A 57,041-nucleotide genomic window follows, 5' to 3' on the forward strand; every position below is an offset into this window, starting at 1 on the left:
ACATAATAAAGCGGACAACTATCGTTCCCCGAAACTTCCTTCCGGGGGACTATGTCGTCCAGCTAAGTTGGCGACCGATGAAAGCGAGCCGTTGAAGCGTCGTCCCCGTCGGTGAGGGCCGTATATGGGCAGGTACCTGAGTCGGTCAACGCCTTTTTGCAATTTTATTTCAATTCGCATGCCGCGACCCTGAAAAGTCCCTGATATCCGCCATTTAGGGGCTGAAAAAAGTTTGAACCGGGCGCGTTTTGCCCACTCTCCCGGCCCACCCGGAAAGCCCTAAGCCACTCGACCGCTGTGATTTAATGGCAATTTACAACGATCAGGCGTAGGATGGCGGCGGGAGAGAGTGCGATGAAAGCCGCCATCCGTTTTATCAGTCTGATTCTAGCTGCGACTCTCACGAGCCCGCTCGCCGCACAGGACGTTGTCGCTCCTGAAATTGCTTATGAGCAGGCGGCTCCCGAAACCCTCGACGCGAAAGAGAGGGATGACCGGATAACGCTGGCCGTCGGTATCGGCGAACATGGTCCCTTCAACTTCCTGATCGACACCGGGTCCGAGTGGACCGTGATCTCTGCGCAGGTGGCGCGCAGGCTTGGGCTGGTCGCTGACAGTCAGAAGAAGGTCATAAGCATTGGCGGTGAGAGCGATGCGCAATCCGTCATCCTCGACGAACTGGTGCTGGGCAAGACGCGTATCCGCGATCTCGATGCAGCCGTCGTCAATGAACGGCATATCGGGGCCGCCGGCATCATCGGGATCGATTCCCTTCGTGACCAGCGCGTCACTCTCGATTTCGAGAAAAAGCAGATCACTGTCGCTCCGTCAGAAGGCTATATGCGGGCCGGAGCGAACGAGATCATCGTGCGCGCGCACCGCAAGGACAAGCGCCTGATCGTGCGTCGGGCCTATCTGGATGGGCGAAGCATCGACATCGTGATCGACACAGGTGCCAGTTTCACCGTGGGCAACCGGGCACTGCGTCAACGATACTATGCCAAGGCCCCGGTGCTCGCGCGTACGCAGATCACCGACGTTCTGGGGCATGAGCGGCAAGTCGACATCATCAATGCCGGTAAGCTAGAGATCGACCGCGTCGTCATCGACGATTCCCTGATCGCCATTGCGGACACCAAGGTGTTCGAGGAACTGGGCCTGACCGAAAGGCCTGCCATATTGCTGGGCATGAACCACCTCAGCCTGTTCAAGCGGATCGCGGTCGACTTCCGGCGCCGCCAGATCGCATTCGAAGTGGATGAAGAGCAGGGCTGATCACTCGCTCTTATATACACCCTTATATGGCAATGCCGCGCGCGTGCCCTAGATAAGGGCCGATGCCACCCGATCACGCCACGACAAAGACGCTCGATACCTCCGCCGACTGGCGGGTGATGAAGCGTTTTCTTCCCTATCTATGGCCCAAGGGTAATACGCCCCTGCGCCGCCGGATCGTCATCGCCATGTTGATGGTGCTGATTGCAAAGGCGACGACGCTGGCCCTGCCCTTTGCCTACAAGATGGCGGTCGATGCAATGACGACGCCCAGCAGCCAGGCCGCGATGGCGGCCATGGCGCTGGTGATCGCCTATGCCGCCGGGCGGTTCGGGGGCGTTCTGTTCAATAATCTGCGCAATATCGCGTTCGAGCGCGTGGCGCAGGACGCGACGCAGAACCTTGCAGCCGATGTCTTTACCCGGCTGCACCGCTTGTCCTTGCGCTTCCACCTGTCGCGCCGCACCGGCGAGGTGACCAAGACGATCGAGCGCGGAACCAAGAGCATCGACACGATGCTCTACTTCCTGCTGTTCAACATCGCGCCGACCATCATCGAGCTGATCGCGGTGGCCGTCGTCTTCTATATCAACTTCGGGTGGACGCTGGTCGCCGCAACTGCGGCGACTGTCGTGGCCTATGTCCTCGTCACGCGCTGGATTACCGAATGGCGCACCAAGCTGCGCGCACAGATGAACGAGCTGGACGGGCAGGCCCTGTCCCGCGCGGTCGACAGCCTGCTGAACTACGAGACCGTAAAGTACTTCGGCGCGGAACACCGCGAGCAGGAGCGGTACGAACGCGCCACGCGCGCTTATGCGACTGCTGCCACGAAAAGCGAGAATTCGCTCGGCCTGCTCAACATCGCGCAGGCCGTCATCATGAACCTGCTGATGGGCGGGGCCATGGCCTATACCGTCTGGGGCTGGAGCCAGGGACGGCTAACCACTGGCGATCTCGTGCTGGTGAACACCTATCTCACGCAGCTTTTCCGCCCGCTCGACCTGTTGGGCATGGTCTATCGCACGATCCGGCAGGGCCTGATCGACATGGCCGAGATGTTCAAGCTGATGGATACGCCACTGGAAGTGTCGGACGCGCCGAACGCGCCTGCGCTCGATATGCGGCGGCCCACTGTGGTCTTCGACAAGGTGCGCTTCGGCTACGAGAAGGACCGCGAGATCCTGCACGGCCTGACTTTCGCGGTCGAGGCGGGTGAGCGCGTGGCCATTGTCGGTCCTTCGGGCGCGGGCAAGTCGACGATCGCGCGGCTCCTGTTTCGCTTCTACGATCCGCAGGCGGGGCGCATCCTGATATCGGGCAAGGATATCAGGGGCGTCACGCAGGAATCGCTGCGGCGGCACATCGGCGTGGTGCCGCAGGACTCGGTGCTCTTCAACGACACCATCGGCTATAACATCGCCTATGGCCGTGAAGGCGCGACGCGCGGCGAGATCGAGGCCGCAGCGCGCGGTGCGGCGATTGCCGATTTCATCGAACGTCTGCCCGATGGCTATGAAACAGAAGTGGGCGAGCGGGGCCTCAAGCTTTCAGGCGGAGAGAAGCAGCGCGTGGCGATTGCGCGCACCCTGCTCAAGAACCCCGAGATCATCCTGTTCGACGAGGCGACGAGCGCGCTCGATTCCCGGACCGAGCAGGACATCCTGAAAACCATGCGGGCCGTGGCGCGCAACCGCACCACGCTGACCATCGCGCACCGCCTGTCGACCGTGGCCGACGCCGACCGCATACTCGTTCTGGACAGTGGCAAGCTGGCAGAAAGCGGCAGCCACACCGACTTGCTGCGCATGGGCGGGCTCTATGCGGAAATGTGGTCGCGCCAGCAGGCCGAGAGCGACGACATGTCCGACGCGGCGGAGTAAGCCTTAGTCCTGCCCCGGAAACCGCTGGTGCCCGGGCAGTTCGTGCAAGGTCGCTTCCCAGCCGACAGCATCGGCAAGCTGGACGTGCTTGGTTGGTGGTAGTTCTTCGGGTTCATCCAGCGTCGCGATCTGGATATCGACTTGCGCCGGAGCTTCGGCACTCGTGTAGAACAGGCCCGTTCCGCAGATGAGGCAGAACCGCCGCTCCACCCCCAGGGTCGAGCAATAGACGGCGGTATCCCCGCTCAGCGACAGGTTCTCGATGGGGAACCCTGCCCACGCAACGCCCGTCGCACCGGCACAGCGGCGGCAATCGGTGCAGTGGCAGACCGACACGTGGTTCGGCTCACCTGTAACTTCGTAGCGCACCGCTCCGCAGTGGCATCCACCTTCAAGCATTGCGACCCCTTGGAATTGAACGACGCCGCAGTCCTTACGCGGCCTGCGGCGCCATGAACATCAGCTTTCGACGCGTGCCACGATCGCGGTGCGTTCGGGATCGGCATTGCTGGTCGCGGTCCAGGTACCGTCCTCGTTCACCGTTTCGGTGTAACAGGCCTCTTCCCCGCCTTCGGGGGTTTCGCACCACGCGCCGGGCGTAGCCTCGGTCCATGTGCCCGTGACATCGGAACCGTCACTACCCACGGCGGTATAAGTCCCGTCATCGCGCACGTCGTAATCGTAAGTCGTACCGTCGCCTGCGGTCACCTTGTACTTGCCCGCGCTCGGGTTGCCGTCGATGGCCATCGCGGCAGCCTCGACCGGTTCCGGAGCCATGGTCTCTTCGGCAACCGGCGGTTCGCTTGCCGTGTCGTTGCACGCGGCCAATGCGAGGACCGCGACGATGGTGGTCATCTTCTTCATGTCATCTACCCCCAAACTTCGCCGACTCGTGGCCGGCGCGCGAGGCTACTCCACCCGTGGCCCCAAGGACACGCAATTCGCCCCGTGTCCCGGGCGGGGCTTGCCAAAAGGCGGCCAAGCGGGCAGTTCGCAGGCGCAACATGAAGGCGGGACGCGCCCGCCTCTCCCGTAGAAGACACAGTGGAAAGCTGAGCCCATGACCCAGCCCGGAGCGTTGAAGCGCGACTGGTTCTCGAACATTCGTGCCGATGTCCTTGCCGGTATCGTCGTCGCCCTCGCCCTCATTCCCGAGGCGATCGGCTTCTCGATCATCGCGGGCGTCGATCCGCGTGTCGGGCTCTATGCCTCGGTCGCGATCGCGATCATCATCTCGTTCACCGGCGGGCGTCCGGGGATGATCTCGGCGGCAACGGCGGCAGTCGCGGTGCTGGTCGTGCCGCTGGTGCGCGAACACGGGGTCGAATACCTGTTCGCCGCGACGATCCTCATGGGCCTGTTCCAGATCATCGCCTCGGTCCTGCGGCTCGACCTCCTGATGCAGTTCGTCTCGCGCTCGGTCATCACCGGATTCGTCAACGCGCTCGCCATCCTGATCTTCATGGCCCAGCTGCCGCAGCTGACGGGCGTGACGTGGCACACTTACGCGATGGTCGCGGGCGGCCTTGCGATCATCTACCTGCTGCCGCGCCTGACCAAGGCGGTGCCCTCGCCGCTGGTCGCGATCATCGTGCTCTCGGCAATCTCGATCCCGCTCGGCCTGCCGGTCTTTACCGTGGGCGACATGGGCGATCTTCCGCAGGGCCTGCCCAGCCTCGTCCTGCCTGACGTTCCGCTGACCTGGGAAACATTGCAGATCATCGCGCCCTATTCGGCGGCGATGGCGGCGGTCGGCCTGCTGGAATCGCTGCTTACCGCGCAGATCGTCGATGACATGACGCACACCGATTCCAACAAGCGCCGCGAGTGCTGGGGCCAGGGCGCTGCCAATATCGGCGCCTCGATGGTCGGCGGCATGGGCGGCTGTGCGATGATCGGGCAGTCGGTCATCAACGTGACGAGCGGGGGCCGCACGCGCCTGTCGACGCTTACCGCGGGCGTCACGCTGCTCGTCCTTCTGGCAGCACTTGGCCCCTATGTCGGGCAGATCCCGATGCCGGCTCTGGTCGCGGTCATGATCATGGTCTCGATCGGCACGTTCTCGTGGAACTCGATCCCCAACCTTCGCAAGCACCCGTGGCCATCCTCGGTTGTGATGGTGACGACGGTGGTCATGGTCGTCGCGACGCACGACCTGTCGATCGGCGTGCTTTCGGGCGTGCTTCTGTCTGGCATCTTCTTTGCCGGAAAGGTCCAGCGCATGTTCTGGGTCGAACGTGTCCGCGAAGGCGACAAGGCCGTTTACAAGGTCGAAGGCCAGATATTCTTCGCCTCGGTCAATCGGTTCGAGAAGGCGCTGGGCCCCGAAGGGCAGTACGAGGACGCGGCGATGCACGTGGTCATCGACGTGACGCGCGCGCATTTTTGGGACATCTCGGCCGTGGGCGCGCTGGACAAGGTGGTGGAGCGTATGCGCCGCCACGGACGCAGCGTGCAGGTCGTCGGGCTGAACACGGCAAGCGCGGACCTCGTCGACAAGTTCGCGCTGACCGACAAGACCGGCGTGGAAATCGGGCTGGCCCCGCACTGATCCCTGCGAAGGGAACATAGCGGGCGGCGGGCCATTTCGTTTGTGCACTGCAACAAACGGAAAGTCCCCTCCCTTGCGCCAGATAGCCACCGCCATCGCCCTTATCGCCGCACCTGTCGTCATGGCGGGTGCGGGCGCTGTTCCCGCTTCGGCGCAGGACAGCGTGGCCCGCGAGATCGAGGACCTTGGCGGCGGGCTGCACCGGTGGACTTCTGGCAACTACCACTCGATGTTCCTTGTCCATGACGAGGGCATCATGGTTGCCGACCCGCTGAACGAGGAAGCGGCGACCTGGCTGCGGGCGCAGTTGAAGGAACGCTATCCCGGCCTTCCGATCACCCACGTAATCTACAGCCACAGCCACCCGGACCACGCCTATGGCGGCCGCGCGCTGGACGATGGCGCGACGCAGTTCATCGCTCATGAACTTGCGGCCGAGACCTGGGAGCTGAACCGCGCGCTGGTGCGCCGCCCCGACATCACTTTCGCCGACAGCTTCACGCTGGCGCTTCCCGGCGCGGGCACGATCGAACTGGCCTACTGGGGCCAGAACAACGGCAAGGGCTCGGTCTCGATGTATTTCGCCGAGCATGACACGCTCCACGTCGTCGACTGGATCGTTCTGGGCCGCCTGCCCTATCGCACGCTGGGCGGATACGACATCGGCGGGATGATCGCCTCGACCCGCGCGGTGTTGGCCGACGTGCCGTTCACGACATTCGTCGGCGGCCATGCCGACATGGGCAGCCGCGAGGACGTGGAGGAATACCTCTCCTACATCGAGGCGCTGCATTCGGGCGTGCTGTCAGGCATTATCGCAGGCCGCTCGCTGGAGGAGATCCAGCAGACCCTCGACCTCTCGGCCTACTCGCACCTCAAGCAGTTCGATGCGTGGAAGGACGAGAATATCGAGGGCGTCTACAACCAGCTGGTCGACGACTATTACGTCACGATGCGCCCCGAAGTGCCCGAGCCAGGCGCCACCTGAAACATTGCCGCGGGTGACAAAGGTGACACCCTGTCACCCACCCCTACGGCCCGCAAACCCGCAGCACAGACGGCTTTCTGCATACGGCACCAAGGAGACAGTTCACCGGCAGGATCGACGATAGCAAAGAACGGCGCGCATCATGACGCCGCCATCCGGTGTAGGAAAATTGTTTCGAGGTTCCCGCGTCAGAGCGAGAGGAAGGACCGTGCCGCGCCGATCATGTTCGCGACGGGACGGCCCCGGCGCTTGCGTTCGTGGCGAATGTCCGATGCGCCCTGCCCGTCGGATTTGCCCAGCCGAGCACGCACGGCATCGGCAATCTCGTCCGCATCAATGCAGACGCAATTGGCGAAGGCCCGGGCAAAGCCGAGCGCGTGGATCTTGCTGGGAAGTTCGGAGAACGCATCGTGTTCGAGCGCTTCAAGATAGCGCGTCGACACCTTGGTAGAGGAAGCAATATCGGCAAGAGTAAGGCCCTGCCGAAGCCTTGCTTCGGACAGGATCGTTCCGACCTGACCATTGCGTCCGTCCATGTAAGCATCGTCCCGTAATGCTGCGCGACTCGAGTCCCGAGAGCCGCGTTACGCATTGGGTAACATTACTTTTGCACAGGAGCGAGTCTGCGGCTTGACTACGTCGCAGCCCAAAAACGGTTCGGCGTGAAACTATGTTGCAGCTGTGGATGGCCGCAGCACGGCAGGGCCGTTATGAGGTGAATGCACCGACCGGAATTCAAGTCAGAGGCGGAACCCACGCACATGGAATGCAGACCGGCCCGTGCCAGCGATCTCGACCGCATCATTGAAACCGACATCGCCGCATCGCAGCTATACGCGGCCGCGCCCTATGACACGCTCGGCATCGCGGCCTCGCGCTCTCCGGAACTGGAGGCGTTCTATCTTGCGCGGATCGCGGAAGGGCTGTGCCTCGTTGCCGAAGGCGGCAATGGCGTCTGCGGATTTGCCGCGGGGATCGCGCATGGCGCGGACCTGTTCCTGTGCGAAGTGAACGTCATGCCCGATCACCAGAAACGGGGTATCGGCACCATGCTGATCGACCGCCTGTGCCAGGTGGCGGCCGGTTCGGGCATGACGAGGGTCGTGCTCTCCACCTTCACCCGGCCGCCCTGGAACGCGCCCTTTTACAGGCGCATCGGCTTCGCTGACATGGCCCGCAAAGACTACGCCGGTTGGATGGAACGCCTTTACGAATTCGAGTGCCGACGGTTCGACATATCGACGCGCGTCTTCATGTCGCGCCCGCTGTCCCGAACCGCCTAGAGGATATACTTCGACAGGTCCGCGTCGCCGGCCAGTTCGCCCAGCTTGTCGCGGACATAGGCCTTGTCGATCGTGACGGTCGTGCCGGTGCGTTCCTCGGCATCGAAGCTGACTTCTTCCAGCAGCTTTTCCATCACCGTCTGCAGGCGGCGGGCGCCGATGTTCTCGACGCTTTCATTCACTTGCGCAGCCGTCGCGGCGATTTCCTGAATCGCGTCGGGCTGGAAATCGAGCGTGACTTCCTCGGTCGCGATCAGCGCCTTGTACTGCTCGACAAGGTTCGCCCGCGTTTCCGACAGGATGCGGATGAAATCCTCCTCCGTCAGCGCGCGCAGTTCGACGCGGATCGGCAACCGGCCCTGCAGTTCGGGCAGCATGTCGCTGGGCTTCGACACGTGGAACGCGCCCGATGCGATGAAGAGGATGTGATCGGTCTTCATCGGACCGTATTTCGTGGCCACGGTCGTTCCTTCGATCAGCGGCAGCAGGTCGCGCTGCACGCCTTCGCGGGAGACGGAACCGCCGCGCACGTCGGACACGGCGATCTTGTCGATCTCATCGAGGAAAACGATGCCGTTGTGCTCCGCATTCTGCAGCGCGACGCGGGCGACGTCGTCCTGGTCCATGCGCTTTTCCGACTCTTCGTCGACCAGCTTGTCCCAGGCCTGCGCCACGGTCAGCTTGCGGCGCTTCATCTTCGCGCCGCCGAACGCCTTGCCCATCATGTCCGACAGGTTGATCATCCCGACATTGCCGCCCATGCCCGGGATTTCCATCGAGGTATTGGGCGTGTCCTCCACCTCGATCTCGATTTCCTTGTCGTTGAGATGGTTGTCGACCACGCGCTGGCGGAAGCTTTCGCGCGTCGCCTCGCTGGCGGAATCGCCGACAAGCGCGTCGAGCAGACGCTTCATCGCAGCCGCACTGGCAGCTTCGCGCACGGCCTCGCGGCGGCGGTCCTTTTCGAGACGGATGGCCTCTTCAGCCAAGTCGCGGGCGATCTGTTCGACGTCGCGGCCGACATAGCCGACTTCGGTGAACTTGGTCGCCTCGACCTTCACGAACGGCGCATCGGCCAGCTTGGCAAGGCGGCGGCTGATTTCGGTCTTGCCGCAGCCGGTGGGGCCGATCATCAGGATATTCTTGGGCGTGACCTCGTCGCGCAGTTCGTCCTTCAGACGCTGGCGGCGCCAGCGGTTGCGCAGGGCAACGGCAACGGCACGCTTGGCGTCCTTCTGGCCGACGATATGTTCATCGAGCGCGGCAACGATGGCCTTGGGGGTCAGGTTTTTCATGTGGCTCTTTTCAGATCAGGATTCGACGGATTCGAGCGTCACGTTCGCGTTCGTGAAGACGCAAATGTCTGCGGCGACCTGCATCGCCTTACGCGCGATCACTTCGGGGTCTTCTTCGTAATCGACCAATGCGCGGGCGGCGGACAGGGCGTAGTTGCCGCCCGATCCGATTGCCGTAATCCCGCCTTCGGGTTCCAGCACGTCGCCATTGCCGGTGATGACCAGCAGGACTTCGGCGTCCGCGACGATCATCAGTGCTTCGAGATTGCGCAGGTACTTGTCGGTGCGCCAGTCCTTGGCCAGTTCGACTGCGGCTCGCATCAGCTGGCCGCGATACTGTTCCAGCTTGCGTTCCAGCCTGTCGAAAAGGGTGAAGGCATCGGCGGTCGCGCCGGCGAACCCGGCCACGACTTTCCCGCCTTCACCGATACGCCGGACCTTGCGGGCGTTGGGCTTCATCACGGTGTTGCCCATCGACACCTGCCCGTCGCCAGCGACGACGGTCTTTCCGCCGCGCTTCACGCCGATGATGGTGGTGCCGTGCCACGGCGTCAGGCCGTGGGCCGAATTATGATGCGAATTTCCGTCCATGGCCGCGATATGGGATCGCGGCACGAGGGTTCAATATCGAACGGGTCGGCTCGCCTTAGCTGCCGTTCGTTCCCCCGCCGGCCGCGCCGCCCATGCCACCGGCACCGACCGCGCCGATATTGCCGAACAGGTCTTCGAGGAAGCCGCGATCGCGGCCCAGCGTCGGCGTCTTGTCGCCGTCGGGATTGATGTCGCGCACGTCATCCATGCCAGCCGTCGTCACCGACGACACGTTACCGGCCGAATCGAATGCGACCTTCAGCACTTCGTGACCTTCGATTTCGGGCTGGCCGAAAATGCGCTGCTCAGTCGTGCTGGACACGTAGTAATAGACCGGGTCGCCGAACTGGCTGGCGAAGCTGGGCTGACCCAGCGTGCCTTCGACCGACTGGCGATTGTCGAGACCCGGCGTGATCGCGGTGGTCAGCGCCTCGTCCATGACATAGCCGCGACGATCCGTGATCGAGGTGCAGCCCGCCAGCAACATCGGCGTCAGGGCCGCGAAAGCCGCGATCTTCAGCACGGAAACAGTCTTTTCGCTGCGGTTCGTCGCCATTGTGTTCCTACGCGCCTTTCGCCAATCGCACGGTGTGCCTATATCTTCGCACGAAGCCTTAGTGTCAGTGCGCCACGCGCACAAGGCATCGGGCGCCGTCCCTGTGAACTTAAGGGTGCCCGCCCCGGCTGTTCGAGCGCTTGGCGCTTGGGCCTTGCGGGTTTAATCTTGGATGAATGACCGCGCGGCCGCGCGGCGTGAATGGAGCGTTTCGATGTTGCGATTGCTGGACCGGATCTTCGGGGGACCGCGCGAAGGCGACCTGACGAAGCTGTGGCACCGCATCGTGGAGATAGCGCGCGAACCGCACTGGTATGCGGACCGCGACGTTGCCGACAGCGTCGAGGGCCGCTTCGACATGGTGACCGCGGTAACCGCTCTCGTCATCATCCGCCTGAACGAGGAAGGCGACGTCGAGGCCGCGGCGCGGCTGACCGAGCTTTTCATCGACGACATGGACGGCCAGCTTCGCGAAGCGGGCGTGGGCGATCTCGTCGTCGGCAAGTCGATGGGCAAGCTGGTCTCCGCGCTTGGCGGGCGGATCGGGGCCTACAAGGAAGGCCTCGACGGTAGCGACGCCGATCTTGCCGAGGCGGCGGAGCGTAACGTGACGCGCAACGAAGGCGCGGGCAGCGCGCTGCCGCTGGCCGAGGGGCTGCGCGGGCTCCACGCCGACATCTCGGCAACGCCTCTCGAAAAGCTGCTTGCAGGGGAGATCACGCGATGACCCACGAACTGTCCGAACTCTCCCGCTGGGTCGCCGTCGGCCAGGCGCAGGGACGCGAGATCGTGGTGACCGCTGACGCGGCAGAGCGGGACCGGCTGGCCGAGCGTTTCGGCCTCGTCAGCGTGGAATCGCTCGACGCCAGTGTCGTGCTGGAAAAGGACGGCATGGTCGTCACCGCGACGGGCCGCCTGCAGGCATCGATCGTGCAGTCCTGCGCCATTTCGGGCGAGGACTTGCCCGCCCAGATCGACGAACCGCTATTGTTCCGCTTCGTCCCCGAGGGCGAGGCGAGCGCGCCGGACGAGGAGATCGAGCTCGACGCCAGCGACTGCGACGAGATCACCTATTCGGGCGACCGCTTCGACGTGGGCGAGGCCGTGGCGCAGAGCCTTGCCCTGGCCATCGATCCCTTCGCGACCGGCCCCGAGGCGGACCGCATCCGCACCGAGGTCGGCCTTGAAGAGCCGGAGAAGGAGAACCCCTTCGCCGCGCTGAAGGGGCTCGGGACCTAAGCGAGCGCCATCAGGCTCGCATTGCCGCCAGCCGCCGTGGTGTTGGTCGAGGTCGAGACTTCTTCCAGCAACCATTCGCGGTGGTAATGACCATCGGGCCCCGGAGCCTGCAGCAGCGGGATCTGCCCGCCCATCGCCGCGATATTGCCGAGCGTGTGGGTGTCGGGCGTCTCGATCAGGGCGGCACCCCAGCGGCAATCGTCGGGCAATACGTCGAGCCAGCGCACTGTGAGTCCGTCGGGCACCACGATGTCGCGCATGTGTTCGCCTGCAAGGATCGCCGCGCTGTCTCCAGCCGAATGCACGGTCATCAACTGCTTCACCAGCCCGTCCCGCGTGCTCGGCACGACGAGCACTTCGCCGCGCGGCTTCAGTTCATAGACGTTCTTTTCGCCCACCGGCCCCGGAAGTTCGACCGGCGCATCGGGCAGCGCGACCTTCGCGCCGGTGCGAACCAGGCGGCCAAGGTATAGCGGTCCGCCCGCTTTCGGACCCGTGCCCGACAGCCCGCAGCCGCCAAATGGCTGCACGCCGACGATCGCGCCGATGGTGTTGCGATTGACGTAGACGTTGCCGACCTCGATCCGGTCGGTCACTTGCTTGATCGTTTCATCCAGCCGCGTGTGGAGTCCGAAGGTCAGACCGTATCCTGTGTCGTTGATCGCATCGATCAGCTTCATCAGGTCCTTGCGCTTGTACCGCACGACATGCAGCACCGGCCCGAAAACCTCGCGGCCCAGCCAGTCGATCGAGGCGATCTCGATGATCGTGGGGGCAACGAAAGTCCCGCGCTCGGTCTCGGACGGAAGGGCGACGCGTTCGACCTTGCACCCTGCCTCTTCCATGCGGGAGACGTGGCCGTCGATCATCTCACGCGCTTCCTGCGTGATGACGGGGCCGACATCGGTGTGCAGCATCTCGGTATTGCCGATGCGCAATTCGTTCAGCGCACCTTTCAGCATGGCAAGCTGGCGATCCGCGATCTCTTCCTGGAGGCACAGCACGCGCAGCGCCGAACAACGCTGGCCCGCGCTGTCGAAAGCGCTGCCGATGACGTCGGCGACGACCTGTTCGGCCAGTGCCGAGCTGTCGACGATCATCGCGTTCTGTCCGCCGGTTTCCGCGATCAGCGGGATCGGCGCGCCGTGGCGCGACAGGCGCGTGGCCAGTTCCTTCTCGATCAGCTTGGCGACTTCGGTCGAGCCGGTGAACATCACGCCTTCGATCTCGGGCGCAGCGACAAGCGCGGCGCCGACATCGCCCGCACCGGGCAGGAACAGCAGCGCGCTTTCGGGGATGCCCGCACGGTGCAGCAGGCGCACGGCCTCTGCCGCGATCAGCGGGGTTTCCTCGGCAGGCTTGGCAAGCACGCTGTTGCCCGCGACCAGCGCGGCGACCGCCTGCCCGACAAAGATCGCCAGCGGGAAGTTCCACGGGCTGATGCACACGATCGGGCCGAGCGGCTGGCTGTCGGCCAGCATCTCGCGCGCCTGCACCGCATAATAGCGCAGGAAGTCGACCGCCTCGCGAACTTCGGCGATGGCGTTGGCCGCGCTCTTCCCCGCCTCGCGCATGGTAAGGCCCATGAGGCGCTCCATGTCCGCTTCCATCATGTCGGCGGCGCGTTCGAGGCAGGCGGCGCGTTCTTCGACCGGAACTTCGGCCCACTTGGCCCCGCCCTTCGCCGCTTCGCGCGCGGCGTGGCGCACGTCGCGTTCGACGGCAAAGGCGCAGTATCCGACGATCTCCTGAAGATCGGCAGGGTTGCGCACCGGCATCCGCTTGCGCTCCACCCCAAGGCCCGGGACCATCGGCCCTGCCACCGGCATCTCGCGGCCCGACTGCTCCAGCTTGTCCGACAGCGCGGCGAGCGAGATCTCGTTCGACAGGTCGATCCCGCGCGAATTGCGGCGTTCGGGATAGAGGTCGCGGGGGTTCAGGATTTCATCGTGCGAAGACCCGCGCGGTTGAATCGTCTTCGCCTGCTCGACCGGATCGGTGGCAAGGTCGGATACCGAAACGCCGTCGTCCCAGATGCGATGCACGAAGCTGGAATTCGCGCCGTTTTCCAGCAAGCGGCGGACAAGATAGGCCAGTAGCGTTTCATGCGTGCCGACCGGTGCATAGATGCGGCACGGGCGGTTCAGCTTGTTCGCGGCGACGACCTCCTCATAGAGCGGCTCGCCCATGCCGTGGAGACACTGGTATTCCCAGTCGCCGACTTTGAAGTCGGGCCCGGCAAGGTGATAGATCGCGGCCAGCGTCTGCGCATTGTGCGTCGCGAACTGCGGGAACACCACGTCGCGGTTGTCGAGCAGCTTCTTCGCGCAGGCGAGGTACGACACGTCGGTGTGGACCTTGCGGGTGAATACAGGGAAATCCTCCAGCCCGTCGACTTGCGCACGCTTGATCTCGCTGTCCCAGTAGGCACCCTTGACCAGCCGCACCATGATGCGGCGATCGGCGCGGCGGGCAAGGTCGACCAGCCAGTCGATGACATAGGGGCAACGCTTGCCATAGGCCTGCACGACAAAGCCCAGCCCGTCCCAACCGGCCAGCGCCTCGTCCGTCGCGAGGCGTTCGAGAAGGTCGAGCGAGAGTTCGAGGCGGTCTGCCTCTTCCGCGTCGATGTTGAGGCCGATGTCATAGGACTTGGCGAGCATCGCCAGTTCGAGGACCTTGGGCGTCAGTTCCTCCATCACGCGGTGCGCCTGCGAACGGACATAGCGCGGGAAGAGCGCCGAAAGCTTGATCGAGATGCCGGGCCCCTTGTGGATGCCGCGCCCTGCCGATGCCTTGCCGATCGCGTGGATCGCGCGTTCGTAGTCGGCATAGTACCGGTTCGCGTCAGACGCGGTCGTCGCCGCCTCGCCCAGCATGTCGTAGCTGTAGGAAAAGCCCTTCGTTTCATAGACGCGGGCGCGCTTCAGCGCTTCCTTGATCGTCTCGCCGGTGACGAACTGTTCGCCCATCAGCTCCATCGCGATGTCGACGCCCTGCCGGATCACGGGTTCGCCAGCGCGGGCGATGACGCGGGTCAGCGCGGTGGCGAGCGACTTGTCGTTGACGCTCGACACCAGCTTGCGCGTGACGACAAGGCCCCAGGTGGCCGCGTTCACGAAGAGCGGGCGGCCCTGCCCAAGGTGCGACTGCCAGTCGCCATTGGCGATTTTGTCGCGGATCAACGCGTCGCGCGTGTCGGCATCGGGAATGCGCAGCAAGGCTTCGGCAAGGCACATCAGCGCCACGCCTTCCTGGCTGGAGAGCGAGTATTCCTTGACCAGCCCCTCGACCCCGCCGCGCTGGCCCTTCTTGCGCAGCGCCTTCACGAGGTTCTCGGTCAGCTCGCGCACCGGCTTGCGCAGATCGTCGGGCAGTTCGGCTGCCGCGATCAGGGGTTCGACGCAATCGGGTTCGGATCGGCGATAGGCCGCCGTAATCGCCTTGCGAAGGCGGGTCGCCGGCTGAACCGGGGGAGCAAAGGAAGCGAAAGGATGGTGAAAGTCCACAAGCGGGCCTTTTCGTCAGTGTGAACCTGCAAGGTATCATCGAGCAGATAGGAAAAGGCACCAAAGAGTGGCATATCGCATACCGGTTCGTACCTTTTGTAACGGGTTCAACTGATCGAAATGCCTAAATATCCCGAAACCCAAGGTCCGATCGACCGACTGGACCGTCGGATCATCGAAGAATTGCAGACCGACGGCCGTCTGACCGTGACCGAGCTTGCGCGCCGCGTCGGCCTGTCGAAAACGCCGTGCCAACTGCGCATGAAGCGGTTGATGGACGAGGGGTACATCCGCGGCTTTCGCGCAGTGATCGACCCGGTAAAGCTGGGCCTTGGCCAGATCGCCTTTGCCGAAGTGAAGCTGCTCGACACCGGCGACAAGTCGATGCGCGAATTCCGCAAGGCCGTGCTGCAGGTGGAGCAAGTGGAAGAATGCCACATGATAGCAGGCAACTTCGACTTCCTGCTGAAAGTGCGAACCGCCGACATAGCCAGCTACCGGCAGGTTCTGGGCGAGCGGATCTCGACCCTGCCCAACGTGTCGAGCACGTCGTCCTTCGTGGTGATGGAAACGATCGTCGAGGCGGGCGACTGACGCGCCCTAGTCGCTGATTTTCGCAACCTCGTCACGGAAGGCAGCGCGCGAGATTTCGCCGACGTGTTTGGTGACCACCTCACCCGAAGCGTCGACGAAAGCGGTCGTCGGGATCGTGCCGTTGCCGAGCATGCGGCTGAGCGCACCTTGTTCGTCCAGAACGACGCCACTGGGCAGGAAGCCCGATTCCTCGAAATAGAGAGTGATCGAATCGGCATCCTCGCGCTGATTCACCAGCAGCACAGGAATGTCACTGCGCGCCGCTTCCTCGGTCAGCATCGGAAGTTCGCGGAGGCAGGGCGCACACCAGATGGCCCAGACGTTCACGACGTAGGGCCGCCCTTCAAGCGAGGCAGCATCGAATGCCTCTCCTTCCAGCGTGGTCAGCGCGGGCAATTCGGGCATCGGATAGGGCGCAGGCTTCAGCGCCGCAGCGCCCGCGAACCAGACGAGGGCACAAAAGGCAAGTGCCGCCTCGCCCATGACCAGCGCCCGCCCCTTGCGCAGCCGCCAGCCGAGGAACAGCGCCGCCGCGACGAACCCGGCCCATGCGACGAAACCACCCTGCCAGATCGCGATGATGTCGAAGTAGTCGTAGGAGAACGCCGACCAGTGCTTGGCCACATAGGCCGCCCGCGCCGCGATGATGCCGACCAGCAGCGTCGCACCCAGCGCTTTCGCATCGGTCCGCCCCGAACGCACCGCGATCCTGTCCATCGCGAACAGGAAGACGAGCATGAGGACGACGGCCAGAAGCCGGTCCGCCGCCATCGCGATCGGTCCGAGGTGGACGATACCGTCAGTCATTGGCGCTCAGGCGCGCGCGATCAGAACGGCCAAGATCAAAACGGAATATCGTCGTCGAGATCGTCGTAGCCGCCGCCCGAGCCGCCGGAGCCGCCCGACGAACCGCCGCCCTGATTCCAGCCGCCACCTGCTGCGCCTGCGGCACCTGCACCGGCACCCTGGTTCCAGCCGCCGCCGGAGCCACCGCCCGAGCTGCCGCCCGAGCTGCCGCCCCAGTCACCGCCGCCGCCGCCGCGATTGCCGCCACCGCCGCCCGACGCACCGTCGAGCATGGTCAGCGTGCCGTTCATGCCGCGCAGCACGACTTCGGTGCTGTAACGGTCGTTGCCCTGCTGGTCCTGCCACTTGCGGGTCTGCAGCTGGCCTTCGATGTAGACTTTGCTCCCCTTGCGCAGGAAGCGTTCGACCACGCCGACAAGACCTTCGGAGAAGATCGCGACAGTGTGCCATTCCGTCCGTTCCTTGCGTTCGCCGGTGTTGCGGTCCTTCCACGTCTCGCTCGTCGCGATGCGCAGGTTCGCGACCTTGCCGCCGTTCTGAAAGCTGCGGATTTCGGGGTCCGCGCCGAGGTTGCCGATCAGCATGACCTTGTTGAGTGAGCCCGCCATGTTCTCTCCGCCTTGGATGGATTGAGGGCGCACGCATCGAATGGCCGCGCCCGAAGGGTGATTCTGCGAAAAAGGATATAGGACCGCCCCCGCGCCCGCGCCAATGGCGGCGGGGCGGATTGTGCGTTCTTATCGACAGTCGCGCGCGGACTAGAGCCCGGCGGCGGTCGCAATCCAGAAAGTCGCGCCCGCGGCAAGGTAGGCCAGGCCAAACAGGTAGGCGAGCATGACGATCGGCCACTTCCAGCCGTTCGTTTCGCGCTTGGCCACGGCGATCGTCGACAGGCACTGCGGTGCGAACACGAACCATGCGAGGAACGAGAGCGCCATCGGCAAAGTCCAGTCGGCGGCAAGCCGCGTGCCCAGCGCCTGCGCGGTTTCATCCTCGTCGTCGCTTGCCACGGCATACGTCGTCGCCAGCGAGGAGACGGCCACTTCGCGCGCGGCCATTGCAGGGATGAGCGAGAGGGCCATGTCGCGATTGAAGCCGATCGGTTCCACCACGACCGCGAGGCCGTTCGCCAGCTTGCCCGCGATCGATGCGTCGACCTGGTCTTCGCCCGGCGCGGCCTGCGGGAAGGACAGCAGCAGCCACAGGACGATGGTGACGGTAAAGATGATCGTACCCGCACGGCGCAGGAAGATGTAGGCGCGCTGCCACAGGCCGATCGCGATGTCGCGCAGGCGCGGCAGCTGGTAGCGCGGAAGCTCCATGATGAAGCCCGATGCCGCGCCCTGCGTCACGCTGCGGCGCAGGACAAAGGCGACAAGCATGGCGCCGACGATACCCGCGACATAGAGCGCGAAGAGCACGAGCCCCTGAAGCCCGATGCCCGGTCCGACGGAACGCGCAGGGATAAAGGCGGCGATGATCACGGCATAGACCGGCAGGCGCGCCGAACAGGTCATCAGCGGCGCGATCAGGATCGTGGTCAGCCGGTCCTTGGGATCGGTGATCGAACGCGTCGCCATGATGCCGGGAATGGCACAGGCAAAGCTGGAGAGCAGCGGGATGAAGCTGCGGCCCGACAGGCCGACCGACGCCATCATCCGGTCCATCAGATAGGCCGCGCGTGCCATATATCCCGTCGCTTCCATCACGAGGATGAAGAAGAACAGGATCACGATCTGCGGCAGGAAGACGACGACCGAACCGACACCGGCCAGAAGCCCTTCGGTCACCGCATCGCGCAAAAGCCCTGCCGGGAAGTTCGCGACGACTGCCTCTGACAGAAGCCCGACACCGCCTTCAAGCGCGTCGGCGAAAGGCGTGGCCCAGGCAAACACCGCCTGAAACACAACGAAAAGCAAGGCGAAGAGAATGACCGGCCCGATCCACGGGTGCAGCAGCACCTTGTCCAGCCCGCGGTGCAGGCGGCGCTGTTTGGTTTCCGAAATGATCGCGCCCTTGGCCATGGCCCGCGCGCTGACGCGGCGTTCGACCATGTCGACATGGGTGGGCAGCGTCGGTTCATGCGCGCCCTGTTCGGTCACCTTGGCGACTTCGGCGGCCAATTCGGTCAGGCCCTTGCGGCGCACGGCCACGGTTTCCACCACCGGCACGCCGAGCGATTCTTCCAGCGCCTTGGGATCGAGCACCAGCCCGTCGCGCGCGGCAAGGTCCAGCATGTTGAGCGCGACAACCGTCGGCATGCCTAGCGCAATGACTTCCTGCGCGAAGACCAGATGCTGTTCGAGGTTGTTGGCATCGACCACGACGATCAGCGCGTCGGGACGGCGCTGGCCTTCCTGGCGGCCCATTACGACGTCGCGGGTCACTTCCTCGTCTGGGCTCGACGGTTCGAACGAGTACGAGCCGGGCAGGTCGATCAGTTCGGCCGGTTCGCCGCTGGCAAAGCTCATGCGGCCCGCCTTGCGCTCCACCGTGACGCCCGGATAGTTCGCGATCTTCTGGCGCGCGCCGGTCAGCGCGTTGAACAGCGCGCTCTTGCCCGCATTGGGGTTGCCGACAAGCGCAATGGTGCGGGGCGCGCGGCTCACTTCGTGTACTCCGATGCGGTGTGGCCGGCAGGATGCACGCCTTCGTCAGGCGCATCCTCGACCATGATGGCCAGCGCATGGGCGCGGCGCAGGGCAACGGTCATGCGGCCGATTTCGACGGCGATAGGATCGCGGCCCGAAAAGATGCCGCGATGGGCAAGCTTCAAAACCGCCCCGCTATCGATGCCGAGCGCGCGCAGACGGCGGGCCTCGCCCTCGTCCAATACGGCCCAGTCGACCGCGACGACGCGGACGGCGTTTCCAAGCGGCCTGTCGGCCAGCGACATCTCGGCATTTGCAGTCATGAGAATCGGGCGGGTCGCACAAGTCAGACGACTTTGCAACTCATTCTCAATAATTGACCTGAATCAAAACCACCTCAGCGGGCGGGGTAGCGCAGGCGCCCCATCAGGCGCGCAAGGCTGAAATGTTCACGATCCGCGCCGGTGAACTTCGCCTTGGCCTTGCCGAAGCGGGCCACGTCCTGAAGCCGCCGGTCGAGAAACGCATAGGTTTCGGCCTGGTTCGCACTGTCGTCATCGACCAGCACCGCAAGGGTCGCGGCATAGATCGAGGCGAGGATCGCGCGCTTGGAATAGTGGTTGAAATCGGTCGCCGTATCGCCCGCCATGCGCCACATCAGGTCCGCCGTGCGCCAGCTGAGCTTTGCGGTGCGCACCGCGTTCTGCGGCATTGCCATGACGACAAGCGCGCGGCGCAGCGCCTCGCGCTTCTTCGCGGCCTGTTCGATGCGAAAAACAACGAGCGAGCGGATGCGCTGCGAAAAGCCCATCTGCGCGATCATCTCGGCCGGAAGCGCTTCGGCCATGGCGCGGTCGGTGGCGGAAATCCATGCCTCGATCATGTCCATCGCGCCGCCCGGAAAGGCAAGGCGCGCGACATCGGGGTCCAGCCCCTCGAACTCGGCGGCAGAGGCCACTGCTTTGTCGGTCCAGCCGTCGAAAATGGCGGCATCGGCAACGGCCGGAGCCAGCGCCTGCGCCATTTCGTCCAGCGTCATCGAGGCATAGTCGGGCTTGTCCATAAGCGCCTAACGCATGTCGGGGCCGTAGGTGCCCCCGTCCGCGCCTTCGCCGTCCGCCGCCTCGATCGCGGCGAGAACGGGGCTGTTGCGCCCGTCGCGCACGGCATAGTCGCGCGCGCTGCGGCCCGAATTGTCCGCCTTGTCGGGGTTGGCCCCGTTTTCGAGCAGGATCTTGGCCATGTCGGCATCGCGAAGGTGCGCAGCCAGCATCAGCGGGGTTTCGCCGGTGGAGTTCGTCTCGTCCACTTGCGCGCCGGCTTCGGCCAGTGCTTCCATCCCTTCGATGAAGCGCAGCGATGCGGCGAGTTCGAGCGGGGTCACGCCCTTGTTGTCGCGGATATTGGGGTTCGCGCCCTTCTGCAGCAGGAACTTCACCCATACCAGATCGCGGCGTTCCACCACGATGTGCAGCCCGCCTTCGCCGGTCGAGATATTGCGCGTGTTGACGATCGTGCTGCCCGGTTCGGACAGGTATTCGGTAACCGCCTCACCGTCGCGCTTCTTCACCGCTTCCAAAAACTTGTAGCCATCGGAAAACTGCGCGGCAGCCGGGGCGGCGACGGCAAGACCAAGGCCTGCCATGGCCAGTGCGCCGGTCCGCATTATCGTGCGAAACAATTCAAGACCCTCTTTCATCGTGTCCAGCCCCTGCGGTTCGACAATCCATCCAACCCAAGGCTCTTGCGTCCGGCCTCTTAGCAGGACATGAACCGCCCCGCCATGCCCCGATACAATATGACACGTTCGCTCCTTCGCGCCCTCCCGCTTGCCGCGGCAGCCCTGCTTGCCGCCTGCGGCCCGCAAGGCGGAAGCGCCCCCAAAATAGAGCCGCCGCTGGAAGGCGCGGCCATCGGCGGGGACTTTACCCTTGTCGGCAAGGACGGTGAGGCGGTCAGCTGGTCCGATTTCGACGGCCAGTGGCGCATCGTCTATTTCGGTTATACCTTCTGCCCCGATGTCTGCCCGGTCGATGCCGCGGCGATCGGACAGGGGTTGAGCGCTTTCGAGAAGGACAATCCCGAGCTTGGCGGCAATGTCACGCCGATCTTCATCACCGTGGACCCCGAACGAGACACGCCCGAAGTGGTCGGGGAATTTGCGGCCAACTTCCACCCGCGCATGGTGGGCCTTACCGGTTCGCAGGACGTGATCGACGCGACGGCGAAGAAGTTCGTCGTCTATCACGAAAAGGGCGAGCCTTCCGAAGGCGGCGGGTATCTCGTCAATCACACCAACCAGACCGTGCTGTTCGACCCCGAAGGCGAGCCGGTGGCCCTGCTGCCGACCGACATGGGCGGGCCTGCCGTGGCCGAAGAACTGGCGAAATGGGTGAAGTGACACCTCCGTTCTGGGAACGTCCGCTGGACACGCTGGACGGAACCGAATGGGAAGCGCTTTGCGACGGGTGCGGGCAGTGCTGCCTGCACAAGCTGGAAGATGCCGATACCGGCGAGATCTACGAAACCGATGTCGCCTGCACGCTGCTCGACGTGTGTACGGCGCGCTGCACCGACTATCCCAATCGCAAGGCCAAAGTGCCCGATTGCCTGCAACTGACACGCGAGACGGCCGGCACGCTGCCGTGGCTGCCGGAAACCTGCGCCTATCGCCTGCGGGCAGAGGGCAAACCGCTATACGACTGGCACTACCTCATCAGCGGCAGCCGCGAGACGATCATCGAGGCCGGCGTATCCGCGGCAGGCCGCGTCATCAGCGAGGATGAGGTGGACGCGATCGAGGACCATGTCCGGATCGAGGGCTTTGAGGCCATCCGCGTCGAGGACGACGAAGAATGACCAACCGGGCGCGGCGCGGGCTGGAGGCCTTTCTGAAACGCAAGGCCGCGGTGCCGAGCGAGGACGCATCGACGCTAACCCTGCGCGATGGCCGCGCGCTTACCCTGCGTATCCGCCGCCACCCTACCGCGCGCCGCCTGACCTTGCGGCTGGCGCCCGACGGCAGCGAGGCGCGGGTCTCGATCCCGCGCTGGGCCCCGTTCGGCGAGGGTCGCGCCTTTGCCACATCGCGCATCGACTGGCTGACCGCGCAGCTTGCCAAAGTGCCGCAACCCGAAGTGATCGGCGCAGGGTCTGCCCTGTCGTTTCGGGGCCGCGAGCTTGTCGTCACATGGCGCGCCGACCTGCCGCGCAGTCCCGCGATCGTCGGTGATGCGCTGCAACTTGGCGGACCTGCCGACAATGTCTCGCGCCGGGTGCAGCGCTGGCTTGAGGGCGAAGCCATCGCCCTCATGCGCGCCGATCTTGCCTATTACTGCGATGCCGCCGGCGTGGCCGCGCCCGACATCCGGTTGAGCCGCGCGCAACGCCGCTGGGGTTCGTGTTCGACAAGCGGGACGATCCGCGTGAACTGGCGGCTGGTCATGGCCCCCGACCACGTGCGCCGCTCGGTCGTCGCGCACGAGGTTGCGCACCTTGCCCACTTCGACCACTCGCCCGCGTTCCATGCCTTCCTAGCCTCGATCTACGAGCATGACATTGGTGCCGCCGACCGTTGGCTGAAGCGGCACGGCCGCTCGCTCCACGCGCCGTTCGGGTAATTAGTGGCACATTCAGGCAGAAACCCTTATTGAGCCCGCAATGGCCCAGACATCTGCCTTTTCCCGTTTCTTTTCGCTGTTCAACCCGGTGCGCGCCATCCGCGACTTCAAGGAAGTCTGGATGCAGGAGAACCCGTACCGCTGGCGCGTCGCGCTGGTCGCCCTGGTGGCAACGGTTTCGATCTTCTCGATCATGTTCCAGGAAGAACACCGCATCGAACCGCGCGCGCCGGAAATCACGTGGATCTCCACGCTCGACGAAACCCGCACGGACGAGGAGATCATGGCCTCGAACATCGCGAACCAGGAAGAGCAGGACCGCCTGAGGGCAGAGCGCGAGCAGTTGGAAGCCGAAAAGCGCGAAATCTACGAAGCGATCGGGCGCGCATCGGGCATCGACGTAGAGGCCGCCCGCGCCGAGGGCGAGGCCGAACGCGCCGCGCAAGCCAAGGCCGAGGAAGAAGCCCGCCAGCGCGCGCTTGCCGAAATCGAGGCCCGCCAGAATTGAGCAAGGCGCGGGCTTCTGGCGGCGACTTGCGCTGGCTGTCCGCCGCCGCGTGCCTTGCCGAGCGTGGCCGCCCGCTTTCCCGCCCCAATCCTGCCGTTGGTTGTATCCTTGTAAAGGACGACCGCGTGATCGCGCGCGGCTGGACCCAGCCGGGCGGTCGCCCCCATGCCGAGGCGATGGCGCTGGCCGCCGCTGGCGCCATGGCGAAAGGCGCGACGGCCTATGTCACGCTGGAACCTTGTGCCCATGACAGCGCGCGCGGCCCATGCTGCGCGGGCTTGCTGGCGGGTGCGGGCGTCGCCAAAGTCGTCGTCGGCGCGAACGACCCCGACCCGCGCACGGCAGGCAGCGGCAATGCCATGCTGCGCGGTGCCGGTATTACCGTGGTCGAGGTGGAGCATGAGGGATGCGCCGCATCGCTGGCCGGATACCTGACGCGCTCGGCGCTGGGCCGGCCTTTCGTGACGCTGAAACTCGCGCTCTCGCTCGACGGCTGCATCGCACTGGCTAGTGGGGAGAGCCAGTGGATCACCGGAACCGCCGCAAGGGCGCACACCCATCTCGAACGGGCGCGGCATGACGCCATCCTTGTCGGGGGCGGTACGCTGCGCGCGGACAATCCGCGCCTCGACGTACGGCTGCCCGGGCTTGAGGCGCGCAGCCCCGACCGCTGGGTGCTGACGCGCGGCGATGCGCCCGACGGGTGGCAGGCGCTGCGCGATCCGGCGGACCTGTCGGCGCTTGCCCCTGCGCAGTATCTTTTTGTCGAAGGCGGGGCGCATACCGCCGCCGCTTTCCTTGCCGCCGATGCGGTCGATCGCCTGCTGGTCTATCGCGCGCCGATCGTGGTCGGCGGGGGCCGAGCGGGGGTTGCGGACATCGGGCTCGGCTCGCTCTCCGATGCCCATGGCCGCTGGCGGCAGGTGGACCGGCGCACGCTCGGCACCGACACGCTGGAAGTCTACGCCCGCACCCGCTAGCAGGGCGTCATGTTCACCGGAATCGTCACTGCCCTCGGCACCGTCACGTCCGTCGCCCGTACCGGCGACACGCGCCTCACCATCGCTTGCCCGTTCGATCCGGCAAAGATCGCCATCGGCGCATCGATCGCCTGTTCGGGCGTGTGCCTGACGGTCGTGGAGCGTGGCGGGCAGGCAGGCGATGCCTGGTTCGCGGTCGACGTTTCGGACGAGACGATCAGCAAGACCGCGCCGCAGCAGTGGACCGACGGGGCGACGGTGAACCTCGAACCCGCGCTGAAGCTTGGTGACGAACTGGGCGGGCATATCGTCACCGGCCACGTCGATGCCGTGGGCCGCGTCGCCGTGCTGGAAGAACGCGGCGGATCGCTACACATCGAAATCGACGCGCCTGCCGCCATCGCGGCCTATATCGCCACCAAGGGTTCGATCACCGTCGACGGCGTTTCGCTGACGGTGAACGCGGTCGAGGACCTTGCCGACGGATCGGCGCGCTTCTCGCTCAACATCATCCCGCACACCGCCGAAGTGACGACGCTGGGCGGTCTGAAGCAGGGCACTGCCGTCAATCTGGAGATCGACGTGCTTGCCCGTTACCTCAAGCGGATGAACGACCTGCGCGGCACGGCTTAATTACGGACGCCTGATCTCGTAACGCATGATCCGTACCACGCCGGTCGGCGTATCGCGCACGTCGACTTCGCCGGTTGGCTGCGCGCCGATGCCGGCCATGGCGCGGCGCGACCGGTGGTTTTCCTCGCCGACGCTGAAGAACACGCAGGCCACGCTCTGGAATGCATGGTCCAGCATCAGCCGCTTCATCTCGCGGTTCGCGCCGGTGCGCCAATAGTCGCGCGACAGGAAGGTCCAGCCGATCTCGACCGAGCCGCCGCCTGCTTCGTCATGGCTCTGAAAGCGCGAAGACCCGATCAGCGCGCCCGTCCGCGCATCGTGGACGGCAAGCGCCCCGCCCCTGGCGAGCGCGTCATCGAAGAACTCGGAAAAGACGTCGGGCTTCCAGCGATCGTGCGCCGGATGCTGCGCCCAGACCAGCGGATCGGACGCGATGGCGAAAAGCGCACCGCGGTCCGTTTCCTGCAGAGGCCGCAGGCGGACCAGCGCGCCGCTTAATGTCGGCTGCCGGTCCATGCCTGCCTGCCGGTCTCAGGCGCTGACTTCGGCCACTGCGGCGATGAACTTGTCGATGTTGCCCATCGTCAGGCCCGCCACGTTGATGCGGCCCGAACCCGCCATATAGATCGCGTGATCGTCACGCAGCGACTGGATCTGCTCCTTCGACAGCGGAAGCATCGCGAAGAGGCCGTTCTGCGTGCCGTAAGGCGTCATGTCGACGCTGCCCGCTGTGCCGGCGGCGGCCAGCTTGTCGCGGACCTGGCGCATGCGGGTGCGCATCTGGTCAAGCTCGTCCAGCCACTGCGCCGTCAGCGCCTCGTCCTCGAGGATCACGCGAACCGCAGCCGCGCCGTGATCGGGCGGCATCGACCAGTTCGCACGGGCGAGCGACGCGCCGTTCGACATGATCGCGGGCATCGCGTCCTTGTCGGCCATGACGTAAACCGCGCCGACACGATCACGATAGAGGCCGAAGTTCTTGTCGCACGAATAGGCCAGCAGCGCCTCGGGCACCGCGTTCATCACGATGCGAACGCCCTGTGCGTCTTCCTCCATCCCGTAGCCAAGGCCCTGATAGGCAAGATCGAGGATCGGCAGCAGGCCCTTGTCCTTCAGCAGTGCGGCGATCTCTTCCCACTGCGCATCGGTGTAATCGATGCCGGTCGGGTTGTGGCAGCAGCCGTGCAGCAGGATCGCATCGTTCGGGCCAGCTGCGGCAATCGCCGCCTTCAGCGCGTCCATATCGACAACGCCGCCCGCCGCGTGGTTGAAGCCCACGGTGTCGAGGTCGAGATCCTTCATGATCTGCGCGTGGTTGGGCCAGCTGGGCGTGCCCATGATGACGCGCTGGATGCCCGCCTTCTTCGCAAGGCCGACGGCAAGGCGCACGCCGCCGGTGCCGCCCGGGGTCTGCATCCCGTCGATCTGGTCGATCTTGGCAAAGCCTTCGCCGAAGATGAACGGCTTCAATGCATCGACGAAGCCCATGTCGCCTTCGGGGCCGAGGTAGGCCTTGGAATCCTGCGTCTCGAGCAGTTTCTTCTCCGCACCCTTGATCGCGCCGAAGACCGGGGTCGCGCCCTCGTCGGTGCGGTACACGCCGACGCCAAGGTCGATCTTGTCCGAACGCTCGTCGGCGGCATAGAGCTTGATCAGCGCGAGCAGCGCATCGGCGGGCTGGGCGGGAAGGTTAGCGAGCATCGTGTGTCGTCCTGCTGTGATCGCGCCGCGCGTCGCTCCATTAAAGGAGTCGCGGCGCGCGCTCCATGCCCACGCAGGCGCGCGGGGGCAAGCCCCGGAGAGGTCTTACTGGTGCTATTGGCAGGAAAACGTAGCGGCGGGCGCTATCAGAACGGCAGCCAGCGCTGCTTTTCCGAGAACTTCATGTAGCCCGCGTTGACTCCAAGCCGCAGGCCCGCGCCGACGCGGATCGGGATCAGCACGACATCGCCCTTGCGCATGTAGCTCGCGTTGAAACCGCCGACGAGATAGGCCTGACCTTCACCGGCGGGGTAACGCTCGTACAGCTCCTGCGAATCCCACAGGTTGTAGACCAGCACGAAAGTCGAACCGGCATTGGCGCCGGCATCAAAACCGATCGACGGGCCGGTCCAGTAGACCTTGCGCTCGCCCTCGACCTTGTGATGCAGCGTGCCCGAACCGTAACGCACGCCGATACCGATCGCGCCGCCCGCCTCGCGCCCGACGATATAGGCGTTGGGCTGGCCCTGCTTTTTCAGAATGTCGCGGATCAGGCCGGCAAGCCCTTCGGCGCCCTTGCCGAACACGCCTTCGGCCGCGCCGATCAGGTCGTCTTCCTGATAAGTCTGGCTGTTTTCAGCCGTCTGTACCGGCGCTGTGGGCTGTGCGGGTGTGGCCGGATACTGGCTCGGCACAGGCGACGGGCCGGGGGCAACCGGCTCCTCGTACGGATCACTGGGATTGACGGGATAACTGTCGGTCGCTGCCGGAGCCTCGGCACCATAAGCGCTGGCATAGGGATCGCCGCTTACGGGCGGCAGTTCCGCGCTTTCGGCAGAGCCGGGAACAGGGGCGGCACTTGCGCCCCCAGCAAGATCGCCGTCGATGGCGGTATCGGGATCGATCGTCTGCATCTGCGCGCTCGCCGGATGGGCGGAAAGGCCCGCCATGGCCGCAAGCGCGACGGCCCAGCCGAAACCGCGAGTGGATTTGGAGATGCGCGTCATGGTCTTTCCCTGTCCGTTTGTTCTTGCCGCGTGCCGCGTTACGGCCATCGGGCGCGCGGCAAGATATGCCCCTTCGGGCCTTGGCTTGAATCCACTGAAAGGCTTCGGGCAATGAATGGGCGGTGAATCGAATCGAATGTGCGGTGAATCGAGTCCGCAGGTCGCCGGATCGCCGATGAATTTCACCAAATGCGATACGCCCCTTGATGGCCCCGATTGCCCCCGCTATAGGCCGCGCTTCAGCGCCGGGGCCAAGGCCCCAATCAGCGCATGCGGAGACGTGGGTGAGTGGCTGAAACCAGCTCCCTGCTAAGGAGCCATACCTCTATCGGGGTATCGAGGGTTCGAATCCCTCCGTCTCCGCCACCTATACCATCCCAAGAGATCCCAGAAAGTCCCTGAAGGCCGCAGAATTCTGCGGTTTTCCGGACTTGCATCGGAATCTCTAGTTCTTATTTTGTTCTAACCCTTCCCACACTTTCTACCCACCATTGTGGGAGCAGATGTGGGAAGAGAACCAGGATGGATGGCTATGAGAAAACTTTCCGCTGCTCAGATTCGAGCTCTCACTAAACCGGGCCGCTACATGGATGGCGATGGCCTATCGCTGCTGCTCACCGCCCCAAAAAAGGGGTATTGGGTGCTGCGCGCGACCATAAACGGGCGCCGAAGGGACATCGGCCTAGGGCCACTAGACTTAGTTACGTTGGCTGAAGCCCGCGAACTCGCGATCGACATGCGCCGCGATATTCAGCGAGGCATTGATCCGATCGAAGAGCGCAAGCGCCAGAAAATCGAAATCCTCACGTTCAAGGCCGCTGCCGAGAAGGTCCACTCCGAGCAAAAGGCGGCCTGGAAAAACGGGAAGCATCAGGATCAGTGGATCAATACACTCGAAACCTATGCTTTTCCCAAGCTCGGCGACCGGCTCGTAAATGACATCGAGGGCCCACTCATCCGAGAAGTGCTCCTCGACATCTGGCTGGAAAAGCCAGAGACAGCTCGCCGCGTAAAGCAACGGATCGGCGTTGTGCTCGATTGGGCCTACGCAAACGGAATGCGCGCGACCGAAGCGCCGATGCGCTCGCTGAGTCGTGCGCTGCCACGGCAGCCCAAGCAGGACGGCCATTTCGCTGCGATGCCCTATGAGGATGTCCCAACTTTTTTGAAGCATCTGCACAAGCGAACGAGTCTCGCACGGCTCGGACTTGAGTTCCTTATCCTGACTGCCTCTCGATCGGGCGAAGTGCGGGGTGCTAAATCGGCGGAGATCAATCTGGACGCAAAACTCTGGACTGTCCCCGCGGAGCGGATGAAGGTCGGCAAGGAACATGTGGTCCCGCTGACCGAGGCCGCAATCGACGTGCTGGAACGTGCCAGACCTTACTACGCTGAATGCAGCGATCTGGTCTTCCCCGGTCGCAACGTCTTGCGCCCGATGTCCGACATGACGCTGCTCAAGATCCTGCGTTACGCCAAGCTGCCCTTCACCGTTCACGGCTTTCGATCTGCGTTCCGAGATTGGGCAGCAGAGAAGACCAGCTATCCCGGCGAGGTGGCGGAAGCGGCACTAGCCCATACAGTCAGCAACAAAGTGGAGGCCGCCTATCGGCGTACCAACTATCTGGACAAGCGGCGAGAGCTGATGCGCGAGTGGTCAGATTTCTGCCTTGGAAGATAAAGAAGCGCTCTGGTGGGCACGACGGCTTTGCGCCCTCGTATCCGCCATCAGAGGGCTTCCTTCCGTCTCCCGAAAGCGGTCAGCTGTGGTCGGCGAGACAATCGAACATGCTCGCAGTCTCGCCGCGAAATTCCAACACGGCACAGCGGCATGAAGTCGCTGACTGCACTGTGGTTCAGCGGGCCGATTGATCGCTGGGCTGCCGCGTTCCCAACCCATCCCCGTCTTCCCACTCGCCGGCATATCTGCGCTTTGCCGCTCTCCACGCGCTACCTAGTTTCCCGCCCAGATAGCGCGCGGGCTTTGATGTCCCGACGGCCAGCGCGCCGCGGGTAACAAGCTCGACAGAGTTGATGACGGCCCAGACCGATTCCTCGAACGTAACGCCCACGCCACTTGCCAGTCCCTCAACCGCATCGCCCGTTTCCCGATAGATTCTTGAACCGCGCGCAATGCCTTTGACCAGCCCGACGATGCTGATGAATCCGAGGCCTGCAAACACCGCATCCAGTGCGGTATCGCTGAAATCGATGATCGGTCCGCCGAGGGCCAGTTCGACGCCATCGGTTAGAGCTTCGTTAGTGTAGCCCCCGTCGATCGAGCCCGTAATTTCCGCTTTTTCCGAGGTAACGATGGTCGGGATATGGTCCGCCACGCTGTCGATATAGCTGGCGCTGTCGGTCGCCTTAATCTGGTATTCGATCCCGTCGATCACGATGTCCGTGTCCGGGTGGTTGAAATGCTCGAAGCGAACCCCGCCGAAGTCTGCTTGGACAAGCTCTTCAAAATAGGCGCCCTTCGTTAAGGCAACCAATCCAGCCAATTGCTCGCCAGGCATCATCAGCGTGTCGAGCCAGATGTCCGCATCGCTCATGCCTTCGTAATTGCCATTCACATCGCGCAGGGTCGCGAAGATGTCGGACGTTTGCGACAAATCACCCCAAGCCGACACCGGCACGGACAGCGCCGAAACATAGAGGGCGTTCCTGACTACCCAGTCGCTATCGAAAGCTTCTTCGCGCGACTGCGGGATGGCGGTCAGCGCAATGGTTTCGACGTCTCGCACCCGCCTCTCGACCAGAACGGCAAGCTCTGCGAAACGTTGATCGGCCTGCCGGAATTGCGGTGACTGTTCAAGCGTGCGCAAGGCGTCTTCGAGCTCTGCGATCTTCACGTCGACTTCGGCAAAGTCCGGACGCGACCACTGCTTGCGCCATTTAAGGAAGCTCTTCTCTATGGCCTCGTCTATCTGCCTTTGCGCTGCCGTTTTCTGTTCGCCGATGGATCGGATCGCATTGCGCAAGGTCCGTTTCGCACGCAGGAAGGGATCGTCCTCGCGCAGCGCCTCGATCTGCTTGTTCAGTCTGCCTCCCGCCTGTGCGCAAAGATGCCTGACCGCAGCCTCGCGTTCGAGCCGCACTTCGCGGTCCTTGACGCTAGAGAGGTGTTTCGAGATTTCGCGATCGCGCAGGCTCAGCAAATAGACCACGGCGGGTTCGTCTATCGCCTGCGCATCGAGATCGGCACGCAGATCCAGTATCTCTGCCGAGGAGCTGGCATGGAGCAACTTTTGCACGACAAGCTCGGCTACCCCAAATCGCTCCATGCGACTTTCAGCTTTGCGCCGGACGAGTGCGGCGGCACCGCCCGCCGAACCTAGCGCAAGCGCAGCGCCACCCATGCTGAGAGTGAACGGGTCCGTAATGAAAAACGACAGCGAACCCGCAAGAGCGCCTGCCCCGGTGACAAGCGCTCCCGTTGTCAGGAAGGCACATGCCCTCCCCGCCAAGGCATGACGCCTACGCACTGCTTCGATCGGATTTTTCATTACCCCCCGGTTCACATGATTTTTTCGCTGTTTAGCGGATGCTGGCTTATGTAGTAATAAGAAATTTTGGAGACATAAGGTGAAACGCTGGTGCGGTGTCAGACCGATGGCCAAATGACCACTTTCAACTACCCGACCACCGGAACCAGACAGTCTCCTGTCGGACCCTTTCATGTCCTTTCGCTACAAGCCAATCTCGAACGGCTTGATCCGCTCCTTGGTCAGCTCAGGTGCCTTTTCTCGTTCAACCTGCGGTTCCTGGTTGGCCGCTTGGATCTGACCTGCGCGCTGTCCCTTGGCTGCCGCTAGGCCAAGTCTCTCAGTAATTTCAGCGGCTGATGTCTTCTTGCCCAGATTGGTCGCAATCCCTTGCCGAACCTTGTCCCGGTTGTCGACAATCAGCGTGAGCTCGTCTCGCAGACGTGTGATCATGACGAGGAAATTGCGCTGCGAGAGCAGTCGCCGCTCGCGGCTATCGAGTACGGCGATGCCCTTATCTGCCGTGAGGCCCTGCGCCATGTGAGCGTTGAGCGCGTAGGCGAGGTCGATCCGCTTCAGCATCGGATCGTTCGGCTTCAGCTTATGCTCCATGCCGCTGGAGCTCGTGACCGTCACCCCGTCCTGATCGATCGCGGTAACTGTTGCCCGGTCTGCATTTATCAATCCGCGTTTATGGTCGCTCGCCGTCCAGCGGATTGCGTCTCCGGTGTACAGATCGAGTTCCTTCTTCTCGAACAGCTGCAAGGCTTGGTCGCTGCCTTTCGCAGACAACCTCGCTGGCACGAAGCGGCGCAAGTGCCCTCGCTCATCGCGAAGCGTAAGAACACCCTTTTCGGTATCGACGGCGGCGACCTCATGGCTTCCTCGTCCGAGATCATGCCGCGATTGACGGCTCGCCACTTCGAGCACCATTTCCGGTTGATAGTTGCGCGCGTAGCGCAATTCCTCGCGGGTCGCGTTTACACGGGATAGAACTGCAAGCCTTGCGCTCGCTGTTCCGATTTCGCCATTGGCGGCAAGCCCGGTTTGAACAGCGGTGTTGATCTCAGCGCGCAAACGACGCCCTGCAGCGAAGATCGACGTGCGTTCGCGCTCTGCTGGCGGAAGGGAAAGCCAGCGTTCCGCCGCAACGATTGCGCTGTCCTCCTGGACCTCGACGATGTGATCCTCGAGATGATCGAGTGCATCGCTGGTTTTGCCCGACTGCGCTGCTTGCTGAGCTTTCTTCAGGGTATCGGAGCGCGCGCGAAGATTGTGGTCCATGCGCGCCGTTTCGGTCCCTGCGCGCTGCGCCAGAGCAAAGGGCTTGCCCGCTTCGACAGCCCCTAACTGCTTTTCGTCGCCCATGAGCACAAGGCGATCGACCTTCAGCAGATTGGCAAGCCGGATCAGGCGGTCCTGGTCTCGGGTAGAGACCATTGAGGCTTCATCAAGAACGAGGACGGTGTCGCGAAATTCCTCGCGCGCGGTGGCCATTTCCGCTTTGCCCGCCGAGCCATCAAGCAGCTTACGATTCTGCCCGAGAAAGCGGTGCAAGGTCATCGACGGAATGCCGGTATCCTTTTCCAGCATGCGGACCAGTGTGTTCTGGACCCCGAGGCCGATCACGCTCTTGCCGTGCTCTTCCAGCAGCTGGTTCATTGGCCGCAGCACGCTTGATTTGCCGGCCCCTGCCACACCCTGGACGGCAACTACGCGATTGGTTGACGAGAGGATCAACCGACCCGCCGCTTCCTGACCGGCATTCAATTTCATGCCGTAGTTAATAGCCGCCGACGCTTGCAGATATGGCCCGGCGGTCTCGGCATCGAGGATCGGACGGACTGCGCCGTTGCCTTTCGCGATTTCCGTCAGCATGCGGGTCTCCAGCGTCAATGCATTGGATGTCGTCAGCCACCCTTTCTGCGCGCCACGCCCGCGCAACAGCGCGCCCTGCTGGGCAAGTTTCCCAATGCGCTTTTCGACGGACTTCATCGTTGTCGGCAGCCCAAAATCGAGCGCAGCCTTGGCAAGATCAGTTGCCGTAAAGGCGGCCTCTCGTTCGGACAAATGCCGCACCGCCGATGCAACCGCGTGGGCCGTCGCAATCTCTTCCCGGCCCTTCATATAAAGCCGCTTGGGAATGAGCGGATCGCCTTCTTTGATGCCCATCCGCTCGGCGACGCTGGCGATCATCGCCTTGCCCCGTTCAAGCATTGTGGGGCGATCATTTGCCCGCTTCGTTGCCGCTACAGCCAGCTCGTGCGAACGCAGCTTGGCATCGCGCACCATGCCTTCAAGGTCGAGCCTCTGATCCCAGGCCTGCCCCTCCCATTTGTCCATCAAGGAACCGCGATCCACATCGCTTTGCTTGGCCTGCCGGGTCGCCAGCGTCGCCACCAGACCAGCCTCGAGCCCGCCGCCGCGTCGGGCTTCGAGCACCTCCTGACGCCGGGTCGAGAAGGCCATCACCGCGTCACGGTCTATACCCTTGGCCTCGAAGTTGCCGTGCTTTCCGAATGCGCCGATCCGGTAGCCAAGCTTCTCGACCTCGATCCGGAATCGCGCCATTGTCATGGCATTGAGCAGCGTGTTGTGCCGCCACAGCTTGTCGTTGCGCAGCGCCCTCCACTTGCCATCCTTGTCCTGCGTCAGGTTGGCGACCACAGCGTGGAAGTGCAGGTTCGGTTCCTGGTTACGGTTGGTGTCGTGCTGGAACAGGGCAACGGTCAGGTTATCGCTCGCATGCAGCCGTTCTTTGCCACCCTTCTCGGTACGATACTGGGCCGCATTCTTCTCTGCCCATTGGAGCGTTTCGACGACTGCTGAACGGTACGCGTCAATGACCCGCTGATCCTTGCCGACGAGCGCCAAAAGCGACCAGCTCTTTGGCAGTGAAAAGGTTAGGTCTGTCCCCGGCCGATGGTACTGTCCCTGGTGCCCGATCCGTTCGCCAGTGGGCAGTTCCCCGCGCAGTATTGCCTCGAACGCCTTGGCGTCGACCGTGCCCGAAAGACCTAAGCGTTCGGCGCCTTCACCGACCCAGATCCCGGATCGATCAGCGTCCGCCTTGGTGTAGTAATTGTCGTTGGCGAAGTAGTTGGTTGCACCGCCAGCCGAACGCACATTGGCAACCGAAAGCATCGCTCAGCGCCCCGCACGCCTGGCTGCCTTGCGCTCGCGATATTCGCGAATGCGTCGTTGGTAAGCGACCACCACGCGGTCCCGCAGTTCCTTATCCTTGTGCGTGCGAAGCCACCCATCAAGGGCGATCTTGGTGAAGAGCAGATCGGCCAGAACCTGATCTCGGAACGCATCGTCCTGGGGCTGCTCGAGAGCCTCGATGACTGTGAGTTTCAGCCACTGGCTGACGCTCATATGCGCTGCATCAGCAGCGGCTTTAACAAGCGCATGAAGGTCTTCGTCGACATAGCATTGAAGGGCAAATCGCACGGCGTCACCTGACGTTTGGCCGCCCCTCCTCGGCCCAATGACCCCTCTCGACTGACATCAGTCTACGGCAGCGTCCACCCTGTAGGAAAACGCTATTTTAAGATTTCAAATTAATAACTTAGCGGCGAGCAACTCACATGTGAGTTGCGGATCGCGGAGTGACATCAGATAACATTACTTGGCGACAGATGCCGAAAATACGGCGAAACCCGCAGAAATCCTCGCCTCTCAAACACCGGATCTCCGGGTACGGTGTGCTCAGTTTTCCATACCTTCGCGCGGTGACCAGTTACTTTAAGCGTTGTTTTTGGAGCTACTTTTGACAATTTTTCTGACGGGGCGTGAGCAAGGCTCGGAGAGGCAATAGTGGCGATAAATTTCGCCTAGCCAATAGCCTCTAGCAGCTCGTCATATCCTTCGATCTTCTTGAATTGAACCTCTGGCGAGACATCGCGGAAATACCTCTCGGCGCTGCCAGTGCTTTGAAGCTCAGCCAATCTCAATTGCTCGGTACTGGTGTCAGCCTTGGTTTCGGCAACGAAGTAGATTTGCCGCTCTCCAGCGAATTCCAATGCGATCGCCCAGTCAGGGTTATAGCTTCCTCCCGGCGTTGGGATCATGAAACCACGAGGCAGCTTAGCGTAGACGATCACCTCCTCAGCCGCCTCCAACTCCTGCGCGAAGTTCCGCTCGTTCTTGGAGTCGACCGCTACGTAATTGTAGACGTGGTTCGACGCCTCGAGCGCGCCTTCCAACGGTATCTCGTATCGGTCGGTCTCGAAGATCGAAACGTCGTAGGTCTGCCCCGTCTTCTCATAACGCAAGGACTCGATAGCCAAGGCCACCTTCTGGCGACGGATCAGCTCAGCAGCCTTGCGCAGGAACATCTCCGGGTTCTGTCCGAACATCGCAAAGGTGTTTGCATTGATGCCGGTGAGAATGCGCCCTGTGGTCTGCCGGGTTAGCCGCGTTAGCGATGCGAGCTGGCCGATCAAGTCGAAGCGAACTTCGCTTTCAACCGCGTCCTCGTGGTACTCCGAACGCGATCGTTCTTCGCGGAATGCGGAGCGGCTGCGAACATCCTCTACCCCAATGCCGGTACCTAGCTCAGCGCCTGTTACGATGATCCGTTGGCGGTCAACGGTCAGGTCACTGTCCAGACGCGCTATGGCGCTCGCGATCAATTTGTCGGTATCAAAGTCAGTGAAATAGACCGCCTTCTGGTTGATCCGGTTCCAGAGCTCCAGGAACGCTTCTTTCTCCAGATTCTTCCGACGCACTTCGGGCATAACCGTTTTGCGGCCATTGCCTGTCATCCGGCGAAGGGCGGTTTCGTCGAATACGGTATCGACCAAAGCCACATATTCGGCAGCCTGCTCCTGCAGGGTGTAGGGGAAGCTCGCCCATACGGCCTGGGCTTCGGTCGATGCTTCTTCGATTTTGCCCGATGCACCCGCGGAAACGGCCTCTGCAATGGTGTCTCGGCTCTCATGCCACTTCGCTGTAATGTGCCGGGCAGGATCGATATAGCGCTCGCCGATCAGCCAGTATTCAAGCTCTGATGCTTCGGCCTGCGTCACCTCTTGGGGACCCGCTGGTGTCGTGATCGAAAGGGTCTGGAAATACGCCGCCGTTGCTTCACGCTGCCGTCCCTTGAGCGCGTCGGCCATCTCGTCCTGGAGCGCCTTGGCGAAGTCGTCATAGCTCTCGGATGCAATGACGGTGAGGACGTTGATCTGGTGCACCACACTCTTGTCGTCGGTGCGGTGGCCATGCGCATCGACGCTGATGCGCAGGCCGCGACCAACCTCCTGTCGCTTGCCAATTTCATGGTCGGACTGCTTCAGCGTACAGATCGTGAAGACGTTCGGATTGTCCCACCCTTCGCGCAAGGCTGAGTGCGAGAAAATGAAACGCTTCGGTTCATCGAGTGAGAGCAAGCGACCCTTGTTCTTCAGGATCAGATCGTAGGAAGACTCGTCCTTTGACTCCCGCTTCTCGTCCCCCGTCTTGTTGACCGACGGGTCAACCATGCGGCCCTTCTTGTCGATCGAGAAATAGCCGTCATGCACCTCGTGGGGCTGGTCGCGCTTTACGTAGGTCAGCCACGCCTGATCGGTGGTGTCGAGCTCCTTCAGCTCGTCGAGCGCGCGCTGGTATTCTTCCTCGAACATCTGCGCGTAGAGACCGTTCTGCTTCTCACCGCCCTCGTCATAGAGGCGGTACTTCGCCACCTCGTCGATGAAGAACAGCGACAGCACCTTGATCCCGCGCGCGTGCAGCAACCGCTCGCGTTCGAAGTGGGCGCGGATCGTCTCGCGGATTTGCACGCGGCGCACGGCGTTCTCGCTGGTGTCGCCGGTGACGCGGCCTTCCTCCAGCACCTCGCCATTGGTGAACTCGACGGTCCGCTGCGTCACGTCGATGTTGGAGACGGTGTAGCCCGCATATTCGGACAGCCCGCCAGACTTCTCCTCCAGCTTGTCGCCATCGCGCAGCCACACCGGCTTGCGCTTAACCTGCCCGCCTTTGAGGCCGTGCTCGATCATCACCCGCGCCTCGGGCTTGCGCCCGTCGGTGAAGGTGCGGAAGTTCGAAAGGTAGAGGTAGCCATCGAGCCCCGGCAAGCCCTTAGTCGTCACCCCCTTCACCTGGATCTTCTTCACCAGCTTGCGGTTGTAGGCGTCGAGCGCGTCGAGCCGATGGACGAGGTTGTAGCGGGTCTTGTGCGTCGCTGAAAAGCGCAGCGCCAGCGGCGACTGGAAATGCGTCATCGCAGCCTGCGTCTTCGCGCCTTCCATCCGCTGCGGTTCGTCGAGGATCAGGATCGGGCGATTGCCCGCGATCACATCGATCGGGCGGCGGCTCTGGAAACTGTCGGGCGTGTCGAAGATGATCCGCCCCGCACCGCGCCCGGTATCGCCGGCGCGAACATCGGCGGTGAAGGCCTGCGTGTTGATGATCATGCAGTGCAGCCCGCCATCCTCGCTGAACGAGGTGAGCTTGTTGAGCTGGCCGCTGTTGTAAACGAAGTGTCGGATCTTTTGGCCGTAGAGCGAGTGGAACCAGCCCTCGGTATCCTCCAGCGTCTTCTTCACGCCCTCCCTGATCGCGATACTCGGCACGATGATGATGAATTTCGACCAGCCATACTCGGCATAGAGCCGGTACATGGTGTCGATATAGACATATGTCTTGCCGGTGCCGGTCTCCATCTCGACGTCGAGATTGACCGGCGCGGCCTTGCTCGTCGCCAGCTCGCCAGAAGGCGGAAGATGCTGCGCCATCTGCACGGCGCGGATATTGCCGAGCAAGTCTGCGTCGGAAAGCTTGAGCGGCGCATTGCGCAGCCCTTCTTCAAACATGGTGGACTGGGCGGCGGCGTCTTTGCCGGGGTCCAACTGGTAGCTGACGCCTTCGATGCGCGGCTGCCCGGCAAAGCAATCGACTACGGCCTGCGCGGCCTTGGCCTGGTAATCGAGCGGCTTGAATATCTGCTTGGTCATGCGCTCAGAGCACCCGGACCTGCGTATCGGGCGCGAGTTGCTTGAAACGGCTGTGGACGTTTTCCTTGGTCGCATCGTCGGCAAAGCCATCGTCGCGGAAGAGGACGCGCAAGGGGGCAAGCGCGGCCATGGCGTCGGCCAGTTCGGTATCGATCCCGCCCTTCCCGCTGCTGTTTGGTTTGGCAAAGCATGCGATCAGCGCCGCGCCTCTGCCGCTGCCGTCTTCCGGCGCATCGACCAGCCAGACAGTGCGCCCGGCCAGATCGCGCTGCTCGATTGGCAGGGTGATATCGACGCCCCAGCGTAACAGCGAGCCGAACAGCAAGTCCTCTTCGCTGCGGTCGTCCTTGATATGGCTGACCATGCCTAGAAGCGCTTCCTGCGTGGCTTCCTTGGGGGTGACGCTGGTGTCGACGAAATTGCCGCTGTCGATGCGAAGCGTCCGAAACCCAGTGTCAAGTTTCCCAACGAGATCAGCATGGTCGCTTAAGATCTTTGCCCCAGCGCGACGGATACGTTCGCGCGAGATTTCGGCAACGTTCTTTATGCCGTACCCCCGTGCGACATGGTCTTCATCGACTTCTTCGGGAAGCTGAACTGCGATCCAAGAAAGATTGGTGGGGCGCTTTGAGGCCAAGCTAAACGCTGCGTGAGCTGTCGTCCCGCTACCTGCGAAAAAGTCCATGACCAATGGTCGATCGCGCGGGTCCAATGCGAGCGATATAAAAGTTTCAAGCAGTTCGATGGGTTTGGGGAATTGCAGCAACACCTTTCCATCGAAACAGGATGAAAGGTCCTCTGTGCCGTGTTGGGTGTAAATGCCATCGATTACGCTGAAGGGCTTTTCGCCCCTTTCGACCCCGTTTTCATCTCGAAGATACTGCTTGTAATTGAGGGTTTTTTGACCTTGCTTGCCTGCGACAATCACATCGTTATTTTCCAGACCGGTCGTAAGTCGCTCCTTCGACCAGATCCACTGTCGCTTTGGGCTTATGATTTCGCCGTTATCCAATTCGACATCGTAGGAGAGATTCGGGCGGTCATCCATGCTCTTAGTCGCTTCGAGCGGCTTGAGACGAAAAGGACCTCGAACTTCAAATTTCTCGTCACGTCCCTTGTAGTATCTTTCTACTTTTGCAGGATCGTAAGGGAGCGAGAATGTGGGGAGGCGCTCAATGTTCTTGGCATAAAGCAGAATATACTCGTGCTGCGTGACGGCATATTTTTCCTTTGGACCTCCACCATAGCTCTTCTTCCAGACGAAACATTCAGTGAAATTCGCATCACCAAAAATTTCATCGCAGACAGTTTTCAGATTCTTCAATTCGAAGTCATCGATACTGATGAAGATCATGCCATCTTCGCGCAGAAGGTTCTTTGCTAGCTTCAGCCTAGGATACATCATGCTGAGCCAATCGGAGTGGAAACGCCCATTGCTCTCAGGGTTAGCTACAAGCCGCCCCGAAGAGTTATTACGCTGACCACTTAGCTCTTCGTAATCATCACGGCTTTGAGTAAAACTGTCCTTGTAGACGAAGTCATTGCCCGTGTTATACGGCGGGTCGATGTAGATCATCTTGACCTTGCCGAGATAGGTCTCCTGCAACAGCTTCAGCGCATCGAGATTGTCGCCTTCGATGAACAGGTTGCGCGTTGTGTCGAAGTCCACGCTTTCTTCGCGCATCGGGCGCAGGGTCTTGTCGATGGGGGTGTTGGCGGTAAGCAGCGCTTGCCGCTTGCCCGGCCAATCGAGCCGGTACCGTTCCGCCGGGCCTTCGACCAGATAATCGGACAGAGCTTGGCGCAGCAGATCAAAATCGACCGAGGGCGCATCCTCGCGCGATCCTTCCGTCCGGCATTCGGGAAACAGCTCGAGCAGCCGCTCAATATTCTGTCGGGTCAGGTCGGGGGTGGAGGCGTCGAGCTTTTCGATGGTCATAGCGCTTCTGTCATTTTGGTACGGTCAATTCTTTCAGCGCGGCCTGGGCGGCGCGCAATTCACGGTTGATCTCGGTCTTGCGGGCAAAGTCCCCCTCGCGGCGCAATTGCAATTGCAGCCGTTCGACAGCTTTGCCCTGTGTGGCGATTTTGCTCAAGCGTTCTGCCTGCGCGCGTAAGCTCTCTCCCCCGCGCGCGCCATGCGGCCAGAGCGAACGGAGCAGCCCGGCATAGAGCCCCTCCAGACTTGCTGCCTGAGGCAAAGGCGCGCGGGCTTGCGTTTCGGCCAACCATGCGCCGCGCCAGTGTTCCAGTGTTACGGTTTGCGCCTTATCCGCATCGCTGCGCCGTTTGTAGGCGGCTGCGAGCATCACCTCGTCCCCATCGGGCGCATGGCGCACCAGTTCGAAGATAATCGGATGCGGAATAGCCTTGTCGATATGGGCGAGCACGCGGTCGTCGATCTTGTCGCCGCGCAGGGTGAGATGGAACACCTCCACCTCGTCCACACCGCCCGCTGCTGGCAAATTCACGCTGCGCTCGAACAGTTTGAACGCCCAGTCGATCCGCTGCACCTGCGCGTCATAAAGTGCGCGGATCGCCTTGCCCCCGCCCGCCTGCCGAAACAGACGGTCGCGCGGAATGCGGTTCTCCACCTTTGCCGCAGCAGGCCAGGCGAACAGCGTGCTCATGCAGTGGTGTCGCGCACCACGAGGAAGGCGATCAATTCAAAGTCATCGATACCAGCCACCTCGCCGATCAGCGCGGTGGTCGGCCCGCTGGCAAACAGGCTGTCGATATCGCGCCCCTGCTTCTCCTCGATCATAGAGCGGATCGCATCGGAAAGCAGATCCGAATATTTCTCCATCCGCCGGCCGTCTTCGGTCTCTCGGTTGAAGGGTTCGTAGAGTGCAGGATCGGGCTCCGTCCGGTTGCGCGCTGCGGCCCTGAGCATGTCGAGCGCGTGCTTGGGATCGGTGTGGCGGACAACTGCCTCGCCGTTTTCCTTCACATAGACGAGGTAGAAGGGATGCAGTCGGTTATGCTGTTTCAGCTCCGCCTCCGCATCCAAATTGCGCAGGCAGAAGATGACGCCGGGGGGCAGCTTGGGGCCAGCCGGAACGATGGCGTGCATGCCAAGCGGCGCATCATCGAGGCTGCCATTGTCGCGCACCCAGCTGACCAGATCCATGCGGAAGTCGTTGAGGCCCAGGTCGGTGATGCCGACGCCCTGCCGCAGGTCCTCCAGATCGACGACTTCTTCCTGCATCTTGCGAAGCTGCTCGCGGCGATATTCGACATCGTTCTCGCGCGCAGTGAGCGGGTTATCGTCGCCTGTCGCGGTGAGGTCAGCGATGACCATGCGGCCTTCGACGCGGTCCTTGAGATTGATGTAGTCGTCGAGCTCGATATCAGGCCAGTAGCTGACGAGCTGGATGCACGCATTCTTGCTGCCGATACGGTCGACGCGGCCGAAGCGCTGGATGATCCGGACCGGGTTCCAGTGAATGTCGTAATTCACCACCATGTCGCAGTCCTGAAGGTTCTGACCTTCGGAAATGCAATCAGTGGCGATCATGATGTCGATCTCGCGGGTTTCGCTCTTGAGGCGTTCGATCTGCGCCTTCTTTTTGGAAACCGGCGAGAAGAGCGCGAGCACGGCGTTGAAGTCGAAGCCGTGACCGAGCGTTGTCTTTGGCCCGCCGGAGCCGGTGACTAGGGCAGAGTGCCGCCCGTCCTTCGCCGCAATAAAGCCAGCGATCTGATCGTAGAGATACTCTGCGGTATCGGCGAAGGCGGTGAAGATGAGCAGCTTTCCATTGCCCTCGTTGATCGGATCCGTGCGCTTGCGCTGGATGAAGTCGATCAGATGCTGGAGCTTCTCGTCATGCTCGGGCTCAACCCGCTCCATTTCTGCGAGCAGTCCGTCGATCAGCGCAACATCGCCTTCGAGATCGTGGCGGTAGGAGAGCAGGTCCATGTCCTCGAGCGCGACGCGAACCTGACCGCGTTCGAGTTCGGTTGGCACGTCATCTTCATCATCGGGGCGTTCAATTTCATAGGCGTAGGCTGAACCGCCTCCACGCTCGAATTGGGCGATGGCTTTGAGGGTTGCGTGATGCGTGGCAGAAAGGCGGGATAGAGTGAGCCGGAAAGCTTCAACCGAACTCTCCAGCCGCTTGAGCAGGTTGACACGCATCAGCGCCTTGATCGAGCTCTCGCGGTCGGTGCCTTTGAGGACGTTGGTTTCGGTCGCGGTGTCGTATTGCGAGTACTTGTCTTTTCGGCTCGGCTGGACGTAAGTCAGCGGCGCGTAGACCGCGAGGTTGAGCTTGCTTAGCTCGTCATAAATGTCGTTGAAGGTCGGGACATCAGGCCTGTCCGTGAGCGCGGGCCTGAACGTCGCTGGCTTCAACCGCTCCGGAAAGCCGCCGATTTCCTCGGTGTCATAATAGGTCGTGATGTGCCGCCGCGACCGCGCGATCGTCACGCTGTCGAGCAGGTCAAAGAAGGCAAAATCGAGCCGATCAAGAATGGCAGCGGGGGTGCGCTCATCGAGCGGGAGTTCCTCCCATTCGTTGAAAGCACGCTGGGCCTGCCGAAAAATCTCCTCGATCGTCTGGTTGGTGCCAAGCTTCTCCGCAAACGCCTTGCTGTCGCCCTCATATGCGAGTGCGAGTTGGTTCTTTAGGTCAGCAAACCGGTTGTTCACCGGCGTGGCCGACAACATTAGCACCTTGGTCTGTACTCCCGCCCGGATGACCTTGTTCAACAAAGCCCGGTAACGCGTCTCCGCCTCGCCCTGCGCCAGGGTCGCGTCATCGTTCCGGAAGTTGTGTGACTCGTCGATGACGATGAGATCGTAATTACCCCAATTCACCTGATCGAGCGGCATGCCCATCGAATGCCCGCTCGAACGCAACAGGTCCGTATGCGCAAGAACGTCGTAGTTCAGCCGATCCTCGGCGAGGATGTTGGTGGTTAAGTTTTTATTATAGGTATGCCAGTTGTCCGCGAGCTTCTTAGGACAGAGAACTAGGACCGATTTGTTTCGCAGCTCGTAATATTTGATTACCGCAAGCGCGGTGAAGGTTTTGCCAAGGCCAACGCTGTCCGCCAGAATGCAACCGTTGAAAGTCTCTAGCTTGTTGATCAGGCCGAGCGCGGCATCCTGCTGGAACTTGTACAGCGTGTTCCAGACTTTCGTTTCCCGGAACCCTGTCCGATCATTCGGCAACAGGTCCTCGTTAATGTCCTCCAGAAACGTCCGGAAGATAATCGAGAGCATCAGGTGATAAATGCGGGCAGGCGAGTTCTCAGCATAGACCTGTTCGAGCTGCTTACAGAGCGCATCGCTCACGTCTTGCAGTCGATCAGGCTGCTGCCAGAGTTGGTCAAAGAGACTAACGTAGCGTGAGACTGCAGGATCATCTGTGATCTTGTTTATCATGGTCAGGTTGCCAGGCTGGTAACCCAAGTCGGCGGTCGTAAAGCCGTGAAGGCCGGTGTAAACAGCGCTCGACGTGTCTCCGGTTGCGCAAAGGAATGAGGGTATTGGATCCTTGGGATTAGATTTGAAACTACCTTTTGCGCGTATCCAGTCGGCGCATTGACGCGCCAAAGCACGGGTCGTCATCTTGTTTCGAAGTCGAATCTCAAACGGCGTACCGGCAAGGTCTCGACGGTTCATCACCGGTGGAATGATAAACTCTCGATGCTGGCTCTTTCCTGGTCCGTGATCAGTGGCGAATGACGGTCCGGTAAAAATAAAATCGAAACTCTCGACGTTTTGCAGCTGCTGCTCGAGCGAAGCAAATGCATGAATAGAAAATGAGGCAGCCGCAATTTTGATTGCCTGCTTGTTTCCAAGCTCTGATTGCAGATCGTCGCCAAAGAGCGAACTTATATTGTCCAGTATTTCCATACGACCCTTGAAGCGCGAATTCGTCACCTAGGCAACCGGCCTTGGTCGGCGATCCGCTAATGTAAGCAATGATTTGCGAAGACATTTTTACCAGCCTAAATTGGGGAGCGTCGAGATATAGCGTTCCCCTGAAACTCGAAAGTGGTTGGCAAATGGTAGTGGTGCCTTCAGCATTTGGCCTCAGACCTCCAAGAGCTTAAGCGCAGCAACGCTGGCGCGGGCAGATAATGCTTCGGCAACTGGCGCGACAGCATCCTCAGGCGGATTGCCGTGCACCGCGACGCCCTTCTCAATTTCTTTCGTCACCGCTTCAGCAAGGTCACTTACCCGGCGGCGAATGTATGGGGCACCTAGCCCTGCCTCCTCCGCGAACCTCGCCACACTATCTCTGTCAAATTCTTCGAGTGTCGCCGCGCGGCCAAAGCGCATTGCGAGCTTGGGGGAGAGCTCTTCCCACATATGCGTGGCAACGAGATCGTAGAGCGGGGCAAGCACCACCTCGCCGTTCTCCCGGCGCAGCAGACTGTAATTCTTCGCGTGGGCATCGGCGTTGCCGATGATGAGATTGAAGATCGCCGCGTCGGCGAGCTTCAGCACTTCGCGTGCTGGCCGCGTCGCAGCGCTGCGCAACAGCGCGAAGCTATCGCGGAAAGCCGGCCCGCCCTCCGCCGCGTATTTGCGGTTTGAGGGGACGCTAAGTGCCTGAGCAAAGTCTTCCTGATGCAGGCGTTTCGTTTTTCCCTCGACCGACATCCGGTCAAAGCGTTCGACCAGCAGCAACGGCTTGCCCGCCGCCTCGCGCCACTCTGCGTGGGCACCATCAATGCCCACCGCGCGCGCCAGTGCGAGGCAGAAGGCCTCATTCGCAGCTAACCCGGCAAAGCGATCCGGTTCAGGCTTGATCAGATGCGTGGATGGTTCTCCAGGGCGAGGGATCGCAATGCCACCGTCTACATTGAGCACCACCGGCAGTTTGCTCTGTGCCCCTGCAAGGCTGAGCCTCGCGCCGCCCTCGCCTGCCAGCATGGGCACAGCTGGCAACCGATCGAGCAGTTTCGCTAGCTCGCCCTCTTGGAGTGGTTCTGGAGCGGTCTTGGAGTAATCTCGAAGCGGCACTTCGTCTTTGGGCAGGAAGGCTAGAGCACCGGCAACATCTCCGCCCAAGGCCTCAAGCAGCCGAAAAGGATTGTCGGGCGAAACTCCAAGTGCCCGAGCGATAGCGGTACGCTGGCTTTCTTCGGGAAGCAGCCCGCCAAAAACGGCCTTGCAAGCATGGTCTTTAAATGGCTCTTGCTGCTTGGGCATCGCATGGGAAAGCGCCGGGGCAGTTTTATCATCCAGCCATTCAGGCGCATATGCGAAATGCATCGCGCCACCTTTGTCGATCGAGAGCTCGCCTGTCTGGCGCTCTTCCCACCAGACCACCAACGTATCTAAGATTGGCAGCGTCACTCCGACTCATCCTCGTTGAGCGTGTCCGGTCGACCCGCAATCACTATCCCGTCGGGCCGCTTGACCTGAAGTTCACAACCAAGTGCGGCGAGAACATTGAGCGCTTTACCCATTTGGACAGTGGGCTTCCCCCGCTCCAATTCGACGAGGAAGCGCAAACCGACGCCGCTTGCAGCGGCCAACTCGTCCTGTCGCAGACCAAGCTCCTTGCGTTCTTCGCGAATGATTTGGCCGATAGCGGCAACATCGAGCATGAGCACCTCCTTTCCCGATCGGGAAATCTACGCAGATAGTCGATCAAATTCAAGATATTTTTCCCGAAAGGGACATTTACCATTCAAAAGGCGGCTTTGAAAAGTGCAATTTCCCGTTCGGGACATATTACACGCTTCGAAAATTTCGTGACACTGAGCCTAAAGTTACTCAAAGTCAGAGGCTCAAATCGCGGTTCAGCGAAGTCGGGGAGAAAATGTGGTAAAGCGCCCTCGAAGAGTTTCGCATTTCCACTAAATCACAAGTGATTGCATCAGCCCACTTGCCACCTCCGTCTCCGCCACCTCGCTTTTCCCAGACAATCCCTTATAGTCCTCAAACCCGCAGAAATGCGGCGTTTTTTCGCTTTTCGCCGTCCGCATAGTTCCCTATATGTTCTTATGCATCCGGCGTCGAGTGTGGGTCTGGATGTGGGTCTGAGAGGAACGAGCAATGGGCAAACTGACGGCGATGGGAGTAAAGAATCTCACAGAACCAGGTCGCTATTCAGATGGAGAGGGTTTGATCCTCAAACTCGCCGCAAAGGGTAAAGGTAGCTGGATTGTCCGCATTCAGGCCGATGGAAAGCGCCGAGACTTCGGTTTAGGTCCACTTTCCGAGCTGCCGCTGGCCGATGCTCGCGAGGCCGCGCGGGCTCTCCGCAAGGAGGTGAAAGCGGGCGTCGACGTTCTCGCAGAGCGGGAAAAGGAAGCGTTGGTCATCCCCACTTTCAGCGACGCTGCCAAGCTCGTGCATGAAGAACACAAGGCCGCGTGGAAGAACGGCAAGCACCAAGCCCAATGGATCAAGACGCTTGAAACCTATGCCTTCCCGACTTTGGGCGACAAACTCGTTTCGGACATTGAGGGCCCTGCAATCCGCGATGCGCTTTCTCCGATCTGGCTGACGAAGCCAGAAACCGCGCGGCGGGTACGGCAACGAATCGGATCGGTACTGGATTGGGCCTGCGCCAAGGGTTTTCGCGAGACTGAAGCCCCGATGCGGTCGGTACTCCGTGGCTTGCCGCGCCAGCCCAAGAAGCAAGGCCACCTGTCAGCAATGCCTTATCAGGAACTCCCCGCGTTCTTCACATGGCTGCGCGGGCGCTCCTCGGTCGGTCGTCTTGCCTTGGAGTTTGTGATCTTGAACGCCTCTCGCTCCGGCGAAGTCCGCGGTGCCTCTTGGAACGAAATCGACCTCAAGAAGAAGCTCTGGACGATCCCCGCCGAACGCATGAAAGCAGGGACTGCCCACGTTGTCCCGCTTTCGGAAGCGGCCTTGGACGTTCTTAAGCGAGCGAAAGCATTTCGCTCCCCTGTCAGCGATCTAATCTTTCCGGGCCAGAACCCGCGTCGGTACCTTTCCGATATGACCTTGCTGAAAATTCTGCGCGACAAAGGCCACGATTATACCGTCCACGGCTTTCGCTCATCGTTTCGCGATTGGGTTGCGGAAAAGACGAACTATCCAGGCGAGGTCGCAGAGGCAGCACTGGCCCATACGATCACAAACAAAGTCGAAGCGGCCTATCGACGCACGGACTATCTCGGCAAGCGCAAGCCAATGATGGCGGACTGGGCGAATTTCGTGGCCGGCTGAACGTGCGAATACGGATGGCGGCTTTGCGCCCCAATTTCGGTCATTAAAGTTCCGACGCTAATTGTCTGAAAGCAGCCGTTGGCACATGCGCAAAAAAAATCAAAACACTGCCCGAAAGTGCAGGGAGTACCTCGGATTTGCCGATCAGCTCAAGCCGCCCGTCGGTCATCCCTAGGTTAAGTTGATTTCAAATGATCTGCCGAAATAGAATTTGAACTCACACAAGCCGTTCGGAAATCTTTCTTGTTCGGCGAGCCTCTGCTAAGTATTTGGCGAGCAAGCTTTTGGCCAAAATGAAGCGGGACGTTGCACCGATCATGCAATCGAAATTTTTGCGACCAACAGCGACAAGAACATGAAATCCGCGACGTCTCGTCCATTAGCGTATCCGCGCCGCAATGACGCATGCCTTTGCGGATCGGGAAAGCAATTCCGCCAGTGCTGCCGCGACCATTTGCCCGGATTTGCCATGGGAGAAGCGTGGCGCGAACCTGCGCGTAATAAGCAATGGCCTAAGGTACTTCGCGCCATTCGCGCAGACCTCACGCAATATACGATCTACCACCGCACCAATACGGTGCCATTGATGCGACGGCTGCCGCCAGAGGGAATTGCAATCCTCAGCATCGACATTGAGGCGCTACACGAGTCCGTCGAGCAGCTCACTGGTATATACGGACGCCTCAGCCGGTTGGCAGAGTTGCCTCAAGTGTTCGAACGATTGCGTGCCAACATCGACGATCCACGCTGGCAGCGAAAGCTGACTTACCACCAGGCGATGGTGGCACACCTTCTCGACGACGCCGCGGGGGCTAGGCGAGAATTGGCCAAGCTGGGGCTGATCACGGCGCAGGAAGCAGACCTCGATGTTCTCCAGCTCCACATCGACATCAATGGGGATACGATCCCGCTCGTCGAAAAGCTGCGCCTTTATGATCGTGTCCTCGAGCTGACGACATCGCGAAGAGACCGCATCCAATACGCGGCGGCGAAGGGTGTGGAATTGACGTTGGCAGGCGACACCGCCGGCGCGATTGCGGTCTGCGATGAATCGCTCAACGCCGCGCGGGAATCCGAAGAAGAACGACCGTTCGGGCCTGACACGCAATTGTGGTTCTGCAAGCTGCTGGAAGTGGCCGGCATCGCGAAACACCATCGAGCTTATTTTGACGATGCGTCCGAACGGCTGCGGGCACTCGTTGAGCTGACAGATCACTGGACGCCCGCCGGCCTCGGTCACGTCAATCGTTGTCTCGGTGACGTTCTCCGCTTAGCCGGGCAATGGGAAGACGGTGCTGCTGCCTATTCTGCGGGATATGATTTGGACGGCGACCCTGCCTGCCGCATCTTCGAGGCGAGCTGCCGGCTGATGCAGCGCCGCGCGATTGATGCGCTCGAGATCATCGAATCCGTCGATTTCGAGACTCTGGAGGTGCCGGAACGCGCAGACTACGCAATCGCTTATGCGGCCATCGCTATCGCCCTGCGCGACAGAGCAAGGCTCGACGATGCCGCCGCCAAGCTCAAGGCGATCTCTCCAGTTCGGCAATACTTCGCTCATGAGAACGTCAGGTATCAACTCGCGATTGAACGAGCACGGGCCGCGATTTCGGCCGGTACGCCAGTGCCAAAATCAAGCCGCCTTCTCGACTGGATCAGCTCGATGTCGCGCTGGTTCATGGTTCAGCCCAACATCGCCGGGATCGGCCTCAACCTGAATAACATGGTCGATGACGCGATCGCCGCCCGCCGCGGGAAACGGCCTACCGACGAAGAGGGCAGCGAGTGACCCTTGTCGTAGAACCCACAGCCATATTGCCGCAGTGCTTGGGGTCGGTCTGGACTGTCGCCGATCCGGACGAGCTGGCCGAGGTTTGTGCGCAAATCCTCATAGGCCGCGCACTTCACGCCGCGATGATTCTCGACGGCGTCCATCCGGCAGGCACGCCTCCGATCGTTAGCGCGGCTTTAAAGGAAAAGCTCCGCCTGGAACTGCATCCCCAAACCGATCCAAAGATCTGGCATCGAGACGGCCTCTTGTTCGAAATCATTAGCTGGGTCGCTGCCCGCTTGACCGCGACTGTTGACGACGCAATTTCTGATCCGCACCTGAAGGCGACCAACCAAGGTACCGACTGCGTCAAGGTGACGATCGATCCGGGGACGCGGACGCTTACACGAGCAACCGTCTATGAGTACAAATGCACGACCAATTGGCGGCAGCTGTTCTCGCAGGACGTCCTAGCGGCTTTTCGGGAATATGTTTCGGGAGAGCGCGACAACCAACTCGCGCAGGCAGCGATCACACTTTTGATTGGCTTGGGCTTCACACCCCAAGAACGCAACGTAGCCTACGATGAGCTGATCCGAACGCGACCGCTCGCATTCCAGGCTTCGTTAACCGTTGCGCCAAGCGGCTTCACTGCCGAGCAGCGCCTTGCTCTTTTTTCGGGCTATGACACGATTGCCGGCGATGTCACCACGCGCGGCGGCGATACTATGCCGCTCGACGACGTGCGCGCATGGTTCGAAGATTTCTCTGGACGGGTTTGGGCAAGAATCGAGGCGTTCGATGTTCGACGCTGAAACTGCGGCGCTCATCCGATCGGCACCGCCTTTGCGCGGTATCGACCCGCAAATCCTGCCACAAGAACTCACTAGTATTTACGCCGAGCTTGCCGGCCTGCGCCTTCGCGCGGCGCAACTTGCCGACGCGCCGGATTATATTGCCCAGATCGAACGTCTCTCGCGTATTGCGGCAGTCTACGAAGCACAAGTCGATGACACCGTCGACGGCGAAGCACGCCGGGCCGCAGCTTTTGTCGCCGGCACGGCCTATCAGATTCTCGGACGCGTATTGCCTGCGATACCTGACCGCACCACGTTCCTAAGTGCGGCGGCAATCCATCCGCGGATTGCCGCGCCGCTGCTGTTTCTGATCGCCGAGCAAAGCCCAGATGCGCGTGAGGCGACGCGCGGGCTCACTGGCGACCGCCTCGAAGACATTCACCGCGGGGCCCTGCTCGAGAGCATCCAGGATTTGGCGCAAGAGAGGTTCACCGCGATCCTCGAGCGCGCGGAACGCTTGGCGCGCCTACAGCCTTCTCCGGGCGAAGGCCTCACCGAACAGGCGACACAGGGTCTCTATGGCCTCTGCTGGGCCGGCCTCGTCCATCTGGTCGCACGCCTTCTCGCCCAAGTACCGCCCGTTCTGGCATATCCACTCCTGGACACCCCACAGGCCTTGTTCGATCGCGTCACGCAACTGGCCGTCGCCAACTTCGAAGCACCTGGGCCCGGTGCCCGCCTCGTCTCAGCTTATGCCGGCCCACGTCATCTTGCACGATTGCTCCGGCATGTTGCCGATGGCCTAGAGGGAGCCGGCATAGCCAATCTACCGGCGCCTGTCGGAGCGGCCGAACCGGCCTGGCGGCGCTGGCTGCGCCACCGCGCTCTGACAAAGCCTACGCTTTGGCCCAATCATCGCCAAGCCATTGCGACTGGATTTCTCGACGCCGGCACCTCCGGTGTCCTAGTTCTGCCCACCGGGGCTGGGAAGACGACCCTATCCGAATTGAAAATTGCCGCGACGCTAAGTGCCGGCCGGAAGGTAATCTTCCTTGTTCCCACGTTGGCACTCGTCGATCAGCTACGCGACGACCTTGCCGAAAGCTTCCCTAAGAGCCTCGCCAATTACGAGATTTCAGCCGATGGAGATCTCGTCGCGTTTATCTCCGGTCCTGAACTTGGCGCGATCGAGGTGATGACGCCGGAGCGTCTACTCGCAGTTCTTAGCTTTGCCGATGCGGACGTCACTGAACTAGGCCTAATCGTCTTTGATGAATGCCACCTCCTAAGCCCAACAGGCGGAGGCGCGCGGAGCGTCGACGCGATGCTTTGTCTCCTTCATGCCCTCCGGCGAGCGCCCGATGCCGACTATTTGCTGCTGTCAGCGATGCTGCAAAACGCCCCTGATGTCGCGGAGTGGCTCGGCCAGCTCACTGGCCGTCCTTGCATCAGCTTTCTCGACCCGTGGAAGCCTAGCCGACAGGCTCGCGGCGTCGTTACCTATTCGGAAAACCAGCTGACCAGGGCGAATCAGGTCGTCCGAGCTGCAAATTTCGCCAAGCGCAACGGACAGCCTGCGAACAAGCCACCGCTTGAGTTGGTGCCATTCGCCCTCTTCGGGCTGCACAACGCCTGGGCGCGCAACGCACCTGCCGATCGCCGCATTGTTCGACTTTCTGACGGCAACGTGCGGTTGAACTACGGCGTCGGCGGAGCAACTCCAAACTCCAACGAAGTCGGTGGTTCCTTCGCCGCTAGTGCCGCTCGCGCAGGATTGAAGACAATCATGTTTGTCAATCAGGCCGATCACGCTCCCAGCACCGCGCGACGAATCAGAGCTGGCCTCCAACCTGTTGGCGCACTTACAGAATTTGAGAACAATCTCTGGACCGAGATCATCGCCGAGCTCGGTGGGCCGCAGCACTCGCTGCTGGATCCCACTGCGCCCGCGCTACCCCACAATGGTGACATGATTGCTATCGAGCGACGTATGGCTGAGTCGCTTTTTCGGCGACGCGACGGCGCAAGCATTATCGTTGCGACGCCGACGCTCGCCCAAGGTATGAACTTGCCGGCTGAGGTCGCCATCCTGGCAGGGACAATGCGCCATGACGAAGATGGGCGCGAGCCACTCAAAGGCCACGAGATTCTTAATGCTGCCGGTCGCGCAGGCCGCGCGGGCCACCTCGCCAACGGGACAGTCCTGCTGATTCCAGAGCCGCCGGTCGCCTTTGACGCGAATTGGGTTCCGACCGGCGCGGCGTTCGATATGCTCGGAAAGGTGCTGCCTACAAACGACCAATGCGTCATGATCGACGACCCTCTGACGTCCTTGCTCGACCGCATCCAGCTCGGCGACGTTGATTCCCCAGATGTACGCTACTTTTTGAGCCGCTTGCGCGCTGGCGACGGCGAGGAGCAGGATGTCGATCGCCCGATCCAAATGATGAGCCGTTCGTTCGCAGCCTTTCAGGCACGAAGGGCCGGCAATGAGGCGGCTTTTGATGCCAAGATCGCTTCGCTAAGGGGAGCGCTTGACGCCGATGCCCAAGCAGCCGAGGTTGTGACGGTGAAGGTCGCCGCATTCAGCGGCATGCAGCTCGAACCTCTGACGGCGCTCACCACACGCATTACGGCGGAGATTGACGATCTGCCGACATCGATCATCGATTGGTGCGATTGGCTAGTCGATTTCATGATCGCCGACCGGCGTAGCTACGCGTTGCTCTTCGGCCGCGATGTTGAGACGGTCAAGGCGGTCACGCGCGGCCGGAAGACCGGGGGAGATAGCACCGACGCTGAGATAGGATTGTTGAAGCCGGCTCTGCGAGCTTGGCTGAGTGGTGCTCCGTTCGCCACCATTGAGGCTGCACTTGGCGTCATGCCCGCCCAGATCAGGACCTGCAAACGGTCCCGGGACTTCGTGCTGCGGCTAATGAATCGGAGGTTCTACATGATTGCGGGAGCGCTCACCGCGCTCGTCCAACATGCACTTGACGAGGCCGGCAAGGTTTCAGCTAATCCCGCGGTCCTGGAAATCCTTGCGATCGCTATTCGCAAGGGTCTCGATTCGCCGGAAAAGGTCGCGTTCGCCCATCGATCGCCCTCGATCCGCTCGCGCGTACTCACCCATCGCGCTTATGCCGAACAGGTTCCCGGTCGCCAGGACCAGTTAGGCGCTGATTTTCAGACGATTCTTCGGTCGATTGACGCCCATTTAGCCTTCGGCAGATTTCAGGCTGGTGAGCGCGCTCCGGAACCTTGAATGGCGGCATCAGCCAGATCGTCGCCAATAGCCGCCATTCAGCTAGCGGCCCAATTCCAGTCAAACCATCAAAGGCCAATATCGAACGGTTTGACCCGCTCCTTGGCTAGCTCGGGAGCCTTCTCGGGTTCAGCCTGTCGATCAGAGTTAGTCGCTTGGATTTGACCCAGCCTGAATCCCTTCGCCGCCGATATGCCAAGTCGCTCGGTGATTTCAGCGGCTGATGTCTTCTCGCCCAGATTGGTCGCAATCCCTCGCCCAACTTTGTCTCGGTTGTCGACAATCAGCGTGAGCTCGTCTCGCAGGCGCGTGATCGTGACGAGGAAATTGCGCTGCGAGAGCAGTCGCCGCTCGCGACTGTCGAGCACGGCGATGCCCTTATCTGCCGTGAGGCCCTGCGCCATGTGAGCGTTGAGCGCGTAGGCGAGGTCGATCCGCTTCAACATCGGGTCATTCGGCTTCAGCTTATGCTCCATGCCGCTGGAGCTGGTGACGGTCACCCCATCCTGATCGATCGCGGTCACGGTTGCGCGGTCTGCATTTATCATTCCGCGCTGGTGATCGCTCGCAGTCCATCTGATCGCGTCTCCGGTGTACAGATCGAGATCCTTCTTCTCGAACAGCTGCAATGTTTGGTCGCTGCCCTTCGCCGACAACCTCGCTGGCACGAAGCGGCGCAAATGCCCCCGCTCATCGCGAAGCGTAACAACGCCCTTCTCAGTATCGACGGCGGCGATCTCATGGCTTCCGCGCCCAAGCCTATGGCGCGATTGGCGGCTTGCCACTTCAAGCATCATGCCCGGTTGATAGTTGCGCGCGTAGCGCAATTCCTCGCGTGTCGCATTCACACGGGTCAGAACCGCAAGCCTTGCGCTTGCTGGTCCGATTTCGCCATTGGCGGCGAGCCCGGTTTGAACGGCGGCATTTATCTCGGAGCGCAACCGACGACCTGCCGCGAAGATCGATGTGCGTTCGCGCTCGGCAGGCGGAAGGGACAGCCAGCGTTCCGCCGCGACGATTGCGCTGTCCTCCTGGACCTCGACGATATGATCCTTGAGATGTTCGAGTGCATCGCTGGTTTTGCCCGACTGGGCCGCCTGCTGCGCCCTCTTCAATGTATCTGAGCGCGCACGAAGATTGTGATCCATGCGCGCCGTTTCGGCCCCGACGCGCTGCGCAAGAGCGAAGGGCTTGCCCGCTTCGACAGCCCCTAACTGTTTTTCGTCGCCCATGAGAACGAGGCGATCGACTTTGAGCAGATTGGCAAGACGGATTAGGCGGTCCTGGTCGCGGGTAGAAACCATTGAGGCTTCGTCGAGAACGAGAACAGTGTCGCGATAATCTTCGCGCGCAGCGGCGATCTCGGCTTTGCCTGCCGAGCCATCAAGGAGCTTACGATTCTGTCCAAGAAAGCGGTGCAAGGTCATCGACGGAATGCCCGTATCCTTCTCCAGCATGCGCACCAGTGTGTTCTGGACCCCGAGACCGATGACCCTCTTGCCATGCTCTTCCAGAAGCTGATTAAGTGGGCGCAACATACTTGATTTGCCCGCTCCTGCCACACCCTGGACGGCTACGACGCGATTGCTCGAAGACAGGATCAATCGGCCTGCTGCCTCCTGGCCGGCGTTTAGCTTCATGCCGTAGTTGATAGCCGCCGAAGCTTGCAGATACGGTCCTGCGGTCTGCGCGTCGAGGATAGGATGAGCTGCGCCGTTGCCCTTCTCGATCTCGGCCAACATGCGAGTCTCCAGCGCCAACGCATTGGATGTGGTCAACCACCCTTTTTGCGAGCCTCGCCCGCGTAACAGCGCGCCCTGCTTCGCGAGTTGCTCAATGCGTTTTTCGACTGACTTCATCGTCGTCGGCAACCCGAAATCGAGCGCAGCCTTGGCGAGATCGGTGGCCTTAAAGGCCGCCTCCCGCTCGGACAAATGCCGCACCGCCGATGCAACCGCGTGGGCCGTCGCAATATCTTCCCGGCCTTTCATATGAAGCCGCTTGGGAATGAGCGGATCGCCCTCCTTGATGCCCATTTTCTCGGCAACGCTGGCGATCATTGCCTTGCCCCGTTCAAGTAAAGTGGGGCGATCATTTGCCCGCTTCATTGCCGCAACAGTCAACTCGTGTGAACGCAGCTTCGCGTCGCGCACCATGCCTTCAAGGTCGAGCCTCTGATCCCAAGCCTGTCCTTCCCATTGGGCCATCAAGGCACCGCGATCGACATCGCTTTGTTTGGCCTGCCGGGTCGCCAGCGTCGCCACCAGACCAGCCTCGAGCCCGCCGCCGCGTCGGGCTTCGAGCACCTCCTGCCGTCGCGTCGAGAAGGCCATCACCGCGTTACGGTCGATGCCCTTGGCTTCGAAATTGCCATGCTTTCCGAATGCGCCGATCCAGTAGCCAAGCTTCTCTACCTCGATTCGGAAGCGCGCCATTGTCATGGCATTGAGCAAGGTATTGTGCTGCCACAGCTTGTCGTTACGCAGCGCTCTCCACTTGCCGTCCTTGTCCTGCGTCATGTTGGCGACGACGGCGTGGAAGTGCAGGTTCGGTTCCTGATTGCGATTGGTGTCGTGCTGGAACAGCGCGACGGTCAGGTTGTCGCTGGCATGAAGTCGCTCTTTGCCACCCTTCTCGGTGCGATACTGGGCCGCATTCTTCTCCGCCCATTGGAGGGTTTCGACGACCGCCGAACGGTACGCGTCGATGATCCGTTGATCCTTGCCGACGAGCGCCAGAAGCGACCAGCTTTTGGGCAGCGAAAAGGTCAGGTCTGTCCCGGCGCGGTGATACTGCCCCTGGTGCCCGATCCGTTCGCCAGTGGGCAGTTCGCCGCGCAGAATCGCCTCAAACGCTTTGGCATCAACCGTGCCTGTAAGACCCAACCTTTCGGCACCCTTACCGCCCCAGATGCCGGACCGATCAGCGTCTGCCTTGGTGTAGTAATTGTCGTTGGCGAAGTAGTTCGCAGCACCGCCTGCAGAGCGCACATTGGCAACCGAAAGCATCGCTCAGCGCCCAGCACGCGTGGCTGCCTTGCGTTCGCGATATTCGCGAATGCGTCGTTGGTAAGCGACCACCACGCGGTCCCGCAGTTCCTTATCCTTGTGCGTGCGAAGCCACCCATCAAGGGCGATCTTGGTGAACAGCAGATCGGCCAGAACCTGATCGCGGAACGCCTCGTCCTGGGGCTGCTCCAGAGCCTCGATGACTGTGAGTTTCAGCCACTGGCTGACGCTCATATGCGCTGCATCAGCAGCGGCCTTAACAAGCGCATGAAGGTCTTCGTCGACATAGCATTGAAGGGCAAATCGCACGGCGTCACCTGACGTTTGGCCGACCCTCCACGGCCCAATGACCCCTCTGGACTGACATCAGTCTACGGCAGCGACCACCCTGTAGGAAAACGCTAATTTTCGATGTCAAATTAACGACTTAGCTGCGCGCAACTCACATGTGAGTTCCGGATTGCGGCTTGACATCAGATGACATTACTTGGCGACAGATGCCAAAAAGTCGGTAAAACCGGCAGAAATCCTCGCACCCCAAACACCGGATCTCCGGGTACGGTGTGCGCGAAGTTGTTCCCTATCTGGACCGTTGTGATCGACCGCTTCCCCGCTCGTATTCTGACGGCAAAGGCCTTGGTTTCACGCGGATTTTGTAGCCCATCCGGCGCTTGACGGATAGTCTCTAAGAAGACCTTCGCGATCGCTGAAACCGCGAATTTGTAGCACCTGGCCATTTTCAGGCTGCGATCTTTGACCAACAGACCCAAAGCCCGCGAAGGGCATCATAGCTCACGGCCATATCAGTTTGATGAACGCCGGCAAGAATTTGCCGGGCGTCGTGGTCAGATCAAATTACGTAAACGCCGCGCGTCTTCAGCACTAGACTTGCAGCTCTTTGCTAGGCTCAGGACCCATTGATCCGAGAGGCATGATCTGATTCAGGCTCCGCAAGGAGACTGAACATGAGCGACCT

At 61.7% G+C, this 57,041-nt stretch carries 46 protein-coding genes and 1 tRNA gene; 21 read left to right on the forward strand and 26 right to left on the reverse strand.

Annotated features, from left to right (window positions below):
• Positions 1–354 precede the first annotated feature (354 nt).
• Both KIH45_RS17050 and KIH45_RS17055 read left to right on the forward strand, forming a co-directional pair.
• Entirely contained in the window at positions 355–1,275 is a 921-nt protein-coding gene (locus KIH45_RS17050) for a retroviral-like aspartic protease family protein (RefSeq protein ID WP_213177206.1), read from the forward strand.
• 62 nt (positions 1,276–1,337) lie between these two features.
• Entirely contained in the window at positions 1,338–3,158 is a 1,821-nt protein-coding gene (locus tag KIH45_RS17055) for an ABCB family ABC transporter ATP-binding protein/permease (RefSeq protein WP_213177207.1), read from the forward strand.
• Positions 3,159–3,161: 3 nt separating this feature from the next.
• Here the strand turns inward: KIH45_RS17055 and KIH45_RS17060 are convergent, their stop codons facing one another.
• Positions 3,162–3,557 carry a GFA family protein gene (locus KIH45_RS17060; RefSeq protein ID WP_213177208.1) on the reverse strand — a complete coding sequence of 132 codons (396 nt, stop codon included), beginning with the start codon at positions 3,555–3,557 and terminating at the stop codon, positions 3,162–3,164.
• Positions 3,558–3,617: 60 nt separating this feature from the next.
• On the reverse strand, positions 3,618–4,022 hold the full coding sequence (locus KIH45_RS17065) for a hypothetical protein (protein WP_213177209.1): 405 nt from the start codon (positions 4,020–4,022) through the stop codon (positions 3,618–3,620).
• Positions 4,023–4,218: 196 nt separating this feature from the next.
• On the opposite strand from KIH45_RS17065, the gene KIH45_RS17070 reads away from it, so the two are divergent.
• Entirely contained in the window at positions 4,219–5,709 is a 1,491-nt protein-coding gene (locus KIH45_RS17070; protein ID WP_213177210.1) for a SulP family inorganic anion transporter, read from the forward strand.
• A 73-nt stretch (positions 5,710–5,782) separates the two neighbouring features.
• Positions 5,783–6,697 carry an MBL fold metallo-hydrolase gene (locus KIH45_RS17075; RefSeq protein WP_213177211.1) on the forward strand — a complete coding sequence of 305 codons (915 nt, stop codon included), beginning with the start codon at positions 5,783–5,785 and terminating at the stop codon, positions 6,695–6,697.
• 188 nt (positions 6,698–6,885) lie between these two features.
• Here KIH45_RS17075 and KIH45_RS17080 read toward each other — a convergent pair whose 3' ends face one another.
• A complete protein-coding gene (locus tag KIH45_RS17080; RefSeq protein ID WP_213177212.1) occupies positions 6,886–7,233 on the reverse strand; it encodes a helix-turn-helix domain-containing protein in 348 nt (115 codons plus the stop codon).
• A 225-nt stretch (positions 7,234–7,458) separates the two neighbouring features.
• Here KIH45_RS17080 and KIH45_RS17085 point away from each other — a divergent pair, with 225 nt between their 5' ends.
• Positions 7,459–7,980 (forward strand): GNAT family N-acetyltransferase, encoded by a 522-nt coding sequence (locus KIH45_RS17085; RefSeq protein WP_213177213.1) that lies wholly within the window; start codon positions 7,459–7,461, stop codon positions 7,978–7,980.
• Here the strand turns inward: KIH45_RS17085 and hslU are convergent.
• Genes hslU through KIH45_RS17100 form a run of 3 tightly spaced genes read right to left on the reverse strand, consistent with a single transcriptional unit; the run spans position 7,977 to position 10,422 of the window.
• The gene (hslU, locus tag KIH45_RS17090; protein WP_213177214.1) at positions 7,977–9,275 is read right to left on the reverse strand and encodes an ATP-dependent protease ATPase subunit HslU; all 1,299 of its coding nucleotides are present in this window, start codon (positions 9,273–9,275) and stop codon (positions 7,977–7,979) included. The genes KIH45_RS17085 and hslU overlap by 4 nt on opposite strands.
• 15 nt (positions 9,276–9,290) lie before the next feature.
• The gene (gene hslV, locus KIH45_RS17095; protein ID WP_273544196.1) at positions 9,291–9,866 is read right to left on the reverse strand and encodes an ATP-dependent protease subunit HslV; all 576 of its coding nucleotides are present in this window, start codon (positions 9,864–9,866) and stop codon (positions 9,291–9,293) included.
• 55 nt (positions 9,867–9,921) lie between these two features.
• A complete protein-coding gene (locus tag KIH45_RS17100) occupies positions 9,922–10,422 on the reverse strand; it encodes an outer membrane protein assembly factor BamE (protein WP_225900017.1) in 501 nt (166 codons plus the stop codon).
• Positions 10,423–10,594: 172 nt separating this feature from the next.
• On the opposite strand from KIH45_RS17100, the gene KIH45_RS17105 reads away from it, so the two are divergent.
• Positions 10,595–11,149, forward strand: coding sequence for a ubiquinol-cytochrome C chaperone family protein (locus KIH45_RS17105; RefSeq protein WP_225900018.1), 555 nt, complete (start codon positions 10,595–10,597; stop codon positions 11,147–11,149).
• Entirely contained in the window at positions 11,146–11,661 is a 516-nt protein-coding gene (locus tag KIH45_RS17110) for a YceD family protein (protein WP_213177215.1), read from the forward strand. Before KIH45_RS17105 ends, KIH45_RS17110 begins: the two co-directional genes overlap by 4 nt.
• On the opposite strand, the gene putA is transcribed toward KIH45_RS17110, so the two are convergent.
• The gene (gene putA, locus KIH45_RS17115; protein WP_213177216.1) at positions 11,658–15,170 is read right to left on the reverse strand and encodes a bifunctional proline dehydrogenase/L-glutamate gamma-semialdehyde dehydrogenase PutA; all 3,513 of its coding nucleotides are present in this window, start codon (positions 15,168–15,170) and stop codon (positions 11,658–11,660) included. The genes KIH45_RS17110 and putA overlap by 4 nt on opposite strands.
• A gap of 120 nt (positions 15,171–15,290) precedes the next feature.
• On the opposite strand from putA, the gene KIH45_RS17120 reads away from it, so the two are divergent.
• Complete coding sequence (locus KIH45_RS17120) at positions 15,291–15,764, forward strand: Lrp/AsnC family transcriptional regulator (RefSeq protein ID WP_213177217.1); 474 nt, start codon at positions 15,291–15,293, stop codon at positions 15,762–15,764.
• Positions 15,765–15,770: 6 nt separating this feature from the next.
• On the opposite strand, the gene KIH45_RS17125 is transcribed toward KIH45_RS17120, so the two are convergent.
• The 6 genes from KIH45_RS17125 to KIH45_RS17150 all read right to left on the reverse strand — a co-directional run bounded on the left by KIH45_RS17125 (position 15,771) and on the right by KIH45_RS17150 (position 20,861).
• Positions 15,771–16,571 (reverse strand): TlpA disulfide reductase family protein, encoded by an 801-nt coding sequence (locus KIH45_RS17125; RefSeq protein ID WP_213177218.1) that lies wholly within the window; start codon positions 16,569–16,571, stop codon positions 15,771–15,773.
• Positions 16,572–16,606: 35 nt separating this feature from the next.
• Positions 16,607–17,179 (reverse strand): single-stranded DNA-binding protein, encoded by a 573-nt coding sequence (gene ssb / locus KIH45_RS17130; RefSeq protein ID WP_213177219.1) that lies wholly within the window; start codon positions 17,177–17,179, stop codon positions 16,607–16,609.
• 150 nt (positions 17,180–17,329) lie between these two features.
• Entirely contained in the window at positions 17,330–19,180 is a 1,851-nt protein-coding gene (gene feoB, locus KIH45_RS17135; protein WP_213177220.1) for a ferrous iron transporter B, read from the reverse strand.
• Complete coding sequence (locus KIH45_RS17140; protein WP_337925506.1) at positions 19,177–19,485, reverse strand: FeoA family protein; 309 nt, start codon at positions 19,483–19,485, stop codon at positions 19,177–19,179. The genes feoB and KIH45_RS17140 overlap by 4 nt, the downstream gene beginning before the upstream one ends.
• Positions 19,486–19,559: 74 nt before the next feature.
• Positions 19,560–20,225: a COQ9 family protein gene (locus KIH45_RS17145; RefSeq protein ID WP_213177221.1), complete on the reverse strand. Its 666-nt coding sequence runs from the start codon at positions 20,223–20,225 to the stop codon at positions 19,560–19,562.
• Between the two features lie 6 nt (positions 20,226–20,231).
• Positions 20,232–20,861, reverse strand: coding sequence for an ankyrin repeat domain-containing protein (locus tag KIH45_RS17150; RefSeq protein WP_225900019.1), 630 nt, complete (start codon positions 20,859–20,861; stop codon positions 20,232–20,234).
• 99 nt (positions 20,862–20,960) lie between these two features.
• On the opposite strand from KIH45_RS17150, the gene KIH45_RS17155 reads away from it, so the two are divergent.
• The 6 genes from KIH45_RS17155 to KIH45_RS17180 are packed head-to-tail and all read left to right on the forward strand — an operon-like array spanning position 20,961 to position 24,903.
• Positions 20,961–21,563: an SCO family protein gene (locus KIH45_RS17155; RefSeq protein ID WP_213177222.1), complete on the forward strand. Its 603-nt coding sequence runs from the start codon at positions 20,961–20,963 to the stop codon at positions 21,561–21,563.
• Entirely contained in the window at positions 21,551–22,021 is a 471-nt protein-coding gene (locus KIH45_RS17160; protein WP_213177223.1) for a YcgN family cysteine cluster protein, read from the forward strand. Before KIH45_RS17155 ends, KIH45_RS17160 begins: the two co-directional genes overlap by 13 nt.
• A complete protein-coding gene (locus tag KIH45_RS17165; RefSeq protein ID WP_213177224.1) occupies positions 22,018–22,782 on the forward strand; it encodes a M48 family metallopeptidase in 765 nt (254 codons plus the stop codon). The genes KIH45_RS17160 and KIH45_RS17165 overlap by 4 nt, the downstream gene beginning before the upstream one ends.
• 40 nt (positions 22,783–22,822) lie before the next feature.
• A complete protein-coding gene (locus KIH45_RS17170; protein ID WP_213177225.1) occupies positions 22,823–23,290 on the forward strand; it encodes a hypothetical protein in 468 nt (155 codons plus the stop codon).
• On the forward strand, positions 23,287–24,270 hold the full coding sequence (gene ribD / locus KIH45_RS17175) for a bifunctional diaminohydroxyphosphoribosylaminopyrimidine deaminase/5-amino-6-(5-phosphoribosylamino)uracil reductase RibD (protein WP_213177226.1): 984 nt from the start codon (positions 23,287–23,289) through the stop codon (positions 24,268–24,270). Before KIH45_RS17170 ends, ribD begins: the two co-directional genes overlap by 4 nt.
• 9 nt (positions 24,271–24,279) lie before the next feature.
• Positions 24,280–24,903, forward strand: coding sequence for a riboflavin synthase (locus KIH45_RS17180; protein WP_213177227.1), 624 nt, complete (start codon positions 24,280–24,282; stop codon positions 24,901–24,903).
• On the opposite strand, the gene KIH45_RS17185 is transcribed toward KIH45_RS17180, so the two are convergent.
• From KIH45_RS17185 to KIH45_RS17195, 3 genes are all read right to left on the reverse strand, one after another.
• Positions 24,904–25,419: a GNAT family N-acetyltransferase gene (locus KIH45_RS17185; protein ID WP_213177228.1), complete on the reverse strand. Its 516-nt coding sequence runs from the start codon at positions 25,417–25,419 to the stop codon at positions 24,904–24,906.
• A gap of 15 nt (positions 25,420–25,434) precedes the next feature.
• Positions 25,435–26,604 carry an amino acid aminotransferase gene (locus tag KIH45_RS17190; RefSeq protein WP_213177229.1) on the reverse strand — a complete coding sequence of 390 codons (1,170 nt, stop codon included), beginning with the start codon at positions 26,602–26,604 and terminating at the stop codon, positions 25,435–25,437.
• Positions 26,605–26,750: 146 nt separating this feature from the next.
• Complete coding sequence (locus tag KIH45_RS17195; RefSeq protein ID WP_213177230.1) at positions 26,751–27,611, reverse strand: DUF1134 domain-containing protein; 861 nt, start codon at positions 27,609–27,611, stop codon at positions 26,751–26,753.
• Between the two features lie 274 nt (positions 27,612–27,885).
• Here KIH45_RS17195 and KIH45_RS17200 point away from each other — a divergent pair.
• A tRNA-Ser gene (locus KIH45_RS17200) sits at positions 27,886–27,977 on the forward strand.
• Positions 27,978–28,143: 166 nt separating this feature from the next.
• Positions 28,144–29,292 carry a tyrosine-type recombinase/integrase gene (locus tag KIH45_RS17205; protein WP_213177231.1) on the forward strand — a complete coding sequence of 383 codons (1,149 nt, stop codon included), beginning with the start codon at positions 28,144–28,146 and terminating at the stop codon, positions 29,290–29,292.
• Positions 29,293–29,467: 175 nt separating this feature from the next.
• On the opposite strand, the gene KIH45_RS17210 is transcribed toward KIH45_RS17205, so the two are convergent.
• Positions 29,468–31,234, reverse strand: coding sequence for an AAA family ATPase (locus tag KIH45_RS17210; protein ID WP_213177232.1), 1,767 nt, complete (start codon positions 31,232–31,234; stop codon positions 29,468–29,470).
• Between the two features lie 69 nt (positions 31,235–31,303).
• Complete coding sequence (gene mobF, locus KIH45_RS17215; RefSeq protein ID WP_213177233.1) at positions 31,304–34,243, reverse strand: MobF family relaxase; 2,940 nt, start codon at positions 34,241–34,243, stop codon at positions 31,304–31,306.
• A 57-nt stretch (positions 34,244–34,300) separates the two neighbouring features.
• Between mobF (KIH45_RS17215) and KIH45_RS17220 the strand changes: the two genes are divergently transcribed.
• Entirely contained in the window at positions 34,301–34,564 is a 264-nt protein-coding gene (locus tag KIH45_RS17220; RefSeq protein ID WP_213177234.1) for a hypothetical protein, read from the forward strand.
• 371 nt (positions 34,565–34,935) lie between these two features.
• Here the strand turns inward: KIH45_RS17220 and KIH45_RS17225 are convergent, their stop codons facing one another.
• The 6 genes from KIH45_RS17225 to KIH45_RS17250 form a co-directional block, all read right to left on the reverse strand.
• Entirely contained in the window at positions 34,936–38,058 is a 3,123-nt protein-coding gene (locus KIH45_RS17225) for a restriction endonuclease (RefSeq protein ID WP_213177235.1), read from the reverse strand.
• Between the two features lie 4 nt (positions 38,059–38,062).
• Positions 38,063–39,997 carry a site-specific DNA-methyltransferase gene (locus tag KIH45_RS17230; RefSeq protein ID WP_213177236.1) on the reverse strand — a complete coding sequence of 645 codons (1,935 nt, stop codon included), beginning with the start codon at positions 39,995–39,997 and terminating at the stop codon, positions 38,063–38,065.
• Between the two features lie 10 nt (positions 39,998–40,007).
• Positions 40,008–40,688, reverse strand: coding sequence for a DUF4391 domain-containing protein (locus KIH45_RS17235; protein ID WP_213177237.1), 681 nt, complete (start codon positions 40,686–40,688; stop codon positions 40,008–40,010).
• On the reverse strand, positions 40,685–43,921 hold the full coding sequence (locus KIH45_RS17240) for a helicase-related protein (RefSeq protein WP_225900020.1): 3,237 nt from the start codon (positions 43,919–43,921) through the stop codon (positions 40,685–40,687). The genes KIH45_RS17235 and KIH45_RS17240 overlap by 4 nt, the downstream gene beginning before the upstream one ends.
• A 180-nt stretch (positions 43,922–44,101) precedes the next feature.
• Positions 44,102–45,373: a type II toxin-antitoxin system HipA family toxin gene (locus tag KIH45_RS17245; RefSeq protein WP_213177238.1), complete on the reverse strand. Its 1,272-nt coding sequence runs from the start codon at positions 45,371–45,373 to the stop codon at positions 44,102–44,104.
• Positions 45,370–45,627, reverse strand: a complete 258-nt coding sequence (locus tag KIH45_RS17250) for a type II toxin-antitoxin system Y4mF family antitoxin (RefSeq protein WP_213177239.1) — start codon at positions 45,625–45,627, stop codon at positions 45,370–45,372. The genes KIH45_RS17245 and KIH45_RS17250 overlap by 4 nt, the downstream gene beginning before the upstream one ends.
• 451 nt (positions 45,628–46,078) lie before the next feature.
• Between KIH45_RS17250 and KIH45_RS17255 the strand changes: the two genes are divergently transcribed.
• From KIH45_RS17255 to KIH45_RS17270, 4 genes are all read left to right on the forward strand, one after another.
• A complete protein-coding gene (locus KIH45_RS17255; protein ID WP_213177240.1) occupies positions 46,079–47,224 on the forward strand; it encodes a tyrosine-type recombinase/integrase in 1,146 nt (381 codons plus the stop codon).
• Positions 47,225–47,579: 355 nt separating this feature from the next.
• Positions 47,580–49,013, forward strand: coding sequence for an SEC-C metal-binding domain-containing protein (locus KIH45_RS17260; protein ID WP_213177241.1), 1,434 nt, complete (start codon positions 47,580–47,582; stop codon positions 49,011–49,013).
• On the forward strand, positions 49,010–49,810 hold the full coding sequence (locus KIH45_RS17265) for a hypothetical protein (protein ID WP_213177242.1): 801 nt from the start codon (positions 49,010–49,012) through the stop codon (positions 49,808–49,810). The genes KIH45_RS17260 and KIH45_RS17265 overlap by 4 nt, the downstream gene beginning before the upstream one ends.
• Positions 49,797–53,057, forward strand: a complete 3,261-nt coding sequence (locus KIH45_RS17270; protein ID WP_213177243.1) for a DEAD/DEAH box helicase — start codon at positions 49,797–49,799, stop codon at positions 53,055–53,057. The genes KIH45_RS17265 and KIH45_RS17270 overlap by 14 nt, the downstream gene beginning before the upstream one ends.
• A gap of 68 nt (positions 53,058–53,125) precedes the next feature.
• On the opposite strand, the gene mobF (KIH45_RS17275) is transcribed toward KIH45_RS17270, so the two are convergent.
• On the reverse strand, positions 53,126–56,065 hold the full coding sequence (mobF, locus tag KIH45_RS17275; RefSeq protein WP_213177244.1) for a MobF family relaxase: 2,940 nt from the start codon (positions 56,063–56,065) through the stop codon (positions 53,126–53,128).
• Between the two features lie 3 nt (positions 56,066–56,068).
• Complete coding sequence (locus KIH45_RS17280; protein ID WP_213177245.1) at positions 56,069–56,374, reverse strand: hypothetical protein; 306 nt, start codon at positions 56,372–56,374, stop codon at positions 56,069–56,071.
• Positions 56,375–57,041: the final 667 nt, after the last annotated feature.

The sequence above is a fragment of the Croceicoccus gelatinilyticus genome, assembly GCF_018398395.1.
Lineage (GTDB): Bacteria > Pseudomonadota > Alphaproteobacteria > Sphingomonadales > Sphingomonadaceae > Croceicoccus > Croceicoccus gelatinilyticus.

Excerpts from the sequence above, each read along its gene's own strand:
- KIH45_RS17225 (WP_213177235.1), bottom strand. The coding sequence starts at position 38,058 with ATGACCAAGCAGATATTCAAGCCGCTCGATTACCAGGCCAAGGCCGCG.
- mobF (WP_213177233.1), bottom strand. The coding sequence starts at position 34,243 with ATGCTTTCGGTTGCCAATGTGCGTTCGGCTGGCGGTGCAACCAACTAC.
- KIH45_RS17105 (WP_225900018.1), top strand. The coding sequence starts at position 10,595 with ATGAATGACCGCGCGGCCGCGCGGCGTGAATGGAGCGTTTCGATGTTG.
- KIH45_RS17155 (WP_213177222.1), top strand. The coding sequence starts at position 20,961 with ATGACACGTTCGCTCCTTCGCGCCCTCCCGCTTGCCGCGGCAGCCCTG.
- KIH45_RS17120 (WP_213177217.1), top strand. The coding sequence starts at position 15,291 with ATGCCTAAATATCCCGAAACCCAAGGTCCGATCGACCGACTGGACCGT.
- KIH45_RS17190 (WP_213177229.1), bottom strand. The coding sequence starts at position 26,604 with ATGCTCGCTAACCTTCCCGCCCAGCCCGCCGATGCGCTGCTCGCGCTG.
- KIH45_RS17050 (WP_213177206.1), top strand. The coding sequence starts at position 355 with ATGAAAGCCGCCATCCGTTTTATCAGTCTGATTCTAGCTGCGACTCTC.
- KIH45_RS17170 (WP_213177225.1), top strand. The coding sequence starts at position 22,823 with ATGGCCCAGACATCTGCCTTTTCCCGTTTCTTTTCGCTGTTCAACCCG.
- KIH45_RS17150 (WP_225900019.1), bottom strand. The coding sequence starts at position 20,861 with ATGAAAGAGGGTCTTGAATTGTTTCGCACGATAATGCGGACCGGCGCA.
- hslU (WP_213177214.1), bottom strand. The coding sequence starts at position 9,275 with ATGAAAAACCTGACCCCCAAGGCCATCGTTGCCGCGCTCGATGAACAT.
- KIH45_RS17055 (WP_213177207.1), top strand. The coding sequence starts at position 1,338 with ATGCCACCCGATCACGCCACGACAAAGACGCTCGATACCTCCGCCGAC.
- KIH45_RS17240 (WP_225900020.1), bottom strand. The coding sequence starts at position 43,921 with ATGGAAATACTGGACAATATAAGTTCGCTCTTTGGCGACGATCTGCAA.
- ssb (WP_213177219.1), bottom strand. The coding sequence starts at position 17,179 with ATGGCGGGCTCACTCAACAAGGTCATGCTGATCGGCAACCTCGGCGCG.
- KIH45_RS17060 (WP_213177208.1), bottom strand. The coding sequence starts at position 3,557 with ATGCTTGAAGGTGGATGCCACTGCGGAGCGGTGCGCTACGAAGTTACA.
- KIH45_RS17260 (WP_213177241.1), top strand. The coding sequence starts at position 47,580 with ATGAAATCCGCGACGTCTCGTCCATTAGCGTATCCGCGCCGCAATGAC.
- KIH45_RS17125 (WP_213177218.1), bottom strand. The coding sequence starts at position 16,571 with ATGACTGACGGTATCGTCCACCTCGGACCGATCGCGATGGCGGCGGAC.
- KIH45_RS17160 (WP_213177223.1), top strand. The coding sequence starts at position 21,551 with ATGGGTGAAGTGACACCTCCGTTCTGGGAACGTCCGCTGGACACGCTG.
- KIH45_RS17145 (WP_213177221.1), bottom strand. The coding sequence starts at position 20,225 with ATGGACAAGCCCGACTATGCCTCGATGACGCTGGACGAAATGGCGCAG.
- KIH45_RS17070 (WP_213177210.1), top strand. The coding sequence starts at position 4,219 with ATGACCCAGCCCGGAGCGTTGAAGCGCGACTGGTTCTCGAACATTCGT.
- KIH45_RS17165 (WP_213177224.1), top strand. The coding sequence starts at position 22,018 with ATGACCAACCGGGCGCGGCGCGGGCTGGAGGCCTTTCTGAAACGCAAG.
- KIH45_RS17110 (WP_213177215.1), top strand. The coding sequence starts at position 11,146 with ATGACCCACGAACTGTCCGAACTCTCCCGCTGGGTCGCCGTCGGCCAG.
- KIH45_RS17100 (WP_225900017.1), bottom strand. The coding sequence starts at position 10,422 with ATGGCGACGAACCGCAGCGAAAAGACTGTTTCCGTGCTGAAGATCGCG.
- KIH45_RS17235 (WP_213177237.1), bottom strand. The coding sequence starts at position 40,688 with ATGAGCACGCTGTTCGCCTGGCCTGCTGCGGCAAAGGTGGAGAACCGC.
- KIH45_RS17205 (WP_213177231.1), top strand. The coding sequence starts at position 28,144 with ATGAGAAAACTTTCCGCTGCTCAGATTCGAGCTCTCACTAAACCGGGC.
- hslV (WP_273544196.1), bottom strand. The coding sequence starts at position 9,866 with ATGGACGGAAATTCGCATCATAATTCGGCCCACGGCCTGACGCCGTGG.
- mobF (WP_213177244.1), bottom strand. The coding sequence starts at position 56,065 with ATGCTTTCGGTTGCCAATGTGCGCTCTGCAGGCGGTGCTGCGAACTAC.
- KIH45_RS17140 (WP_337925506.1), bottom strand. The coding sequence starts at position 19,485 with ATGACTGCAAATGCCGAGATGTCGCTGGCCGACAGGCCGCTTGGAAAC.
- KIH45_RS17195 (WP_213177230.1), bottom strand. The coding sequence starts at position 27,611 with ATGACGCGCATCTCCAAATCCACTCGCGGTTTCGGCTGGGCCGTCGCG.
- KIH45_RS17185 (WP_213177228.1), bottom strand. The coding sequence starts at position 25,419 with ATGGACCGGCAGCCGACATTAAGCGGCGCGCTGGTCCGCCTGCGGCCT.
- KIH45_RS17230 (WP_213177236.1), bottom strand. The coding sequence starts at position 39,997 with ATGACCATCGAAAAGCTCGACGCCTCCACCCCCGACCTGACCCGACAG.
- KIH45_RS17255 (WP_213177240.1), top strand. The coding sequence starts at position 46,079 with ATGGGCAAACTGACGGCGATGGGAGTAAAGAATCTCACAGAACCAGGT.
- KIH45_RS17180 (WP_213177227.1), top strand. The coding sequence starts at position 24,280 with ATGTTCACCGGAATCGTCACTGCCCTCGGCACCGTCACGTCCGTCGCC.
- KIH45_RS17085 (WP_213177213.1), top strand. The coding sequence starts at position 7,459 with ATGGAATGCAGACCGGCCCGTGCCAGCGATCTCGACCGCATCATTGAA.
- KIH45_RS17080 (WP_213177212.1), bottom strand. The coding sequence starts at position 7,233 with ATGGACGGACGCAATGGTCAGGTCGGAACGATCCTGTCCGAAGCAAGG.
- KIH45_RS17270 (WP_213177243.1), top strand. The coding sequence starts at position 49,797 with ATGTTCGACGCTGAAACTGCGGCGCTCATCCGATCGGCACCGCCTTTG.
- KIH45_RS17065 (WP_213177209.1), bottom strand. The coding sequence starts at position 4,022 with ATGAAGAAGATGACCACCATCGTCGCGGTCCTCGCATTGGCCGCGTGC.
- KIH45_RS17250 (WP_213177239.1), bottom strand. The coding sequence starts at position 45,627 with ATGCTCGATGTTGCCGCTATCGGCCAAATCATTCGCGAAGAACGCAAG.